Source organism: Rhodoferax potami, assembly GCF_032193765.1.
GTDB lineage: Bacteria > Pseudomonadota > Gammaproteobacteria > Burkholderiales > Burkholderiaceae_C > Allorhodoferax > Allorhodoferax potami.
This window is the reverse complement of the sequence record NZ_JAVBIJ010000001.1, coordinates 3,686,142-3,739,712: the sequence shown is the minus strand read 5'-3', so window position 1 is coordinate 3,739,712 and position 53,571 is coordinate 3,686,142. Positions and strand designations below refer to the sequence as shown.

Here is a 53,571-nt window from a genome sequence, read left to right as displayed (position 1 = left end):
TGAGATTGCCGCACAGGGGTATACGGGCTCCGTGCGCATCCTGCAGGAGTACCTCAAGGAGTTGCGTCCACAGGCGCGCCCGGATCCGGTTGTGCGGTTCGAGACCCAGCCCGGTGAGCAAATGCAGATGGACTGGATCGAGTTCCGCAAGTCTGGGCATAAAGACGGCATGTTGGCGGCGTTTGTGGCAACGCTTGGCCACAGCCGGGCGACCTTCGCGGAGTTTGTCACAGACATGAAGCTGGAGACACTACTGGCGTGCCATGTCAGGGCGTTCGAGAGCTTTGGTGGAGTCACCCGTGAAGTGCTGTACGACAACATGAAGACCGTCATCCTCAAGCGTGACGCCTACGGCAAGAACCTGCACCAGTTCCAGGGTGCCTTTGCTGACTTTGCGCACCACCATGGCTTTGTGCCGCGGGTGTGCAAGCCCTATCGGGCCAAGACCAAGGGCAAAGTCGAACGCATGAATGGCTACATCCGGCGCAGCTTCTGGGTGCCATTGGTGGCGAGTATGAAGCAGCAATGCTTGGTGGTGGACGCGGACACAGCCAATCGGGAAATGCGCACCTGGCTGCGTGACGTTGCCAATGTGCGGATCCACGGAACCACTGGGTGTGTGCCGGCACTGGCTTTGCAACAGGAGCGCACACATCTGCTGGCCATCCCCAGCGCCTACAGTGGGCGAACAGTGCGTCAATTGCAAAAAGTCACCGGTAGCGGCGCAGCAGTCCGGCCAATTCCAGCCGCGGCATGGCGAGGCCTGCAGCATCCTCTGGCGATGTATGACACGCTGGTGCACAACCAAGCCTCAGCAGGAGGACGACCATGAGCCTGCAAATGGAAAGACTGCGTGAACTGTGTGATCAGCTGCGCCTGCTCAACTTACCCGATCAGCTTGCCCACTTGGGGCAAATGGCGGCCAAGAAAGAGCTGGGGTACCTGGAGTTCCTGGAGCAAGCCTTGCGTGGCGAGGCTCTAGCCAGAGTGGAGAGAACACGCGCCATGCTCACGCGCATAGCGGGCTTCCCCGCCATCAAGACGCTTGATGAGTTTGACTTCCAGTTTGCCAGCGGCGTGCCCAAACCCCTGGTACAGGAGCTTGGCAGTCTGGCCTTCGTGGAGCGCAGCGAGAACGTGGTCTTGCTGGGCGCCAGTGGGGTGGGCAAAACCCACTTGGCCATCGCCTTGGGCTACAGGGCAACCCAGGCTGGAATCAAGACGCGTTTCATCACGGCGGCAGATCTGCTGATGACACTGAGCACGGCACTACGGCAGAACACCCTGGAAGAGGCTATCAAACGCATCGTGCGTCCCTACCGGCTGTTGATCATTGACGAGGTCGGGTACCTTCCCATGAATCGGGAACAGGCGAATCTTCTGTTCCAAGTCATTGCCAAACGCTATGAAGTGGGAAGTCTCATCCTGACCTCCAATCTGCCGTTTGGGCAATGGGACCAGACGTTTGCAGACGATGCCACGCTGACAGCGGCGCTACTTGACCGACTGCTCCACCACGCCCATGTGGTCCCGATTTCAGGAGACTCCTATCGCCTGAAAGATAAGCGGCGTGCCGGTGTGATTGCCGCCAGCAGCAATACCCTACTCAAACGAAAACGCAGTCACCTTGATACACAGGAGGAACAGGCAGCCTAAGGGCGCCAAGCAGTCAGTGGCGAGCCACTGACTGCTTGAAAGACAAGCAAAGACAAAACAGACAATCGCCCCACACAACGGTGTATCAAATCCACGCCGCGTTTGCGTTCGACAGCTGTATCAAATCGAAACTGCGTTTGACACGAAAACCAAATCTGAATGCCATCGCGGCCATTAACGGCGATAGCGGGGGCCGGCATTCCCCATTCACTGACGAAGGCGTGCCATAAGACCGCCAGAGATGACCATTCGCTCGGCTTACTCAGTTGCAGAATAAGAACTCTGGAATCATCTTGACTGACTTCCTTTGGCTCCGAACAGGCCTGCAAGCCAAAGAGGCGCTCAAGTTCACCAGAAAGCCGGTCCTGAACCACTTGGAGCCCAGGGGAAATCATCAGAAGCCTTGCCCAAGGACAAGCTTGAGCTTGAGCTTGAGCTTGAGCTTGAGCTTGAGCTTGAGCATGCGCATGTTATTGCTTAGCTTCTTGCTCAGCCAGCTCTTTACAGGAAGGTGCACAAACGGTGTGTGACTTCCCGATCAACTTACGTGTTTTAAGGAACTGACGTGAACGATGCTTTCCACATAGAAAACAAGACATAGTCGCGGCCCCGAGATAAGAAGACTCAAGGAACGGTGAGCCTCCTGCTTTGGACTTGTAATTCAGACCATCATTCACGATGGTGTCTTTGGTCGGTGATTTGGCCATCTAACTTCTCAAAATCAAGCTATTCACGCTTGTGGTGGGGATACTGCGTAAGCGAACGGAGTACTGGTCGAGGGGGAAGAACGAGCTCTTTCCCCTCGAACGGCCCAAAATTGTGCCATAAACAAAAAAGGCCCACCGAAGTGAGCCTTTGTTGCCGTGGTGTACCACGTGTCTATTGGTTGCGGAGGCTAGATTTGAACTAACGACCTTTGGGTTATGAGCCCAACGAGCTACCAGGCTGCTCCACTCCGCGTCAAGACTTTAATTATAACCCATTAAACCTTGGTTTCTTCAGAAGTTGCAGAAACTTCTTCAGAACGTTCAACTAATTCGACCAAAGCCATAGGCGCATTGTCACCAACGCGGTAACCCATCTTCAAGATGCGTGTGTAACCACCAGGACGAGCCTTGAAACGGGGGCCAAGCACGTCAAACAGCTTGGTCACGCTATCGCGGTCGCGCAAACGGTCAAATGCCAAGCGGCGGTTTGCAACAGTGGCCTCTTTGGCCAAAGTGATCATAGGCTCCACGACGCGGCGTAGCTCTTTGGCCTTAGGCACTGTAGTTTTGATGGCCTCGTGCTGAATGAGCGAGTTCATCATGTTGCGCAACATCGCCAAACGATGTGAGCTAGTGCGATTCAATTTACGTAAACCGTGTCCGTGACGCATTTTAATTTCCTTCAGTTATTTAACAGACAGCCGTATCAGGTACTGTCCGATGCACGGAACCCTTCGCAGGGTTCAATTTATTAACGCTTCTCGAGGGAAGCTGGAGGCCAGCTTTCCAACTTCATTCCCAGAGTCAAACCACGGGAAGCCAAAACTTCCTTGATCTCATTCAGGGACTTACGACCCAGGTTTGGCGTTTTGAGCAACTCGTTTTCGGTTCGCTGAATCAGGTCACCGATGTAGTAAATGTTCTCGGCCTTCAAGCAGTTCGCAGAGCGGACTGTGAGTTCCAATTCATCCACTGGGCGCAACAAGATCGGATCGAATTGCGTATTGCCGCGGGGAACTGGAGCAGTAAACGCATCCAATTCGCTGCCTTCCAGCTGGGCAAACACTGCCAATTGCTCGACCAAGATTTTAGCGGAAGCGCGAACTGCATCTTCAGCGGTCACTGCGCCGTTGGTCTCAATCTCGACCACGAGTTTGTCCAAGTCAGTACGTTGCTCTACGCGAGCGCTCTCGACTGTGTAGCTTACGCGACGAACCGGAGAAAAAGACGCATCCAACACAATACGGCCAATGGACTTGCTTGGCTCGTCAGCATAGCGACGCATGCTTCCTGGAACGTATCCGCGGCCTTTTTCAACCTTGATTTGCATGTCGAGCTTGCCACCATGTGACAGGTTCGCAATGACGTGCTCAGGGTTGATAATTTCTACATCATGTGGAGTCTGGATGTCAGCGGCAGTGACTACACCTTCGCTGTCCTTACGCAAACTCAATGTGACTTCTTCGCGGTTGTGCAACTTAAAGACAACGCCTTTGAGGTTCAACAAAATGTTTACAACATCTTCTTGAACACCATCAATCGAAGAGTACTCATGCAACACGCCTGCGATTGTCACCTCTGTCGCAGCAAAGCCTGGCATAGACGACAACAGAACACGACGCAGCGCATTGCCGAGTGTGTGTCCGTAACCGCGCTCGAAAGGCTCCAAGGCCACCTTCGCGCGATTCAATCCAAGCTGTTCAACGCTGATCGACTTTGGCTTCAACAAATTGTTTTGCATGCAAACTTCCTCTCAATACCCCCGACTCGTTACATCGGTAAGGCTGGTGAAGTACCTTTGCCACGGTGCCCCGTAGCAAAGGAACGATTACAAAAACCCGAAAAAATTAGCGGGAATACAATTCAACGATCAGCGATTCGTTGATGTCAGCACCGAACTGGTCACGGTCAGGAACAGTTTTAAATGTGCCTTCAGCCTTCTCAACGTTCACTTCCACCCATGCTGGCAAACCAACTTGCTGGGCCAATTGGAGAGCTTCAACGATACGGTTTTGCTTTTTGGACTTATCGCGAACAGCGATAACGTCACCCGCCTTTACCATGTAAGAAGGAATGTTCACAGGCGCGCCGTTCACGGTCATCGCTTTGTGAGACACCAGCTGACGCGCTTCTGCACGCGTAGAACCGAAGCCCATACGGTAAACCACGTTATCCAAACGGGACTCCAGCAAAACCATCAGGTTCGCACCTGTGTTTCCGCGACGACGGTCGGCTTCAGCAAAATAACGGCGGAACTGACGCTCCAAAACGCCGTACATGCGTTTGACTTTTTGCTTTTCGCGCAATTGCAAACCGTAATCGGAGGTACGTGCACCAGAAGTGCGGCCGTGCTGACCTGGTTTGGAATCGAATTTAGCCTTGTCTGCGATAGAACGACGAGCGCTCTTCAAAAACAGGTCCGTGCCTTCACGGCGAGATAGTTTGGCCTTGGGGCCGAGGTAACGTGCCACTTGAACTTCCTTTTATGTCATCTGACGCGTAGAAACGCGCAAGCCACCAACAAAAGTTGGTGGCGGTGGGCTTGGTTAAGATTAGATACGGCGGCGCTTCTGAGGGCGGCAACCGTTGTGCGGCACAGGAGTAACGTCAGCAATCATGTTGATGCGGATACCCAATGCTGCCAAGGCACGAACCGAAGACTCACGACCTGGGCCTGGGCCCTTGATCTCGACGTCGAGGTTCTTAATGCCTTGTTCCAGAGCTGCACGACCAGCCACTTCAGACGCTACTTGAGCAGCGAACGGAGTGGATTTACGCGAACCCTTGAAACCCTGACCACCGGACGAGGCCCAGGACAAAGCGTTGCCTTGACGGTCCGTAATGGTGATGATGGTGTTGTTGAACGAAGCGTGCACGTGTGCAATGCCGTCAGCAACGTTCTTGCGAACCTTTTTGCGAACACGTTGTGCTGCGTTATTAGCGGGAGCCTTTGCCATAGTGGTCTCTCAATCCCTATTATTTCTTCAAAGACGCAGCAGCCTTACGTGGGCCTTTGCGTGTACGTGCGTTGGTACGTGTGCGCTGACCGCGCATCGGCAAACCGCGGCGGTGACGGAATCCACGATAGCAACCGATGTCCATCAAACGCTTGATGTTCATCGTTGTTTCGCGGCGCAAATCACCCTCAATTGTAAACTGAGCGATCTGGTCGCGGATCTTCTCAAGATCGGAGTCAGTCAAATCTTTGACCTTCTTCGAATAAGCGATGCCACAAGCCTCGCAGATCTTGCGTGCGCGGGTGCGTCCAATACCAAAGATGGCAGTCAAGCCAATTTCAGAATGTTGGTGCGGCGGAATGTTGATGCCAGCAATACGTGCCATTTTCGTCCTCTAAAACTCTTGCAATTAACCCTGACGCTGCTTGTGACGTGGATCTGTACAGATCACACGCACAACGCCTTTGCGTCGGATGATTTTGCAGTTGCGGCAAATTTTCTTGACCGAAGCCGAAACTTTCATTTTCTTCTCCTAAAACTCTTCGCCAAGTTCCGACTTTGAATCGCGCGGAACAAGCGCTATAACTTGATACTAAAACATCTACCGTTCCAGCCAGGCTGGTCAGGCTTCATTTCAACTATGAACTACCTGACTCAAGACGCCTTGAAGTTCGCCTTTTTCAGCAGTGACTCGTATTGCTGGGACATCATGTAGTTCTGGACTTGAGCCATGAAATCCATAGTGACCACAACAATAATCATTAACGAGGTTCCACCGAAATAAAACGGTACGTTGTACTTCAGGATCAAGAACTCCGGCAACAAACACACAAAGGTAATGTAGATCGCACCAGCCAGCGTCAACCGTACCAAAATCTTGTCGATGTACTTTGCTGTCTGATCACCAGGACGGATCCCGGGGATAAACGCTCCGCTCTTCTTCAAGTTATCTGCTGTCTCACGGCTGTTAAAAACAAGCGCTGTGTAGAAGAAACAGAAGAATACGATAGCAGCCGCATACAACATTACATAGACTGGCTGGCCAGGGCTCAATGTCGCCGCGATATCTTTGAGCCACCGCATCGATTCACCGGAACTAAACCAGTTTGCAATCGTTGCGGGCAGCAAAATGATCGAAGAAGCAAAAATCGGAGGAATAACGCCCGCCATATTCAGCTTCAAAGGCAAATGGGACGACTGACCACCGTAAACTTTGTTGCCGACTTGGCGGCGAGCATAGTTCACAAGAATCTTCCGTTGCCCACGCTCTACGAACACCACAAAGTAGGTAACCAGCGCAACAACCACAACGATGAGCATTGCAACGATCGGGCCCATGGAGCCTGTGCGGACAAGCTCAAGAAGACCACCTACGGCGCTTGGCAAACCTGCAGCGATCCCACCGAAGATCAGAATCGAAATTCCGTTCCCCAGCCCACGCTCAGTGATTTGCTCACCCAACCACATCAAGAACATAGTTCCTGCTGTTAAGGTCACTACCGTAGTCATTCGAAAGCCAAAGCCAGGCGAAATGACCAATCCTGCAGACGCTTCCAACGCCACCGCAATACCCAAGGACTGGAATAACGCCAACCCTAAAGTGCCATAGCGGGTGTACTGGGTAATCTTACGACGACCACCTTCGCCCTCTTTCTTCAACTGCTCAAACGCAGGCAACACGTAAGTGAGCAACTGCATGATGATCGAAGCAGAGATGTAGGGCATGATGCCCAGAGCGAAAATTGTGAAGCGCGACAAAGCTCCGCCAGAAAACATATTGAATAGACTCAATATGCCGCCTTGCTGACCCTTGAACAACTGCTGCAATTGGGCCGGATCAATACCGGGGACAGGTATGTGTGCCCCCAGGCGGTAGACCACGAGCGCCAACAACAAGAAAACAAGCCGGCGACGGAGGTCACCGAACTTGCCTGCCTTGGCTGTTTGTGCTGCGTTTGTAGCCACTAGTTACTTTCGCGTGCTAATTAAGCGACTGCGCCGCCGGCAGCTTCAATTGCAGCCTTGGCTGCAGCTGTAGCACCGATTCCGCTTAGCTTAACGGCTTTAGTAATGGCACCGGTATTGATGACTTTCACCACCTTGGCCAATTCACCAACAGCGCCAGCTTGCTTCAGAGCCACCAAGTTGACTTCTTCCAAGCCAAGGGCTTCCAAAGCGGTCAAAGTGATCTCTGCATTGAACTTCAAGAGATGAGACTTGAAGCCACGCTTGGGCAAACGGCGATGCATAGGCATCTGACCGCCTTCGAAACCGACTTTGTGGTATCCGCCGGAACGTGACTTCTGACCTTTGTGACCGCGTCCAGCAGTCTTACCAAGGCCAGAACCGATGCCGCGACCGACGCGACGCTTAGCGTGCTTGGCACCTTCAGCGGGCTTGATGTTATTCAGTTCCATCATCAACCTCTTAAAGCACCTTGACCAGGTAGCTGATCTTGTTAATCATGCCGCGCACTGCTGGCGTGTCTTGCAACTCGCTAACACTGTTGAGCTTGCGCAGACCCAAGCCGCGCACAGTGGCGCGATGGGACTCTTTGGTACCAATTGGGCTACGCACCAATTGGATCTTCACAGTTTGTTGTGTAGTCATTTGAAGTCCTCGATTAAGCGAAGATCTCTTCAACCGTCTTGCCGCGCTTGGCTGCTACTTCAGCTGGTGTCGTCGACACAGACAAAGCATCCAAGGTTGCACGAACCATGTTGTAAGGGTTGGAAGAGCCGTGGCTCTTGGCTACGATGTCAGTGATACCCACGACTTCGAAAACGGCACGCATTGGACCGCCGGCGATGATGCCCGTACCCTTTGGTGCTGGAGCCATCATCACGCTGGCTGCGCCATGGTGACCCATCACTTTGTGATGGATAGAACCATTCTTCAACGTTACCTTGATCATGTTACGGCGAGCTTCTTCCATGGCTTTCTGCACTGCTGCAGGCACTTCCTTGGACTTACCCTTACCCATACCAATACGACCATCACCGTCACCAACCACAGTCAGAGCTGCGAAACCGAGAATACGGCCGCCCTTCACGACTTTGGTCACGCGGTTGATCGCGATCATTTTTTCGCGCAGACCGTCCTCTGGACCCTCGGCCTTACCTTGCATTTTTGCTTGAACTTTAGCCATCTTAATTTCCGATCTGCTTAGAACTGCAAGCCAGCTTCACGCGCGGCATCAGCCAACGCCTTGACGCGACCGTGGTAGGCGAAACCGGAACGGTCAAACGCCACCTTTTCAACGCCCGCTGCCTTCGCTTTTTCAGCGACGCGCTTACCGATGATTTGTGCTGCTGCGACGTTTCCGCCCTTGCCAGTTGCACCCAGGGACTTGCGAACTTCTGCTTCAGCAGTCGATGCGCAGGCAATTACTTTGCCGCCGTCGCCGGAAATAACGCTGGCATAGATGTGCAGGTTTGTACGTGTGACGGTCAAACGTGCGACGCCTTGCGTTGCAATACGGATGCGGGTCTGACGTGCCCGACGAAGACGCTGCTCTTTTTTGGTCAACATGATGCAGCTCCTTATTTCTTCTTCGTTTCTTTGATCGTGATCTTCTCATCCGCATAGCGGATGCCCTTGCCCTTGTAGGGCTCAGGTGGGCGAATCGCACGAATCTCAGCGGCGATCTGACCCACACGTTGGCGGTCAGCACCTTTGATCAAGATTTCAGTAGGTGTCGGTGTGGCCACAGAAATGCCGGAAGGCATTTCGAGGTTCACGGGGTGCGAGTAACCAACAGCCAAGTTCAACTTGGTGCCTGTTGCTTGCGCCTTGTAACCCACACCAATCAGGCTCAGCTTACGCTCAAAGCCCTTGGTAACGCCAACGACCATGTTGTTGACCAACTGGCGGAAGGTGCCAGTCATTGCGTCAGCTTCACGAGAGTCGTTTGCGGGTTTGAAGCTGAGCTTGCCAGCTTCGTTTTGGATATTCACCAGGCTGTTTTGAGCCAGTTGCAGGGTGCCGCCAGTGCCTTTCACGCTGATTTGACCAGCTTGAATGGACACTTCAACACCTGCAGGGACGGTGACGGGGAGTTTGCCTACGCGGGACATTCTTTATTACTCCTGTAGCGTTAAGCGACGTAGCACAGCACTTCGCCACCGACACCGGAAGCGCGCGCTTTGCGATCTGTCATAACACCCTTGGGTGTAGTCACGATAGCAACACCCAAGCCGTTTTGGACTTGAGGAATCGCTTCGCTGCCGCGGTAAACGCGCAGGCCAGGACGGCTCACACGCTCAATACGCTCGATCACAGGGCGACCGGCGTAATATTTCAAGGCGATTTGCAACTCGGCTTTACCACCTTCGGTGGACACCTTGAAGCCATCAATGTAGCCTTCTTCTTTCAACACTTGTGCAATTGCGATCTTCACTTTGGAAGAAGGCACGGACACTGTTGTCTTCGCAACCATTTGTGCATTGCGAATGCGTGTCAACAGGTCGGCGATTGGATCACTCATACTCATGTTCAGTTCTCCTATCGCTTACCAGCTGGCCTTGACAATGCCGGGGATCTCGCCAGCAAATGCCATTTCACGGATCTTCGCGCGAGCCAGACCGAAGTGCTGGAACGTCCCACGGGGACGACCCGTGATGGAGCAGCGGTTACGCTGGCGAGTGGGGTTTGCATTACGGGGCAACTTTTGCAGACCCAGACGGGCTGCAGCACGCTCTTCGTCAGAACGTTTTGCGTCACCAGCGATAGCCTTCAGTTCCGCATATTTCTTAGCGTACTTAGCAGCCAACTTGTCGCGCTTGAGCTCGCGCTCGATTAAAGCCATTTTAGCCACAGGTCACCTCAGTTCTTGAACGGGAAGCGGAAGCCAGCGAGCAGTGCCTTGCACTCTTCGTCTGTCTTAGCCGTCGTGGTGATGCTGATATTGAGGCCGCGCAAGGCATCAACCTTGTCATATTCAATCTCAGGGAAAATGATCTGCTCTTTAACGCCGATGTTGTAGTTACCACGGCCATCAAAAGCGCGACCAGAAATACCACGGAAGTCACGAACGCGAGGCAAAGCCACGGTCACGAAACGATCTAGGAATTCGTACATCTGAACGCCACGCAGAGTCACCATGCAACCGATAGCCTGGCCTTCGCGGATTTTGAAACCAGCGATAGCTTTCTTAGACTTGGTCACCACGGGCTTCTGGCCTGCGATCTTGGTCAGGTCGGACACAGCGTGATCCATGACCTTCTTGTCGGCAACGGCTTCGCTCACACCCATGTTCAGAGTGATTTTGGTCAAACGTGGCACTTGCATGGGCGAGGTGTAGCCAAACTTGGCTGTCAACTCAGGCGCCACTTTTTCGCGGTAGTGTTGTTGTAGACGTGCCATGTTTATGCCACCTTGATTTCTTCGCCGCTGGACTTGTAAACGCGAACGCGTTTGCCGTCAGCCAGCACCTTGATACCAACACGGTCAGCCTTGCCGGTTGCCGCATTGAAGATGGCAACGTTGGACTGGTGAATAGGCATGGTTTTTTCAACGATGCCGCCGGTTGTGCCCTTCATAGGGTTTGGCTTGGTGTGCTTTTTCACCAAGTTGATGCCCTCGACGACTACGTGAGAGTCGTCAGCGCGCAAGGAGATCACTCCGCGCTTACCCTTATCGCGACCTGCGATAACGATGACTTCGTCGCCTTTGCGAATCTTGTTCATGGCGGGTCCTTACAAAACTTCAGGAGCCAAGGACACGATCTTCATGAACTTTTCAGTGCGCAATTCGCGGGTCACTGGTCCGAAGATGCGGGTGCCGATAGGCTCCAACTTGGCGTTGAGCAACACAGCTGCGTTGCCGTCGAATTTCACCAAAGAACCGTCGCCACGGCGGATGCCCTTGGCAGTACGAACCACTACAGCGCTATAGACTTCGCCTTTTTTGACGCGTCCACGTGGAGCAGCTTCTTTGATGGAAACTTTGATGATGTCGCCGACGCTTGCATAGCGACGCTTCGACCCGCCCAGCACCTTGATGCAGAGAACGGATTTCGCGCCGGTGTTGTCGGCAACTTCCAGTCGAGATTCAGTTTGGATCATTTCATTATTCCCAACTTGCACCTGGAGCTGCTTTGCCACACTGGCAACTACAAAACCAAGTCAGTCTTGGGCCCGCTATCCGTCGCACAAACCACTTGCACGATTTCTATTTGGGCAGAACCTTCAGCTTTTTCAAGCGAAGCCCACTATTGTGCCAGTCCTTAAACCGGCAGTCAACTACTTTTAAACCGGAATTTCCATGTATTGGCGTGCCAAGGCTACAAATTCTTGGCATTCCGATGAAATTCCGGTCTCCTCTTCGAGGATTTCAGCAACCTTCACTGCAACCGAGGCCGCTAATCGGGCATCCAAAAACAACATGCGACAACGGCGTGCCAGTACGTCTTCCACTTTAATTGCGTATTCGTACCGGGCCGCGTATCGCACCATGGCTTCTGTCAACCCCGGAGCTATTTCGTTTTGTGCACCCTCAAGGGCCAAGACAGCTGCGTAGTCCCATCCATAAGAGTGGGCGCCTTGCGGTGCCGCCATGGCGCTTTGGGCGACCTCGCCTCCCTGCGCACCCTGCAGACGCAGATTTTCGGTCGCCCCCGCGGGGCGCGAGTCAATCAGTTGGTGGTCTGCGCACTTTGCCAAGACGTCCTCGGCCATGGCGCGGTACGTCGTCCATTTACCGCCCGTCACTGTCACCAAGCCACTGCGACTTACCAAGACCGTATGCTCACGACTGATCGTCTTGGTGTTTTCACCATCATCGGCTTGTGATTTCACCAATGGACGAAGCCCAACCCAAATGCTCCGGATGTCAGAGTGTTCAGGCGCTTTTGTCAAATACCGTGCGGACTCTCTTAATATGAAGTCCAACTCCTCTTTGAAGGGCTTTGGCTCTCGGTCGAGGTCAGCTCGCGGCGTATCCGTGGTGCCCAGAATCACTTTTCCAAGCCACGGCACGGCGAACAGTACGCGGCCGTCTTGCGTCTTCGGCACCATCAGAGCGGTGTCGCCCCCCAAAAACTCGCGATCCACCACAATATGCACGCCTTGGCTTGGTGCGACCATGGGCTTGGTGGGGCTCCGGCCATCGTTGGGGTTGGCGGCGCCATCTTTTTCCCGGAGGCCATCGACCCAGACGCCGGTAGCGTTCACCACACATTTGGCACGAATAGAGAACTGCCGCCCACTCAGCGTGTCTTCACACTCCAAGCCGGAAATCTTTCCGTCCACATAAGTCAAAGACTTGGCAGCGCAGTAATTAACCAAGAGCGCCCCCTTTGACGCTGCGGTCCGCGCAATAGACAGTGCGAGACGGGCGTCATCAAACTGGCCATCCCAATACTTCACGCCTCCTTTGAGGCCGGCAGGCGCAACCCGGGGCACCAGGCGTTGGGTCTCCGCCACGCTTAAGAACTCCGTTTTGCCCAACCCCGCTTTGCCTGCGAGAAAATCGTAGGCAGTAAGCCCCGCTCCGTAAAAGGGCGTTTCCCACCATTTGTAAGAGGGCATCACAAAAGCCAAGGGCTGCGCAAGGTGCGGCGCGTTCCGCAAAAGTGTCGTGCGCTCATGCAACGCCTCTCGCACCAGCGATATATTTCCCTGCGCCAAATAGCGCACCCCGCCATGCAGAAGCTTGGTCGCCCGTGAAGAGGTCCCTTTTGCAAAGTCGTGAGATTCGATCAACACCACACGAAAACCCCTGGCTGCTGCATCCAAGGCAACACCGAGCCCCGTCGCGCCCCCGCCTACTACGGCAAGGTCGTACTCTTGGGGCTCTGCAAGACGGTTCAGCAAGTCTGCTCGCATCGTCGTGTTGCTTGATAGGGTGGCGCTCATAGGGTTCACTCAATATCCAAATTTTCAGGCATTTCTGTTGCGCCCATGCCGACGGGCAAAGGGCGGCTGAAGTCGCAAGATCTGCGCTCCTGCCGCCCTTTTCTTCAAGAGGACTTAACGCACTTTTCCATTTTTCCAGGCGTTCAGCAGCGTGTCGTAAGCGATGGTTTCACCCTTCGGCTTTTCGTTTGCCAACTTCTTCCAAGGAGCGCCCTTATCGCTCAGCCACTTGTCGGGGCTGCTCTTGGCGTTCAACTTGGGTGGGCATACCGCCATACCGGAGCGCTCCAAACGAGCCATCACGCTGTCCATCTCTTCTGCGAGGTTGTCCATCGCAGCCTGGGGTGTCTTCTCCCCGGTCACAGCCACGGCAACGTTCTTCCACCACAGTTGCGCCAACTTGGGGTAGTCAGGCACGTTGGTTCCGGTCGGGGTCCATGCCACACGTGCAGGGCTGCGGTAGAACTCCACCAAACCACCCAACTTGGGCGCCATGTCGGTCATCGCCTTTGACTGGATGTCCGATTCGCGGATAGGTGTCAGGCCCACGATGGTCTTCTTCAGCGAAGTGGTCTTGGCAGTTACGAACTGCGCATAGAGCCATGCGGCGGCGACTTTGTTGGCGTCATGGTCTTTAAAGAAAGTCCAGGAACCGACGTCCTGGTAGCCGTTTTGCATGCCCTGCTTCCAGTACGGACCATTGGGGCCAGGTGCCATGCGCCATTTTGGAGTTCCATCGGCATTCACGACAGGCAAACCGGGCTTGATCATGTCAGCGGTGAAAGCGGTATACCAAAAAATCTGCTGCGCAATCTGGCCCTGTGCAGGCACGGGACCGGCTTCGCCAAAGGTCATGCCGATCGCTTCTTTCGGCGAGTACTTTTTCATCCAGTCGATGTATTTCGTCAATGCATAGACTGCCGCCGGAGAGTTGGTCGCACCGCCGCGGGACACCGAGGCGCCCTGGGGAGTGCATCCATCCGCAGATGCGCGAATGCCCCACTCATCGACCGGCTTGCCGTTTGGAATACCGACATCCGCTGTACCCGCCATCGACAGCCACGCATCGGTGAAGCGCCAGCCCAGGGAAGGATCTTTCTTGCCGTAATCCATGTGACCGTAGATCGGCTTGCCATCAATCGTCTTGACGTCTTCACTGAAGAACGCAGCAATGTCTTCATAAGCGCTCCAATTCAAGGGAACACCCAGCTCATAGCCATATTTGGCCTTGAACTTGGCCTTCAATTCAGGCTTTTCAAACAAGTCCGCGCGGAACCAATACAGGTTGGCGAACTGCTGGTCTGGCAGCTGGTAAAGCTTTTTGTCAGGCCCGGTCGTAAAACTGGTGCCGATGAAATCCTTCAAATCAAGACCCGGGTTGGTCCACTCTTTGCCGCCGCCTGCCATGTAGTCGGTCAGATTCATGATCTTTCCGTAGCGATAGTGGGTCCCGATCAAATCAGAGTCCGTAATCCAGCCGTCATAAATCGACTTTCCGGATTGCATGGAGGTCTGCAGTTTCTCGACGACGTCACCTTCGCCGATCAGATCGTGTTTGACCTTGATACCGGTGATTTCCTCGAAAGCTTTGGCGAGTGTTTTGGACTCATATTCGTGGGTTGCAATGGTTTCCGACACGACGGAAATTTCCTTCACGCCCTTGCCCTGCAGCTTCTTGGCAGCATCGATAAACCACTTCATTTCAGTGGCCTGCTGCGCTTTGCTCAAAGTAGAAGGCTGGAACTCACTGTCAATCCACTTCTTGGCGGCCGCCTCATCGGCCCAGCTCTGGGACCCCAGGGCGCAAGCCATCGCGACAGCCAATACGGAATATCTCAATTTCATTGTCAATCTCCTCGTTGTAGTGCAACCCTGTGAAAGAAAATGCAACGACCCCAGGGGGCGACAAGCCGCTGCTGAAATCCTTAGATCAACCCTTGCGCATGATCCAAGCGAGTAGCGCCATCGATGCCACAAAGCTGAACCAGATAGAGGGTTCAGCCTCCAAACTGAGCCACTCCGTCAGCCGGCCACTCACCCCGACAAAAGCCAAATTCACATAGGCCGCACTGAGCAGTCCTACAAACAAGCGGTCACCCCGCGTCGTCTCCATCGGCAGGAAACCCTTGCGCATGGTGGTCGGGGACTTCAGCTCCCAGACCGTCATCCCGATCAGCATCAGGGCAATGCATACAAAAAATACAGCCACAGGTGTGGTCCACGCCATCCATTCAAACATCGTGAACTCCCTTTAAACACGGCCCATCGCGAAACCCTTCGCGATGTAATTGCGTACAAACCAGATCACGATGGCACCCGGCACGATGGTCAACACACCTGCCGCAGCGAGCGTGGCCCAGTCCATCCCCGAGGCAGAGACGGTACGGGTCATCGTGGCAGCAATCGGCTTGGCATTCACGCTGGTCAGCGTACGTGCCAACAGCAATTCCACCCAACTGAACATGAAGCAGAAGAACGCAGCCACCCCGATGCCGGCCTTGATCAGCGGGATAAAGATCCGGATGAAGAAACGCGGAAACGAATAACCGTCGATATAGGCTGTTTCATCAATTTCCCGGGGAATGCCACTCATGAAACCCTCAAGAATCCAGACCGCCAACGGAACGTTGAAGAGCAAGTGCACCAAGGCCACAGCGATATGGGTATCCATCAACCCCACTGAGGTATAGAGCTGGAAGAATGGCAGCAAAAATACGGCAGGCGGTGTCATCCGGTTGGTCAGCAACCAAAAGAACACATGCTTGTCACCCAGAAAGCTGTAGCGCGAAAACGCATAAGCCGCCGGCAGTGCCACCGTCAAAGAGATGACGGTATTGATGCCCACATAAATCAGGCTATTGATATAGCCCGAATACCAGGCGGGGTCCGTCAATATCGTCTTGTAGTTGTCCCAGGTGAAGTGATCCGGGAAGAGCGTGAAACCCGCAAGAATCTCGTTGTTCGTCTTGAACGACATGTTGATCATCCAGTAGATGGGCAACAGGGCGAACACGATGTACGCCATCATGAACAACGAACGCTTTTGAAACTTGGGCTTATTCATGGCCACCCTCCTTCGCCTGGGTGCCTACGCGCTGCATCCAGTTGTACAAAATAAAGCACATCAACAAAATGATGAGGAAATAGATCAGCGAGAACGCAGCGGCCGGGCCCAGATCGAACTGCCCCACCGCCTTCTGTGTCAAAAACTGCGACAAGAACGTGGTGGAGTTCCCAGGGCCGCCGCCGGTCAATACAAAGGGCTCGGTGTAGATCATGAAACTGTCCATGAACCGCAAGAGCACCGCAATCATGAGCACCCCACGCATCTTGGGCAACTGCACATAACGGAACACATCCCATTTGCTGGCACCGTCAATACTTGCGGCCTGGTAGTACGCGTCAGGAATCGAACGCAGACCCGCATAACCCAACAAGGCGACCAGCGGAGTCCAGTGCCACACATCCATCAGCAGCACTGTGAGCCAGGCGTGCAAAGCATTGCCTGTGTAGCTGTAGTCGATGCCCATGCCTTGCAGAGCCGCGCCCATCAGCCCGATATCGGTTCGCCCGAAAATCTGCCAAATCGTGCCCACCACGTTCCACGGAATCAACAACGAGAGCGACACAATCACCAAGGCCGCTGACGATTTCCAGCCATGCGCCGGCATAGAAAGCGCCAGCAAGATACCGAGCGGCAGCTCAACCGCCAATACGGCAAATGAATAAGAAATCTGCCGCAACAAGGCACCGTGCAGCTCTTCGTCGCGCATGATGGCGGCGAACCACTCAGTGCCCACAAAGACCCGGCGCTCCGGCGAAATGATGTCCTGCACCGAATAGTTCACCACCACCATCAAAGGCAGGATGGCTGAGAAAGCCACACAAATCAGCACCGGCAAAATCAGGAACCAGGCCTTCTGGTTCACCGGCTTGGTTGTCGTACTCATGCCACGATCTCCTCATTTTGGTAGAAGCACGTTTGGGGGCCCATGACCTGCATCCACACCGCGTCCCCGGGGGCCCATAAAGTTGCGTCCGGCGCAAGGCGGGCCTTAAGCACCTGCCCTTCCCGGGCAACGCTCAGAATGACGTGCGTACCGACGTCCTGCACCTGCGTGACTGTCATCGGCAGCGCGCCCACGGCACCGGTTTCGGCTACCCGCACATGCTCCGGGCGCACTCCCAGCTTGTAGGCGCCTTCTGGCAGCGCACGGTTGGCAGGCATATCCACGGTCGCGCCAAGGGTGTGAAAACGCCCAGCCGCGTGCTGTCCCGATAAAAAATTCATGCCCGGTGAGCCAATAAAGTGCCCTACAAAGGTGTGCTTGGGCCGCTCGAACAAATCTGCAGCAGACCCCACTTGAACAGCACGCCCGCGAGTCATCACCACCACCTGATCGGCGAAGGTCAAAGCCTCCACTTGGTCATGGGTCACATAAATCAAGGTGAGCTTGAGCTCGTGGTGGATCTGCTTGAGCTTGCGGCGGAGTTGCCACTTCAGGTGGGGGTCAATGACCGTCAACGGTTCATCAAACAACACCGCAGATACATCGGGACGCACTAGCCCACGACCCAATGAAATTTTCTGTTTAGCGTCGGCGGCCAAGCCCGCTGCGCGTTGGTTCAGCTGGCCACTCATCTCCAGCATCTCGGCAATCACCCCGACCCGTTTCTTGATCTGGTCGGCCGGCATCTTCCGGTTGCGCAGCGGAAAGGCAAGGTTTTCCGCCACCGTCATGGTGTCGTAAATCACCGGGAACTGAAATACCTGGGCGATGTTGCGCTGCTGAGGTGTCATCCGGGTCATGTCCTGCCCGTCAAAGCGCACGGTACCCTGTGACGGCGTAACCAGCCCCGACATAATGTTGAGCAGCGTGGTCTTTCCGCAGCCCGAGGGGCCCAAGAGTGCGTAAGCCCCACCGTCCTCAAATGCCATCTTGAGCGGTAGCAAGGCGTAATCGCTGTCCTGCTGGGGGTTGGGCCGGTAGGCATGGGCCAAATCAAGTTCTATGCGAGCCATATCAACGTCCTTTGCCGCGCACCGGGGCCATCAACAACAAGCCTTGTGCATCAAACACATAGACCTGCGCCGGGTTGAAATAAAAAGTGACCGCTTGACCGAGGTCGAAGTGATGCACACCCGTCAGCTGCGCGACCAGCTCCCCCACCGGGGTCTCGAAATGCACAAAGGTGTCTGTGCCCGAAATCTCTGCTAACTCCACTTGCCCGGCCAAGGCAATGTCACCATCCATCCAGTGCACCCGCAGTGCGCTGGCACGCATGCCCACCGTGAGGGCTTGTGGCGCCACGGCCGGCAAGGCCATCGGGATCAGCGCGCCTCCAGTGAGTTGCACACCGCCAGTTGCCGGCTGCGCCGCCAGCAAGTTCATGGGCGGGTCACTAAAGGCACGAGCCACCCGGATCGAGCACGGTGCGTGAAACACCTCTGCCGTGGGCCCGTATTGCAGCAACTCACCTTGATCCAGCACCGCGGTGTAGCCGCCCAGCAAGAGGGCTTCGCCGGGCTCAGTGGTCGCATAAATCACTGTGGAGTCCCCTGCGGCAAACAAAGCGGTCAATTCATCGCGGAGCTCTTCACGCAGCTTGTAGTCCAGGTTCACCAAAGGCTCATCGAGCAACATCAAGGGCGCACCCTTGGCCAGTGCCCGGGCCAAGGCGACGCGTTGCTGCTGCCCACCCGAGAGCTCTGCCGGATAGCGGTCCAGAAACATCTCGATGTGCAGCTTCTCTGCCAACTCGCGGACGCGCTGATCGATGTTTTTCTCGCCGCGCAGCTTCAGAGGCGAGGCGATGTTGTCGCGCACCTTGAGCGAGGGGTAGTTGATAAATTGCTGGTAGACCATGGCCACATTGCGCTCCCGCACGGGCATGCCGGTGACATCCGCACCGTCTACACGCACGGTGCCGGCTGTGGGCACATCCAAGCCAGCCATGATGCGCATCAAACTGGTTTTGCCCGCTTGCGTCGCACCCAACAGCACCGTCACTGCACCACTGCGTGGAGCCAGCGTCATGTCATACAGCCAGGTTTGCGGACCGACTTTCTTGCTGATGCTTTCGAGATTCAATTGCATCACGCCACCTTTTTTTGTTGCATTGCGAATCCGTAGATTTTCGAATTTGCAAATTATTGTTCGTTTTGATTCGTTTTTTCTTGGTGATTACCCTGAAATAATTCCTTTTGATTCGTTTTATAGTCTGGGCGCCTACAAGCTTTGGGGGTACAAATACGCATGAATCCAAATCCCCGACAACTCACACTGCTCTCCGTCGTCCAGGCCAAAGGCACGGTGGCGGTCGATGAATTGGCAGACACGCTGGGCGTCACACTGCAAACCGTGCGCCGCGACGTACAGCGCCTGGCAGACGAAGGCTTGCTGGCCCGCTTTCATGGCGGCGTCCGGGTGCCGAGCTCCACGACCGAAAACCTGGCCCACCAACAGCGCGAAAGCCTCAACGCCGATGGCAAGCAGCGCATTGCCCGCCAAGTGGCGCAAGCCGTTCCCAACGACTGCTCCCTGATCCTGAACATCGGAACCACCACCGAGGCGGTGGCCCGCGCCCTGCTGCACCACACCGGCTTACGGGTCATTACCAACAACCTGAATGTGGCCAGCATCCTGAGCACCAATCCGCGCTGCGAAGTCATCGTGGTCGGTGGCGTGGTGCGCGGCCGGGACCAGGGCATCGTGGGCGAAGCCGCAGTGGATTTCATCCGCCAATTCAAGGTGGATTTGGCGCTGATTGGCATTTCCGGTATTGAGTCTGACGGCACCCTGCGGGACTACGACTACCGCGAGGTCAAGGTGGCACAAACCATCATCTCCCACGCCCGCGAGGTCTGGCTTGCTGCTGACATCAGCAAATTCAACCGCCCCGCCATGGTCGAAGTCGCCACGCTGTCGCAAATTGACCGACTGTTCACCGACGCACAGCCACCGGCACCGTTTCCTGCGTTACTCGAAGAAGCACAAGTACGACTCGACGTGGCTCAGGCCTGAGCCCACCGCCACAGCGACGCGCTTTGCCGCACACCCACCTTTTCTGACCCTACGCCTATGACCTACATCCTCGCGCTTGACCAAGGCACCTCCAGCTCCCGCAGCATCGTGTTTGACGAGGCGGGCCAAACCGTGGCGATGGCCCAGTTGGAGCTGCAACAAATCTACCCCCAGCCCGGCTGGGTCGAACACGACGCCCAAGAGATCTGGCGCATCCAGCTCGCCACAGCACGCGAAGCACTGGCCAAAGCCGGCATTACCGCCGCGCAGGTCAAGGCCATCGGGATTACCAACCAGCGCGAGACGACGGTTGTGTGGAATCGCAAAACAGGTATCCCCATCCACCATGCCATCGTCTGGCAGGACCGGCGGGCAGAACCCACCTGTGCCGACTTGCGCGAGCGCGGGCTGGCCGACACCATCCAAACCAAAACCGGGCTGCTGGTGGATGCCTATTTCTCAGGCACCAAGCTCAAGTGGATTCTGGACAACGTGCCCGGCGCACGCGCCCAAGCCGCCCACGGAGAGCTCGCCTTCGGCACCATCGACAGCTGGCTGATCTGGCAGCTGACCGAGGGCCGTGTCCATGTGACGGACGTGAGTAACGCCTCCCGCACCATGCTCTTCAATGTGCACACCAATCTGTGGGACGACGACTTGCTGGCAGCGCTCGACATTCCGGCCAGCCTGATGCCCGCGGTGCAACCCTCGGCCTCTTTGTTTGGGGAAGTCGTGCCCAGCCTCTTCGGCCATGCGATTCCGATCGGTGGCGTGGCGGGTGACCAGCAAAGTGCGCTGTTCGGCCAAGCCTGCTTCAAAGCCGGTATGGTCAAAAACACCTATGGCACCGGCTGCTTCATGCTCATGCACACCGGCAGCACCTTCCAGACCTCGCGCAACGGACTCATCACCACCAGTGCAGCCCAAGCCAACACCCAGCCCCAATACGCGCTCGAAGGCAGCGTGTTCGTAGGGGGAGCCGTGGTGCAGTGGCTACGTGACGGGCTGCATGCCATCCAGGGCAGCGGCGAAGTGCAAAGCCTGGCGCAAAGCGTGCCCGACTCAGGCGGCGTGATTGTGGTGCCCGCCTTCACCGGCCTGGGCGCACCGTATTGGAAGCCTGATGCACGGGGCTCGATTACAGGCCTTACCCGGGGCTCTACCCTTGCCCACATTGCGCGGGCTGCTCTCGAAAGCATAGCATTCCAAAGCGCGGCACTCTTGCAGGCCATGAGCCGCGATGCCGTCAGTGCGGGCGCTGCGGCAGTGTCAGAGCTGCGGGTGGATGGGGGCGCGTGTGTCAATGACTTGCTGATGCAATTCCAGGCAGACCTTTTGGGCATTCCGGTGGTGCGCCCTGCGGTGACCGAAACCACAGCCCTAGGGGCCGCCTACCTGGCCGGACTGACCACGGGTGTGTACAGCAATACCGACGAGCTGACCCAGCTGTGGAAGGCCGAGCGCCGCTTCCTCCCCACCCTGCCGCCCGCACGCGCCAAGGAGCTGATGGAGCGCTGGGAGCACGCTGTGCGCCAGACCACCCTCTAAACTCGGGCGCTCTGACTTTTCAACGCACAGGACTCAGCATGGGCAAGCGCATTGCATTCATCGGCGGCGGCAATATGGCCAGCGCCATCATCGGCGGGCTGCTCCGCCAAGGGTTTTCGGTCGCAGATATTGATGTGGTGGAACCCTGGGCAGAGGCCCGCAGCCGGCTGGCAACCGATTTCGGCCTGCAGCCGCAGCCCGAAGCCGGCGCCTTTTTGGCCAGCGCAGACCTGATCGTCTGGGCGGTCAAACCCCAGACCTTTAAAGAGGCCGCCGCAGCAGTGAGCAGCCACAACCGCACAGCCCTCCACCTGAGTGTGGCAGCCGGCATCACCACTGACAGCATTGCCACCTGGCTGGGCAGCGAGCGCATCATCCGCACCATGCCTAATACACCGGCGCTGATCGGCAAAGGAATCACGGCTCTCTTTGGCCGCCCGGGTGTCACTCAGGCAGACAAAGACTGGGCTAACGAGGTAATCGCGACCACCGGCGCCACGGTCTGGCTCACGGCGGAAGCGCAGCTCGATGCGGTCACCGCCCTCAGCGGCTCCGGGCCGGCCTATATGTTTTATTTCATGGAAGCCATGACCGATGCGGGGGTCCGCATGGGGCTCGACAGGGACCAGGCGTACCAACTGGCCGTGGCCACCTTTATCGGCGCGGGCGAACTGGCACGCGCCTCCGCTGAAGCACCTGAGAGCCTGCGCGCAAAAGTCACCTCCAAAGGCGGCACCACCTATGCGGCGATCACCAGCATGGATGAGAGCGGCATCAAAGACCTGTTTGCCCAAGCCCTGTTTGCTGCGCACCACCGTGCCGGCGAGCTCGGTGCGGAGTTCGGCAAGGCCTAAGGGCCGCCTGTCGATGTAACAGTTGGTGAAGCCGGGGCCGCGCCGCTACGATGTGGCGCATGCGCTCTGACACCCGACTCCTTCGCTTCGCGCCCCTGTGGGGCTTGTGTGTTGCCCTGCTCTTTCTAAGCGGCTGCGCACCCCTGCCATCGGGCGGTGTGGCCGACGGGCCGGCCCCCACGGCGCAGGCTCGTTATGAATGGCTGAACCGCATCACCTGGGGGGCCAACACCTCCACCGCGCGGGTAGTGGAACAACAGGGCAGCGCGCGCTGGCTGCAGCAGCAACTCCAGCCACAAGGCGCCAGCTTGCCCGAGAGCGCACAGGCCACCGTCAGCGCCATGACCATCAGCCAGACCGGCTTGACCGATCTGGTGGCCACGATGGAAAAGCAGCGCAAAGACGCCGATGCACTGCGGGACGACGTAGCCAAAAAAGCCGCCCAGCAGGCCTACCAGCAAGAGCTCAACCGCCTCGCCCGCGAAGCCGCCACCCGCCATGTGCTGCGAGCGCTCTACAGCCCGGCGCAGGTGCAAGAGCAAATGACATGGTTCTGGCTGAACCACTTCAATGTGCACCTCAGCAAGCACAACCTGCGGGCGATGCTGGGCGACTATGAAGACAGCGCCCTGCGGCCGCACGCCCTCGGGCGCTTCCGCGATCTGCTCGGCGCGGTGAGCTACCACCCGGCGATGCTGCGGTATCTGGACAACGACCAAAATGCCGCCGGCCGCATCAACGAAAACTTTGCCCGCGAGCTGATGGAGCTGCACACCCTGGGGGTGGATGGCGGCTACACCCAGAAAGACGTCCAAGAACTGGCCCGCGTGCTCACCGGGCTGGGCGTCAACATGAACAGCAGCAACCCCAACCTGCGCAAAGAGTTAAACCGCCTGTATGTGCGCAAGGGCATTTTTGAATTCAATCCCCAGCGGCATGACACCGGGCCCAAAGCCCTGCTGGGCCAAGCCATTACCGGCGAGGGTCTGGCCGAAATAGAGCAAGCGCTGGACCTGCTGACACGCCACCCGGCGACGGCCCGGTTCGTGAGCCGCAAGCTAGCGACCTTCTGGCTGTCTGACACCCCGCCCCAGGCCCTTGTGGACCGCATGGCTGCCACTTGGCGAGCGACCGATGGCCAGATCGCTCGTGTGCTGGAAACACTGTTCACCGCGCCGGAATTTACCAACGCCCGCCCCACCAAGTTCAAAGACCCGATGCGCTATGTGCTGTCCTCGGTACGACTGGCGTATGACGACAAAGCGGTGCTCAACGTTGGCCCGGTGTTGAACTGGATCAACCGCATGGGGCAGCCGCTCTACGGCCGCCAAACGCCTGACGGCTACCCCCTGGTCGCCAGCGCGTGGGACAGTACCGGCCAGCTCACCACCCGGTTTGAAATTGCCAAGGCCATTGGCTCCGGTAGCGCGGGCCTATTCAAAACCGACGGCCCGCAAGCGACCGAAAAAGCCGCATTCCCCCAGCTGGCCAATGCACTGTATTACCAGGCCATCCAAAACGGCCTGAGCAGCGCCACCCGCGCAGCGCTCGACCAGGCCAACTCGCCGCAGGAGTGGAACACCTTCCTGCTGGCCGCCCCGGAGTCCATGCGCCGCTAGCCCTCGAGCGCACTTGCCCCCCAGACTTCGGCCCCAACCGCCACACACCCCGCTTCAGGAGCCCGTGCCATGCAACGACGCCAATTTCTGCACACCGCGCTGCACACCAGTGCGGCAGCTGCCCTGAGCCTGCCCGGGGTGCAGCTGCACGCGGCCACAGGCCCGACCACCGGGGCACCCCGGTTTTTGATGGTGTTTTTGCGCGGCGGCATGGATGCGGCCAGCCTGCTCCCCCCGGTGAGCAGCAGCTTTTATTACGAGGTACGGCCTGACATCGCCATCGCCAAACCCGACGCCGACCTGACGAGCGCCCTGCCCCTCACCGCCGACTGGGGGCTGCACCCGGCTCTGCGGGACACCCTTTACCCGCTCTACCAACAAGGCGAACTCGCCTTTGTGCCGTACAGCGGCACCGATAACCTGTCGCGCAGCCACTTCGAAACGCAAGACAGCATCGAGCTAGGCCAGCAAAACCACAGCAGCACCGCCTATGGCTCGGGCTTTCTGAACCGGCTGGCCACCCAGCTCCAAGGGCGCCCCGCTGTTACCAGCCCCGCCCCCATGGCGTTTACCGACCAACTGCCGATTGCGCTGCAAGGCGAACTGCGCGTTCCGAACACCAGCTTGCGCAACCTAAGCAAGCCATCGGTGGACACGCGCCAGAGCCGCATCATTGCAGCCATGTATCAGGGCACTGCCCTGGAGGGCACGGTGCAAAGCGGCTTTGCGGTGCGTGAACAAGTGATGCGCGAAATGTCGGCCGAGATGGATGCCGCCAGCCGCGGCGCCATCACCGCCAAGGGCTTTGAGCTGGAAGCCCGCCGCATCGCCCGCCTGATGCGCGAGCAATACGCACTGGGTTTTGTAGATGTGGGCGGCTGGGACACCCACGTAGCCCAGGGCGGCGCAACCGGCTATCTGGCTAACCGACTCGATGAATTGGGCCAAGGCCTAGCCGCTTTTTCGCAAGAAATGGGCAGCGCATGGCGCAACACCGTGGTGGTGGTCATGAGCGAGTTCGGCCGCACCTTCCGCCAAAACGGCAACCGCGGCACGGATCACGGCCACGGCAGTGTGATGTGGGTGCTGGGCGGCGCGGTGCGCGGCAAGCAAGTGGTCGGCGAGCAGGTGCAGATGTCGGCGGCCACCCTGTTCCAGAACCGCGACTACGCGGTGTTGAATGAATACCGCAGCGTGTTGGGCGGCATATTTAAACGCCAGTGGGGCCTGAGCGACAGCCAGCTCAGCAACGTGTTCCCCGGGTTCAAGGGCGCACGCGACTGGGGTCTGGTCTAAACGGCGGCGCGTCGCAAAAGACTCGCGCGCCTGTCACACAGGGTTCACGGTGAGGGCGCAATCTGTGCAGGCGGCATGTTGCCGTGTTTCACAAAAAAGCGAGCCCTGAATGACCCAAGACACTTCCCCCGTGGCCGAGACCGTGGCAGACGATCTGGTGGACGAAGATTTTGAGACCATCGGCGACTACCACCGCATGGCTGCCCACCACTTCCAGGCCGCCGCCAAACACCATCTGGCCGCTGCCGCAGCCGATGACGAAGGCGACGACGAAGCCAATGCCCGCCACGCTTTTCTGGCCTACCGCCACCAGCTCAATGGCGTGCAGTGCGCTGAGATCGCCATGATGGAAAGCGATAGCCTGGACGATCCGTTTGACGTGCCTTCGGAAGACGACACCCAGTAATTCGCCCGTCCCGCCCATGAAAAAGCCGGCTCTACCCAAGTAGACCGGATTTTTGCTATTTTGGGCTAGTAGCGCTCGTGGAATATGCGCAAGCAGCTATCAAATCAGTAGCAAAATAATCTCTCTCAAGCCTTGTTCCAATATCCCGGCGCGCTGTAACGCTCCTTGATGAAATCGATCCACAAGCGCACTCGCAAGGGCATGTGTTTGCGTTGGGGGAAGACGGCGTAAATGCCGTTGGGCGGAGCGGCATAGTCTTCCAGCACCGCGACCAAACGGCCTGCGGCGATTTCGTTTTCCACCTCCCAAGTGCTGCGCCACGCGATGCCGTAGCCACCCAGGCACCAGTCGTGCAACACCTGCCCATCGCTGCAGTCCAGCGGGCCGGCGGGCTTTAGGTAAATCACCTCACCCGCATCAGCACGCTCGCCTTTGACCGCAGGCAACTTGAAAGCCCAGCCCCGGGTTTGAGATGCGTCGCTGGACAACGTGAGGCAATGGAAGCGACTCAAATCGGCTGGCGTTTTGGGCGTGCCGTGGCGCTTGAGGTAGGCCGGCGTGGCCACGCACAGGCGGCGGTTATCGGCCATGCGCACGCTCACGAGGGACGAATCGGGCATGTCGCCTACACGCACTGCGCAGTCAAAGCCCTCGCCGGCAATGTCCACCACGCGGTCACTCAAGTTGAGGGAGATCGTCACATCCGGGTGCAACTCGCGGAACTTGGGCACCAGCGGCGCGACATGGCGACGGCCGAAACCCGCCGGCGCCGTGATGCGCAAATGGCCCGCCGCCTTCACGCCACCGGCGCTCACGCTGGCCTCGGCGTTAGTCACGTCCGCGATGATGCGCTGGCAGTCTTCCAAAAACGCACTGCCCTCGTGCGTGAGCGTGATGCGACGGGTGGTGCGGATCAGCAACTTCACGCCCAGGCGCTCCTCCAGCGCGTCAAGCCGACGGCCCATGATGGCGGGGGCCACGCCTTCGGCATTGGCGGCGGCGGTCAGGCTGCCACGGGTAGCGACAGAGACGAAGGATTCGAGTTGCTTGAGCTTGTCCATCACTGACTCCTGGAGGGCTGAAGGGCAGCGCGTTTTACTCCGTGTCCCCCGCCCGCTGCGCGGGCTCCTCCTTGACCTGCGTAAAACGCACTCCCCTTCAGCCCTTTGGCGCTCGTGGATTCTGCGCGCGCAGCTATATTTTTCATAGCACTACGCCATGCGCATGCAGTGCCGCCACTTCGCCCGCGCTGTACCCCAGACTTTGCAGCAGCGCGTCGGTGTGCTCACCCAGCTTGGGCGGATCCAGCCGCAGGCCGAGGCGCTCACCGCCTAGGGTTAAGGGCAACAAAGGCACTTGCGTCTGACGACCGTCGGGCAGCTCCATGGGGGCCAGGCCGCCGGTGGCTTGCAGGTGCGGGTCGTCAAACAAATGCTGCGGATCGGTGATGGGAGCAAAGGGCAGGCCCACTTGCTCAAAGCGCTGTGACAACTCTGCGCGGCTGAACTGCGCCAGGCGCGTGCGCAACTCGGGGATGAGCCAGCTGCGCGCCAGCACACGGTCGTTATTGGTGGTGACGCGCGGGTCGGCAAACAGGTCGGCGTAGCCAAAGGCCTCGCAAAAGGTTTTCCATTGCCCATCGCCCACCACGGCCAGAAAGATCTGCTCGTTGCCTTTAACGCTGAACACGTCGTAAATGCCCCAGGGCGAGATGCGCTCGGGCATAGGCGCGGCGGCCTTGCCGGTCACGGCAAACTGCATCATGTGCTGGGCCACCAAGAAAATGTTGTTCTCAAAGAGGGCGCTTTGCACCTCCTGGCCCTTGCCGGTTTGCTGGCGTTGCATGAGTGCCGCCATGGCGCCCACGGCACCGAAGATACCGCCCATGATGTCGTTCACACTGGAGCCTGCGCGCAGCGGGTCGCCGGGGCGGCCGGTCATGTAGGCCAGGCCGCCCATCATCTGCACCACCTCGTCCAGCGCCGTGCGGTGGTCGTAGGGGCCGGGCAGAAAGCCTTTGTGGCTCACGTAGATCAGGCGCGGGTCCAGCTTGCTCAAAGACGCGTAGTCCAAGCCCAGCTTTTGCATGGTCTCGGTTTTGAAGTTCTCGCTGACGATGTCGGCCGTGGCAATCAGCTTGAGCACGATCTCGCGGCCCTGTGGGCTTTTGAGGTCCACCGCAATGCTTTTCTTGTTGCGGTTGAACAGCGGGTAAAAACCGGCGCCGCTGCCCAGCAACTTGCGGGTGCTGTCGCCCGCCAGTGGCTCGACCTTGATGACATCTGCACCCAAGTCGCCCAGCGTCATGCCGCAAGTGGGCCCCATGACCATGTGGGTGAATTCAACGACGCGGATGCCCGCGAGGGGGAGAGCTGAGGGTGAACGGGTGTCGGTGGTCATGCGGTGCTGTCAATAACGCCAAGCCCTGCGGAATACAGGACAGAAACATCGGGGCCTGCCTGACACCGTAAGGCATCCGGCAGGCCACAAACTTTACGTCAATTATCGACAGTGCTTGGCGGCGTGCAGTGCGGCATCGCCACCGGCATGGTGCAAGCCGCACCTGGGCCCGCACCACACCTGGAAGGAAGCAATCGCTTACGCAGCGCGCCTGCGGCGGGCTACGGCGCCCATCAAGCCCAAGCCAGCGAGCAGCATGGCGTAGGTTTCTGGCTCGGGCACGGGGGCCGTCAACACAATCAGCTGCGACTTGGCGTTTGCGGGTGCGCCACTGAGTTGGTCTTGCTCGGCCAACAGGTAAATCGTGCCGCGTTCATCAATCGTCACACCTTCAATCGCGTTGCGGGCAGCGATATGGGTCAGGTCCAAGCGGCTGACTACCGTGCCAGTGCGGGTCACTTCGATCAGCTCACGCGAATCGCCGGGGGTGGTACCGGTGCTGAGCACCAGCAAATTGTTGTTGCCCAGGATAGAGAGCGTTTGCACATCGGACAGTTGGGACAAACCAAACAAGCCCGTCGCACCGGTGAATGACGCATCCGCAACCGCATCCGGAGATGCCACCGTGGAGAAGCTCAGGTTGTTGAAGATACTCAGCGTGGCCGGGTTGTCTTGTTTTGCCGTGACATAGCTGCCGTTGCGGGCGTCGTAGCTCAAGCCTTCAATGCCCACATTGCCAGTAGTCAGGCCCACAGAGGCGAAAGGCACTGTGCCCAAGTTGACCGAGCCACCAGCGGTGTAGCTGAAGCGGTAGATGTTTTGCAGGCGCTCTTCTGCCACAGCGAGCACCCCATTGCCCAAGTAGGCCAAGCCTTCGGAATCGTTACCGGGATTTCTTCCATTGAGGCCTGTGCTGTAGGCGCCCCAGCCGGTGAACGCCATCGAACCTTTTGACTTTCCGTCAAGTGACATTTCAATCACGCCCTTGCCCTCGTCACCGATGAAAAACAAGGTGCCGCGGTCCTGCGCATAAGTGATCGCAGAGCCTTCCAGGCCGGAGACAGCGCCCACGCTCAGGTCGAGCCCGTAAGTGTTTTTGACGGTGTAGTTGCTCAGGCTGAACGACTGCGCAGATGCGGAGACCGAAGCCAATGCCAAAAGGATGGCGGAAACCGTGGTTTTGATGTGCATGGGGAGACCTGTGAGATGAGACAAAGTGCAGACCCCATTTCGGAGCCATGTAGACGGAGTTTCATCCTAGGTGTGTCATGTGACAAAGATGTGTATGCACCTCTGCTGATGCAGTTCAGACTCGCCGACACCCTTGGGAAAGACAATCAGAAATGAGTGGTGAAAGCAAAGATGAAAGCGATCATCCACCTTTCCAACGGCATACTTCGGCGTCATCCAAACTAGTGAGCGCATAACCGGGAGCTGAAACGCATGGACATCTGGATATCTATTGGCCTGGGCTTGGTATTGCTCGTGGTGGGAGGAGAGTTGCTGGTGCGTGGCGCAGTTGCCTCCGCCACAGCATTAGGGGTGTCGCCCCTGCTGATTGGACTGACCCTGGTCGGGTTTGGTACCTCGACGCCCGAACTCGTAACCAGTGTGACTGCCGCACTGAATGGCTCGGCGGGCATTGCAGTAGGCAATGTGGTGGGATCCAACATCGCCAACATCCTGTTCATACTCGGCCTTTCCGCCATCATTTACCCGATGGCGGTGAACCCCAAAGGCTTCAGGCGCGATGCCATCATGCTGTCGGCAGCCGCCCTCGCCTGCCTGGGTGTGGTGCTGTACGGGCAAATGGGCATGGTGCTAGGGGTGGCTTTTATTGCGAGCCTGTTGGCTTACGTAGTTTTTGTGTACGTGCAAGAAAAGCGTGCTCCAGATGAGGCCGCAGTGGTTGCAGAACACCGCGCAGAAGATGCGCGCCCCGGACCTCGCCACCTGACCTTTTCTTTGGCCATGGCCATCGGCGGTATTGCAATCACCATCTTTGGCGCACGCTACCTGGTGGACGGCTCTATTGCCCTCGCCAAAACACTGGGCGTTTCGGACACCATCATCGGGCTCACGATTGTGGCGGTAGGCACATCCATGCCGGAGCTGGTCACTTCTGTGATGGCGGCCTTGCGCAAACACGCGGACGTGGCTTATGGAAATATCGTCGGCTCCAACATCTTCAACGTGCTCTTTATTTTGGGAGCCACCTCGATCATCCAACCGATCGACATGCCTGCGCAAATCGCAAGTTTTGACATTTGGGTCATGCTGGCGACGACTGGTTTGCTGGTGTATTTCGCCCGATCGGGGGCGATGCTTCAACGCTGGGAGGGCTGGGTGCTTCTAGGCTCGTATGGAGCCTATACCGGCTATCTTGTGTCTATTGCCTGATGATGCCCACACCATGTCAGTAACATCGCCCGCCCCAAAAGTTTTTGGCTTCTTGCCCCAAGAAGCTGTGCCAGGCGCACTGCTGGTTTTTGTCGCTGCTATCGCGATGGTGGTGGTGAACTCGCCCTGGGGGCCGGCGTACCAGTCGGTTCTAGCCACTTCGTTCAGCATCGGCCCTACTGGCGGTGGCATTGAAATGAAAGTGGCTTACTGGATCAAGAATGCGCTGATGGCGCTGTTTTTTTCTTCGTAGGTCTGGAGCTCAAGCGCGAAATGCTGGAAGGCCAGCTTTCAAACCCCAAAGCGGCCCTGCTACCCGTGTTGGCTGCAGCAGGCGGCATGGCAATGCCAGCCCTGCTGTTTTTAGCCTTGGCTGGGAGCGCGGGTTTTGGTAAGGGTTGGGCCATTCCAGCGGCCACCGATATTGCATTTGCACTGGGCGTCTTGTCGCTTTTAGGCCATAGGGTACCGATCGCACTCAAGGCATTTTTGTTGGCGGTCGCGGTAGTGGACGACCTTGGCGCCATATTGATCGTTGCCTTTTTTTACACCGAACAGGTGTTGACCGACTATCTGCTGATGGCGGCAGGCGTTAGCGCGCTACTGATGGTGATGAACCGCTTGAGAATCGCATCGGTGAGTCTGTACATCGTGGTGGGAATCGTCTTATGGGTCGTCATGTACCGGTCAGGCATCAGCCCGACCATAGGGGGCGTGATCGTCGCGGCATGCGTTCCGCTGAAAGACAAGGACGGCCATAGCCCCTTGCACGAGGCAGAGCACAGCTTCCGGCCTTGGGTATTGTTTGGCATCATGCCCGTCTTTGCGTTCGCCAACGCCGGCATCAGTTTGGACGGCGCGAGTGAATACCTTCTGCACCCGATTACCCTAGGTTCCGCATTGGGCCTGGCGGTGGGCAAGCCGGTCGGCATCGTTTTGATGACTTACTTGGGAGCAATGCTTCTGAAAGCCAATAAACCAGGCAACTGGTTGCAGGTTATCGGGGTGGGGTGTATCGCGGGTGTGGGCTTCACCATGAGCCTTTTTGTAGGCGCGCTGGCTTTCACGGACCCAGCCTTGGCGACACCGGTACGACTAGGTGTGTATGTGGGCTCTATTTTTTCGGCAGTCGCAGGGCTTTTGATTTTGTCTCGCGCACTGCCTACAACGGGCACGGGTGCAGGTTTTGGTCAACAAGACCAGACCCGGCCCTTCATCCTTGCCGAACCCAAGTACGAAGAGTACGAAAAAAATAAACCATAGCAGTGGTGCGTGATGGGCGCAGCCTCCGTAAAGTGGATGTGCCCAAGAAGCAAGCACCATTGCCTTTGGTATTCAACTCACTCTCATGGAAGCCATTCACAAATGGAAAAAGTTCTCTCTAAAGTAGGCACTTTGCTCTACGGCATGCGGTTCAGCATGCTTTTCTTTTATGTCGGGCTGGTTTTCATCATCATTGGCATATTGGGAAAATTCTTGCTGGAAAGCTACAAGCTCATGCAAACCCTGCTGTTTGGTGAACTTGAAAAGATCGACCTCATCATCAAAGTCCTGGAACTCGTTGACATGACCATGGTGGCGCAGTTGGTGTGGGTAGTTGCCCTCGCAGGGGTCTCGCTATTTGTCACGACCGGGCACTTCGACAAAGTGGACATCAAAAAGCCGGATTGGTTAGACCATGTAAACACCTACAACCTGAAACTGAAGCTGGCTTTTGCCATCATTTCGATATCAGGTGTGCATGCGCTCAAGACCTATCTGAGCAGTGACTTGAGCCTGGAGAGCATCAAGGTCGTAACTATGGTTGCCATCATTCATTTCACATTTGTGCTTTCAGCCATGGGAATCTCGTTTGCCGAACGCATGACCCGAGACAAGCACTGATTCCCTCATAGAGGGGGTTGCAATGGAGTCTCTTGCTTTGGACACACACTGCAACCTACGGAGCGCTTGTTCTATGCGTGGCTGCCCGGCGCTGCAGGCCTAGGAATTGCACCGGGTTGCCTCGCGAAGAATGCCGGCCTGACTGTCGAAAATGTTTAATTACTGCTTCAAATCAACAACGCAGCCACAAACACCCCGACCATCACGAAAGCTAGCACGACCTTGGCTAGCAGCCCGACCATGATCCCCACCCAGGTAGCCAACCCTACCTTCAAGGCATGGGCCTCATCTTTCCGAGCGACGTACTCACCCATCGCAGCCCCCACCAACGGCATAAAAAGCACTCCAACCAAACCCATGAGTAGTCCGAGGACCGTGCCGATCGCTGCGCCCAGCAAAGCCATCTTGCTCGCTCCGGCCCTTTGGGCCCCGAGTAGCCCCGCCGCATAGTCCAGACCCCAAGCTACAAGGGCCAGCACGCTGGTCGCCGCCACAGTCACCAGGCCCACTTTTTCAAAGTTGTCGATCCAGGCACCCAGCACAATGCCCGCCCACACCAGAAGGGTGCCGGGCAAAACCGGCAGTACTGTGCCAGCGAGCCCAAGCACGATCAAGATCACACACAGCAACCACAGCAACGCCATTTCCATGTTTCGCCTTCAAATGCAATTTCAGTACTCTTCTGACGCATAGCCACGCGACAGTAATTGGCGGTATCGCATCCCAATTCAAGGTCTGCAAAAGGGATGCGACGCCCTCTGCTCTGGCAGTTTCTAAGAAATGCGAACTTAAGAACGTCCATCACACTCGGATGTGAATCGGTAGTCCACCACCAGCACATCGTCCAGCGCCGGCTTGAGCTGCTCGACAAACGCCAAGTGATCGGGATGCGGCAGATAGGTCGCGCGGGCGGCCTCATCGGCGAAGGTGAGGTTGAAGCAGTGGGTAAAGCCTTTAGCTAGGCCTTCGGGGCTGTTGTTAGTGCCCCATTCCAGGCTTTGCACGGCGCTGATCTTGCTTGCCAATGCGGCAAACGCAGCTTCTATGGCTTGAACCTCAGCGGGCACCGTGCCAGCTTTGAACTTCAGCAGCACCAGATGGCGTATGGGCATGAACTACATCCTAAAAAGTCACAAATCGATTGATATTCTTCCATATAGAAATCCGCAAAGGATGGAATACAGTACATCCATAGCCTGAGGGCGTTTCCCCTCGTGCGACCCGTTTTCACTTTGTTGAACGCCCCTTCCTTTGAAAGGCCCACCATGACGACAACTACCCCCCGCAAGACCGAACGCACTGCTGAGCACCGCCTGCAAGTCGCGACCAGCCTGCACAGCTTCATCCAAGACAAAGTGCTGCCTGGCACCGGCATTGCGCCTGAGGCTTTCTGGAAAGGGTTTGACGCCATCGTGGCCGACTTGGCCCCTAAGAACATCGCCCTGCTGGCCGAGCGCGACCGCCTGCAAACCGAGCTGGACACCTGGCACAAAGCCAACCCCGGCCCCATCAGCAATATGCCTGCGTACAAGGCATTCCTGGAAAAGATCGGCTACCTGGTCGAGAGCCCCAAGAAGGTAAAGATCACCACCAAAAACGTGGACGCAGAGCTGGCTACCCAAGCCGGCCCGCAGCTGGTGGTGCCCGTGCTCAACGCCCGCTACGCCTTGAACGCCGCCAACGCCCGCTGGGGCAGCCTGTATGACGCGCTGTATGGCACCGACGTGATCAGCGAAGACAAGGGCTGCGAAAAAGTAGGACCCAAGGGTTACAACCCCAAGCGCGGCAAGAAGGTCATTGAATACGCCCGTAACGTGCTGGACCGCTGCGCACCGCTCAAGAAAGGCTCACACGTAGGCTCTACCGGCTACGCCATAAAGGGCGGCGACTTGGTCGTTACCTTGAAGGACGGCTCCACCTCCAAGCTGGCCGACAAGGACCAGTTCGTGGGCTTCCAGGGCTCTGCCAAAGATCCTTCCAGCGTGCTGGTGATTCACAACGGCCTGCACCTCGACATCATCATCAACCGCGCCACGCCCATCGGCAAGACCGACGCAGCCGGTGTGAGCGACTTGGTGCTCGAAGCAGCCCTCTCCACCATCCTGGACTTGGAAGACTCCGTGGCAGTGGTGGACGCCGAAGACAAGGTGCTGGCCTACGGCAACTGGCTCGGCATTCTGCAAGGCACTTTGGTTGAGAGCTTTGAAAAAGGTGGCAAGACGCTGACCCGTGGCCTGAACGGCGACCGCGTGTACACCGCGCCCGACGGCAAGAAAGACGTGAAGCTGCACGGCCGCAGCCTCATGTTTGTGCGCAACGTCGGCCACCTGATGACCAACCCGGCCATCACCTACACCGCTGCCGACGGCACAACGAAAGAGATCCCCGAAGGAATCATGGACGCCGTGGTCACCACCACCATCGCCCTGCATGACCTGAAGAAGACCAAGAAAGACGCCATCCGCAACTCGCGCAAGGGTTCGGTCTACATCGTCAAACCCAAGATGCACGGCCCCGCTGAAGTGGCGTTTGCCGCCGAGCTATTCACCCGCGTGGAGCAGATGCTGGGCCTGCCGGACAGCACCGTGAAGCTAGGCATCATGGACGAAGAGCGCCGCACCAGCGTGAACCTGAAGGCTTGCATTGCCGCCGCCCAAAGCCGCGTGGCCTTCATCAACACCGGCTTCCTGGACCGTACTGGCGACGAGATGCACACCGCCATGCAAGCCGGACCCATGATCCGCAAGGCGGACATGAAGAGCAGCGCCTGGATTGCCGCCTATGAGAAGAACAACGTGCTGGTGGGCTTGTCCAGCGGCCTGCGAGGCAAGGCACAGATCGGCAAGGGCATGTGGGCCATGCCTGACCTGATGAAGGCCATGATGGAGCAGAAGATCGGCCACCCCAAGGCCGGTGCCAACACCGCCTGGGTGCCCAGCCCCACCGGCGCCACCCTGCATGCCCTGCACTACCACCAGCTGTTGGTCAGCGACGTGCAAAAGGAACTGGAAAAGACCAACTACGAGAAAGCCCGCCCCGGCATCCTCGACAACCTGCTGCAGATCCCGGTGACCGCCACCCCCAACTGGACAGACGCCGAGAAGCAAGCCGAGCTGGACAACAACGCCCAAGGCATTCTGGGCTACGTGGTGCGCTGGGTGGACCAAGGCGTGGGCTGCTCCAAGGTGCCCGACATCAATGACATCGGCCTCATGGAAGACCGCGCCACCTTGCGCATCAGCAGCCAGCACATGGCTAACTGGTTGCAACACGGTGTGGTGACTAAGGCCCAGGTGGAAGAGACCTTCCAACGCATGGCCGCCAAGGTGGACAAGCAAAACGCCGGCGACAAGCTGTACACCCCCATGGTGGGTAACTTCAAGGGCGCGGCGTATCAGGCGGCGACTGAGCTGGTGTTCAAAGGATTGGCGCAGCCCAGCGGATATACCGAGCCGCTACTGCATGCTTGGCGCTTGAAGGTGAAGGCGGCTGCGTAAGCCAGCCCTCTGAGAGAACGGCACCTTCGGGTGCCGTTTTTGTTGGTGGTGCCGGCTCCTGAAAAAGCCCGCGCCCAACAATGCGATGCCTTTCGCGCGACACTCGGGGACCCCACTAACAGAGACCCAGAACATGCACCCGGAAGACGACACCCCACCTCAGCGGCCACGTTGGCTTGCGGCGGCACTTATCGTGGCGGTGCTGGTGGTGGTCGCAGGCATGCTGCTGGTGGGCTGGCGCACGCTGCAGGCCGACAACAGCAAAGGCGAAACGATCCAAAGTGCCGCTGTACCTGCAAAAAGCGCCAGCGGTGTGGTGGCGCCAACATCACCGGTTGCCCCCGCTGCTTCGCTGGCGCTGGGCCAAGCTGCTGTCAACGCTTCCAACTGCATGCGCTGCCATGGCGTAGACAGGCGTTATGTCGGCCCCGCATTCAATCAAGTGGTTGCGCGCTATCAAGGCCGGCCGGATGCGGTGGACTACCTGGCGGGCAAGATTCGCAATGGGGGCTCTGGCGAGTGGGGCCGGGCCCTGATGCCCCGCCACCCGCAGCTCAGCGAGGAGCAAGCGCGGCAGATGGCGCAGTGGGTGATGTCGCTGCCCCCGGCAGCGCAGTGAGCTACAGCAACACCTAAAAACGCTACGTTTTTTGTAGCTACCTACGCATATTTCATGGGCGCTATAGGCCCATTTCATACTTCAACACATCAAACTACGGCCATGTGTCGGACCGCCCGGATATCGTCCGGGCCAGTGCGACAGCAGCCACCAATCATGCGGGCACCTTTGGCTTGCCAGCGCGCAGCCATCTCCGCATAAGCATCCGCCGGGTTGCAGGCACCGGTCCAGACCTTGCCTTGAGCGTCGTAATGCTCACCGGAGTTCGGGTAGACCAGCACCGGCTTGGTGGTGCGGGTCTTGGCCTGCTCCACCAGGCTGGCCACATGCTCAGGCGCCGTGCAGTTCACGCCGATAGCCACAATGTGCGGGCTTGCCTCCAGCGCGGCTACGCAATCAGCCAAGCGCTCGCCCTGCACGTTGTGCTCGCCGTCTTTGCAGGAGAAGCTGATCCACGCATTGATGTTGTTTTGCTCTGCGAGCACATCAGCAATCGCCATGGCTTCGTCCAGGCAGGGAATCGTCTCGCAGGCCAGCAGGTCGGCGCCCGAAGTCGCCAGCACTTGCATGCGCTCGCGGTGGAAGTCGGCCAGCGCGGCACGGCTCAGCCCGTAGTTGCCGCGGTACTCCGAGCCATCGGCCAGCATGGCACCGTACGGGCCTACCGACGCGGCCACCAGCGGGCGCAGGCGGTCCACGCGGTTGGCAGGCTCGGCCCAGAACGCATCGCGTGCCTCGCAGGCCAGAGTCACCGACAGGTGCATCAAATCAGCGGCCTCCGTGCGGCTCATGCCACGACGGGTAAAGGCTTCAAAGGTGGCCTGGTAGCTGGCAGTGGTGGCCACATCGGCCCCGGCGGCAAAGTAGTCTGCGTGCACCGCGCGAATGAGTTCAGGTTGCTCGATCAGCAGCTTGGCGGACCACAGCGCGTCATTCAGGTTGGCGCCGCGACGCTCCAGCTCGGTGGCCAGAGCGCCGTCCAGCACCATCAGGCGGTCGTGGGCGAGAAAACTATTCAGGGGATTCAGCATCATGGAGCTCATTCAAAAATTCGAGGATGAGCTTAGACAAAGCGCCTGCGCGGCGGCGGCAATTTGCCTGGCCTCTGTGCAGACAAGCAGCTCAGGCAGCGTGGCTTTTGCGGCGTCGCTCCAGAAAATGCACACCCGCCGAAATCAGCAGGGTCAACGCGCCATAGACCACGCCAGCCAACACCAGCGCATCCGTGGTGTACGACTCATTTGAGAGGCGGCGGGCCACACCAGTCAGATCAAACACGGTGATGGTGCTCACCAGCGCCGTGGCTTTGAGCAAGGACACCACTTCGTTACCCAAAGCAGGAGTCGCAATGCGCAAAGCCTGCGGCAGCACGATACGGCGCAGCAAAGTGCCGGACGGCATGCCAAAGGCGCGAGCTGCCTCGGTTTGGCCAGCGGGAATGGCCAGAATGCCGGCGCGAATGTCTTCGGCCATGTAGGCGGCAATGTTGAGCGTTATGGCTATGAGCCCACAGTAAAACGCGTCCTCCAGCACCACCCACGCAGCGGAGGCGCGCACCCACTCAAACTGGCTGAGCCCGTAGTACAGCAGGAACATCTGCACCAGCAGCGGCGTGCCCCGAAAAGCGGCGCCATAAAAGCGCACCAGCCGCCGCACAACCGTTCCGCCATGCGTGGCACCCAGCGCCAAGCCCAGCGCCAGCACCAAACCGGCCACGCCCGAGGTAGCCCACAGTTGCAGGGTAACGACCAGGCCTTCCCACAGTTCGGCACGGTTGTCCTGCAGCAGGACGAGGATGTCGGTAAACCAGGCGTCCATAGCTAACTGCGGTGAGCCTGATAGGGGCGCTGTGCCCGCCGCTCCAGTGCGGAGACCAGCGGGTCAGACAGCGCCAGCAGGCAAAAATACATCACGGCTGCCGCCATCAAAAACATAAAAGGCTGGTGCGAAGCCTGGGCCGCCATGTTGGACTTCTTCAGCAGGTCTTCCAAGCCGACCACCGACACCAGCGAGGTGTCTTTGAGCAAGGATTGCCAGAGGTTGCCCAGACTGGGAATGGCAATGCGCCAGGCCTGCGGCAAGCGCACCAGAAAGAAGGTTTGCACCGGGCTCAGGCCCAGCGAGCGGGCGGCTTCCAGCTGCCCGCGCTCCAGTGCCACAAAGCTGCCGCGAAACACCTCGGAGGAATAGGCTCCCAGCACCAGCGCCAGAGACACCACGCCCGCAAAAAACGGGCTGATGTCAAACGCGCTGTCAAAGTGGTTGTTGATAAGGTTGGAGAGCCCGAAGTAGCACACCAGCACCACCAGAAACTCGGGCACCCCGCGCAGCACACCGGTGAACACGGCCACCGGGCGGCGCAGCCAGGCGTGGCGGCTAAGCTGGCAGGCCGCCAGCACCAAGCCCAAAGCCAACCCGCACACCAGGGCGGCGCAGGCCAGTTGCACGGTCATCAGCGCACCTTGCAGCAGCTGGCCCGTGTAGGCCTGCAAAACATCCATCTCGACTCCGGGAAAGCACGGCCACCGCCCGCACGGGGCGGTGGCGGCCTGTCAATTACTTGCTGGCGGGAGCAATGCTAAACGGAAACACTTTCTTGTTTTCAGCAGCGAAGGTGCCGTCGGTCAGCACCTTTTTAATGGCTGCGTTGAAGCGGGCCTTCAGGGGGTCGCCCTTGCGCACCGCAATGCCGGTGCCTTCGCCGAAGATTTCCACGTCGTTCACCGGCTTGCCGGCGAAGTCGAAGCCCTTGGCCTTGCCGGTCTTTTGCAGCCACTCGTAAGCGACCGTGGTGTCGGTCAAGGTGGTGTTCAGGCGTCCGGCTTCGAGGTCCAACCAGATCGCGTCCTGGTTGGGGTAGGCCTTGGTGGAAACGCCAGACTTGGCCTTGGGCAGGCGCTTCTTAAAGTACGTCTCGCTATTGGAGCCGCTGTAAACGCCCACGGTCTTGCCGCGCAGGGTGGCCGGGTCTTCGGTGATGCCGGAGCCCACTTTGGCGACGTATTGCACGGGTGCCAGGGTGAACAGGTCGGTAAAGTCCACCACTTTTTTGCGCTCAGCAGTGATAGACATCTGGGCCAGCACGGCGTCAATCTTCTTGGCTTTGAGCGCGGGGATAAGCGCATCAAAGTCCATGGTCACGTATTCGCACTTGGCTTGCATGTGCTTGCACATCGCGTTGCCCAACTCGATTTCCATGCCCTTGAGTTGGCCGGATGCATCCTTGTACTCAAACGGAGGGTAGTCGGACAGGGTGCCGATACGCACCACATCCTGGGCTTGGGCCAAACCAGCCGCCAGGAACAGACCACCCAACAATGCTTTCACAAACTGACGCTTCATTCTTTGTTTCTCCATCCGGGCGCCCCACCGCAAGACGCCGCTTTGTTCAACCAACACTGCGTTTTCAAGACGCAAAGGAAACTCAAGTTTCGCCCAAAGAAATAACGGCAGGCGGCGTATTCGGCACTTTTCACGCGGCAAAACGGCACACAAGGCACCTTGCACGCCGATGGAGCCCGACACCCCACGCTGCCTACAATGCACCAATGGAAACGCCTTTGGACCCCTTTGACCGGAAAATTCTGGAGTTCGTGCAACGCGATTGCCAGGTCAATGCAGAAGTGATTGCCGAGGCCGTCGGCCTGTCTGCGTCCGCGGTGCAGCGGCGCCTGCGCCGGTTGCGGGCGGAGAAGGTGATTACGGCCGAGGTTGCCATCGTGGACCCGCAGGTCGTGGGCCAACGCATGCAGTTCATCGCCGGCATCGAGCTCAAAGACAACTACGAGGCCCTGCCCCGCATCCGCGTATGGGTACAAAAAGAGCCTGAAGTGCAGCAGCTCTTTTATGTGACAGGTGCGGTGGACTTGGTGATGGTCATCCTGAGCAAGAGCGTGAAGGAGTACGACGCTCTCTCCGCCCGACTCATGGCCGAAGTGCCCCAGGTGATTCGCATGACCACCAATGTGGTGATCGATGCAATGAAATCGGACCTCTATGTGCCGGTGGACGAATAAGACTGCCCATCACCGGCAACAAGACCTAGTGATCACCAAGCCCTGAAAGGGTGTGTTGCGAGGTTGGAGTTGAAATAGCGGGCATCGTGGGTGACCTCTGCGCCCAGCCAAGCGGGGTGCTCGAACGCTTGGTCTTCGGACGCCAGCTCTAGTTCTGCGACCACCAAGCCCGCGTTGTCGCCCGCAAACTCGTCGACCTCCCAGCGCATGCCGGCATGCAGCACGATGTAGCGGGTCTTCTCAATCAAGGGGCCATCGCACAAAGCCAGAAGCGCAACCGCATCCGCGCACGGGATCGGGTACTCAAATTCAGCCCGACTTGCGCCGGTACTTTGGCCCTTGACGGTTAGATAAGCAGCATCCCCAGCCACGCGCACACGCACCGTGCGTGCTTTGTCACGGTTCAGGTAGCCCTGCCGGTACAGCACGCCACTGTCGTTGCGCCAAGCGTCCCCGCTCACCAAAAACTTGCGTTCGATCTCAATCCCCATGAAGCACTCCGTATGTGAGCTGCGGGCAGCGGATGGCTACACTGCCAACACCATGACCACTCCGCCAACCATCAACCCTCAAGTGTGCCCTGTGTGCGGCAAGGCGAACCAGTGCGCCATGGAGCTTGCGAAAGCTACCGGCCAAGCGCAAGGCCCTTGCTGGTGCACACAGGTGAGTTTTAGTGCAGAGCTACTCGGCCGCATTCCCCCGCAAGCCCAGGGTTTGGCCTGCGTTTGCGCAGATTGCGCTACTCAATCTGGTGCAGCGCCGTCAGATTGATCAGCGCCGAAATCACTTCGGCTTTGAAGCCGACCCGTTTGGTAGCGCCATCTGAGTAGCCGCCATTCAAGATCAGGGTCCGGATGTACTCGACGCAATCCCGGTGGCCCCAGAACCGCTCGATCGCCAGGGCAATGCGGATGTGGTGCTCCGCGATGATGGCCATCTCGTGGTCAATTCGGGCCTGCAAGGGCCGCTCGTTCAAAGGCAGGGGGCGCGTGTCCAAGTCATCGTCTTCCCACTGCAAGGAGGGGAAGCCGGTTTCGGTGTAACGAGAGTCTTTGGGGTCAGTCACCAGAGTTCACTTAGGTGGTTCTGCTCACACTTTACCCCATGCCCCTTGTCTTCGCAGCGCAAAAATACGGCGGCACAATGGGCGCATGACCAGCCATCCTTCTTTCATCGCACCCGCCCGATTCACCGACGCCGCCACTGCGCTGGCGCAGGTTCACGCCATTTACGACCAAAGCATCGCCCATCTGCGCCACGCGATGCAACGATTTGTGGCCGGCGAGGATCTGGGCGGCCATGTGCGCGCCTGCTATCCGCTGGTGCGCATCCACACCGACACCGTGTCGCGCAAGGCGGCGGCCGACATTGCTTGCCTGAGCTACGGCTTTGTGGCCGGCCCCGGCCGTTTTGAGACCACGCTCACGCGGCCTGACCTGTACCACCGCTACTACCTGGAGCAGTTCCGCCTGCTGCTGCAAAACCACGGCGGCGAGATTGAAGTGGCCACCAGCAACCAGCCGATTCCGGTGCACTTTTCGTTTGCTGAGCATGACCATGTGGAAGGCCAGATGAGCGCCGAGCGCCGCACCCTGATGCGCGATGTGTTCGACCTGCCCGACCTGGCCGCGATGGACGATGGCATTGCCAACGGCACCTACCAGCCCCGCCCGGGCGATGCTCTGCCGCTGTCGCTGTTCACTGCGCCGCGCATGGACTACTCGCTGCACCGCCTGCGCCACTACACCGGTACCGGCCCGGAGCACTTCCAGAACTTTGTGCTTTTCACCAACTACCAGTTCTATATTGATGAGTTCATCGCGCTGGGCCGCAAAGCCATGCAGGACCCGGACAGCGAGTACATCGCCTTTGTAGAACCCGGCAACATGGTTACCCGCCGGGTGGGCCTGCCCGCCGAAGCGGCAGACGCTTTGGGCAAAGAGCCGCCCCGGCTGCCGCAAATGCCCGGCTACCACCTAGTGCGCTCGGACAATGCCGGCATCACCATGGTGAACATCGGCGTGGGCCCGGCCAACGCCAAAAACATCACCGACCACATTGCCGTGTTGCGCCCGCATGCCTGGATCATGCTGGGCCACTGCGCCGGCCTGCGCAACAGCCAGCAGCTGGGCGACTATGTGCTGGCTCACGGCTATGTGCGCGAAGACCATGTGCTGGACGAAGAGCTGCCGCTGTGGGTGCCGATTCCGGCGCTAGCCGAGATTCAGGTCGCGCTGGAGCAAGCCGTGGCGGATGTGACGCAGGTCAGCGGTAGCGCGCTCAAGAGCATCATGCGCACCGGCACCGTGGCCAGCACCGACAACCGCAACTGGGAGCTGCTGCCCGACAACCAGCCCCAACGCCGCTTCAGCCAGAGCCGCGCCGTGGCGCTGGACATGGAAAGTGCCACGATTGCCGCCAACGGCTTCCGCTTCCGTGTGCCCTATGGCACCTTGCTGTGCGTGAGCGACAAGCCGCTGCACGGCGAAATCAAGCTGCCCGGTATGGCCAACCACTTCTACCGCGAGCGGGTGGATCAGCATTTGCGCATCGGCATCCGCGCGCTAGAACTGCTGCGCTCACAAGGTATAGACCAGTTGCACAGCCGCAAGCTGCGCAGTTTTGCGGAAGTGGCATTTCAATAATGACAACACCGAACTCCACTTTTTTCGAGGTCGACCACCTCTACAAGCGCTATGGCGATGCCGAAGTCGTCAAAGACCTGAGCTTCAGCATCGCACCGGGCGAGTGCCTCGGTGTGATCGGCCCCAACGGCGCCGGCAAAACCACCACCATCCGCATGTGCCTGGGCCACACCGTGCCCGACGGCGGCACGATCACTGCGATGGGCTTGCAGATGCCCCATGAGGCCATGGCTATCAAGGCGCAACTGGGCGTGGTGACCCAGTTCGACACCCTGGACCCTGACTTCACCTGCGCCGAAAACCTGCTGGTCTATGGCCGCTACTTCGGAATGAAGGACGCTGCCATCAAGGCCCGGATTCCGCAGCTGCTGGAGTTTGCGGCTCTGACCCACAAGGCCAACGCCAAACCCGGCGAACTGTCCGGCGGAATGCGCCGCCGCCTGAGCCTGGCCCGCGCATTGGTGAACGACCCCAAGCTCCTGCTGCTCGACGAGCCCACGACCGGCTTGGACCCGCAGGCCCGCCACCTGATGTGGGAGCGCTTGCAGGTGCTGCTGCAGCAAGGCAAGTCGATACTGCTGACCACCCACTTCATGGACGAAGCCGAGCGCCTGTGCAACCGCCTGCTGGTGCTGGACCATGGCAAGAAGATTGCTGAAGGCACCCCGCGCGACCTGATTGCGGCGCACCTGGAGCCTGATGTGGTCGAGGTGTTCGGCGTTGGCGCCCACGCGCTGCTAGACAGCCCTTTGCGTAGTTTGGCCGCGCGGGTGGAAGTGAGCGGTGAGACCGTTTTCTTCTACACCCAGGACTCTGCCCAGTTGCTACAGGCGCTGGTCGCTTATCCGCAGTTGCGCACCCTGCACCGCCCGGCCAACCTGGAAGACCTGTTTTTGAAATTGACCGGACGCCAGATCCGGGAGGACGCCTGATATGAGCACCCCCACAACTGCCCGCCTTCTCAAACCCCAGAGCATTTGGCGCGCGCCCGAGCTGTCCATGCGCTTTTGGCCGGTGTTTTTGCGCAACCTGCTGGTCTGGCGCAAGCTGGCTATTCCCAGCCTGGTGGGCAATATTGCCGAGCCCTTGATGTGGCTCGTGGCCTTCGGCTACGGCATGGGCGCACTGGTGGGGCAGATCACGGTGAACGGGCAGCAAGTGCCCTACATCCTGTTTCTGGCCAGCGGCTCCATCTGCATGAGCGCCATGCAGTCGGCCTCGTTTGAGGCCTTGTACTCCGCCTTCAGCCGCATGCATGTGCAAAAGACGTGGGACGGCATCATGAATGCACCCGTGAGCTTGGACAACGTGGTACTGGCCGAAATGCTGTGGGCGGCTTTCAAGTCGCTGTTCACTGTGACGGCCATCTTGGGGGTGATGTTGGTGCTCGGTATCAGCCACAGCCCCAAGCTGCTGGTGGCCTGGCCCATTTTGTTGGGAGTGGGCATTACCTTCAGCTGCATCGCGCTGATCTTCAATGCACTGGCCAAGGGCTACGACTTCTTCACCTACTACTTCACGTTGTTCCTCACGCCCATGATGTTTTTGAGTGGTGTGTTTTTCCCCTTGGATCAATTGCCATCTGCGGTGCGGGTCGTCGCCGACTGGTTGCCCCTGTCCAACGCGGTGGCCTTGGTGCGACCGCTGTTCATGGATCAGTGGCCGACAGATGCCTGGCGTCACGGCCTGGTGCTGTTGGCCTATGCAAGCGGTGCGTTTTGGGTTGCGCTAGCTTTCACACGCAAGCGGTTTTCCAAATAACGCCCCATGCCCCGACTCCTCCACATCGCCCTTGCCAGCCTATTGGTGCTGGGGCTCCGGCCTGCAGCGGCGAATGAGGTGGCGCTGGTGACGCTGGACTGGCCCCCCTATTCCGGCACCCTCGCCAATCAGGGTTTCTTGTCGGTGGTGTTGCGCGAGGCCTATGCCACGCAAGGGCACAGCGTGACCGTTACGGTTCTTCCGTGGCTCAGAGCCATCAAGGTGGCTATGGGCGGCAAGCGCAACGGCCCCATGGGCTTTTACTCGGCGTCGCAACAAGAGTGCCTCGATGCCAATGGCCGGACATCCGACCCCATCGGCTACTACCAGTTTTTTTTGGCGCAACGCAAGGGCAGTCAGCTGACCTGGCGCCATTGGAAAGACTTGCACGGCAAGCGCATCGGGGTGATCGAAGGGTATGACAACGGCCCGGACATTGCGCGTTTGGTATCGCAGTCCTTGGTCAAGGTGGATGTGGCGCCCAACGATTTGTCCAGCCTTCAAAAACTGGCGGCCAAGCGTGTGGACTATGCCGTGATCGACGCTCGGGTCTTTGAGTACCTCCAAAAAGCGCATGCACTCTCCTCGCTCGAACTGGCAGCCCGGCCAACCACCGGCAAGTTGCCCCTGTACGTGTGCTTCAACCTCACACCTTCGGCAGAGGCAATGCGGCTCGTCCTGAACGAAGGACTCAAGAAGGTCAACGTGGAAGCCATCGCGCAGGCCTACTTGCGCTCCGCAGGCCCTTAGCAGAATCCGGCCTGATGCATGCACCCCGGCTGCTATCGCCCTACGCCACATAAGCATTTCACAATTTAATTGCACACAATTTAATCGCGAAATACAATTCAGCCCATGCCCCACAGCGCACACCCACTTCCCGCCAACGATGCTGCCTTGCGGCTGGACAACCAGCTGTGCTTTGCGCTGTACTCCGCTTCACTGGCCATGACCAAGCTGTACAAGCCCTTGCTGGACGCCCTGCAGCTGACATACCCGCAATACCTGGTCATGCTGGTGCTGTGGGAGACCGATGGCCTGAGCGTTTCTGCCCTGGGCGAGCGCCTGTTCCTTGACTCCGGAACGCTCACGCCCTTGCTCAAGCGCATGGAGGCCAGCGGCCTGTTACGCCGTCAGCGCAGTGCCCAAGACGAGCGCCGTGTGGAAGTGTTTGTAAGCCCCGAAGGCCGCGCCCTGAAAGCCAAGGCCATCAGTATCCCGGCCTGCGTTGTTGCCGCCAGCGGCTGCCCCGTGCCGGAGCTCATGGCTCTCACTGGACAAGTTCAAACCCTGCGTGACCGGCTGACCGGCTCACACGGTTAAACCCCTTCACGATTACCCCCAACCGCTGCTGACGCAGCTTTTATGAAAGAAGCACCATGGTCAACAAGATCGAGAAAGTTCTCTACACAGCGCACGCCACCTCCACTGGCGGCCGTGACGGCACCACACGCACTTCCGACGGCCTGTTGGACCTGAAGCTGGCAGTGCCCAAAGAAATGGGTGGCGCTGGCGGCGGTGTGAACCCTGAGCAGCTGTTTGCCTCCGGCTACAGCGCTTGCTTTATCGGCGCCCTGAAGTTTGTGGCCGGCACTCAAAAGATCGCCTTGCCAGCAGACGTGAGCATCAACGCATCCGTCGGCATCGGCCAGATCCCCCAAGGCTTCGGCATTGAAGTCGCCCTGGAAGTCAGCATCCCCGGCATGGACCGCGCTGCTGCTGAAGCCCTGGTTGCCAAGACCCACGAAGTCTGCCCCTACTCCAACGCGACACGCGGCAACATCGAAGTGACCATCACGATCGTTTAATCGCGATCTGCCCCGCGGTGCCCTGGCGCCGCAGGCCTTACAAGCCGGCACGCCTCAGGGCGCGTCGGCTTTTTGTTTGCCGCTTGCGGATTGCTGTGCATGCACCTCCTCGCGCAAGTGCCGCACCTCCAGGCGCAGGGCATGGATTTCGCGCAGCAACTCACTATCCACCGCGCGCTCTTCCACCTCCACCAGCATGGCTGCCACCGACGCGGTCACCAGCGACAGCACCGCCAGCCCCATGAGCACCACCAGCACCGAAAAAAAGCGTGAAGCGTGTGTGCTGGGCACAATATCGCCATAGCCCACGGTCGCTGCCGTCGTGAAAGCCAGCCACAAGCCGTCGCTATAGGTTTCTGCGCGTGGCTCCAGCACCCAGAAGCCCAGGCCCCCGATGCCCAGAATCAACATGCACAGCCCCAGCGAATACGCCAGCCCCCGGCGGCCGATCACGAGTTTGTGGAGTTTGACTTTGCGCATGCAAGCACTGTAAGAGTGCCCGGAGCGGCAGACTTTGACCTGCATCAATCGGCGCAAGCCCCTGCGTCTGCAAACTTGCTGTCAGCCCGGCGGAGCATGATGCGCAGATCACCCGAATAACAACGATGGAGACGCGATGAGATTGGCTTTGTTGTCCGACATACACGGCAACCTGCAGGCATTGGAGGCCTGCCTGGCCCATGCACGCGCGCAAAAAGCACAGCGATTTGCATTTCTGGGGGACATGGTGGGTTACGGCGCACAGCCGGCAGAGGTGGTGCAGCGCATCATGCTGCTCACCGAAGAGGGCGCCATCGTGCTCAAAGGCAACCATGACGCCATGGCGGTCGCCCCCCCTGCAGTGCCCAAAACGATCGGCGACAGCACTGCCGACTGGACGCACCGGCAACTCAGCAGCAGCCAACGGGAATGGATCGCCGCCCTGCCTCTCACCCACCACATGGACACCGTATTGCTCGTCCACGCCAGTGTGGACGCCCCCGAACTCTGGCGCTATGTCTACGACGAGCGCAGTGCCACCGAGAGCCTAAACGCTGCCGGCGCGCTACCCGATGTGCGCTACGTGTTCGGCGGCCATGTACATCTGCAAAGCCTGTACTACCGGGGCACCAGCGGGTTGATGAAGTTCACCCCGCAGGCCGGTGTGGCCGTACCGGTGCCCAAACACCGGCACTGGCTGAGCACCGTAGGCTCGGTCGGCCAGCCCCGCGACGGCAAGCCCGAGGCCATGTACGCCCTCCTCGACACCGAGCGCCAACAGCTGACCTTTTACCGGGTGCCGTATGACCATTTCGCGGCGGCCACCGCCATCCGCGCAGCGGGCCTGCCGGAATTCTTCGCCCAGCGCTTGGAGCAAGGCCGATGAAACTGCTCGAACCGGGCGAGGTGCTGGACGGCTTCCGTATCGAAGCCTGCATCCACTCCGGCGGCATGGCCCATATTTACCGGGTCGTGTATGCCGACGGGCGGCCGGGGCCCGGCTTTGACATGGCCATGAAGGTTCCCCGCATGACCGCGGGCGACGGGGCGGAGAACATCGTCAGCTTCGAGGTGGAGTGCCAGATCATGCAAGCCCTGAGCGGCCCGCATACCCCCCGGTTTGTGGCCGCCGGCGACCTGGTACACGTGCCCTATCTGGTCATGGAATACGTGCAGGGGCGCACCCTGCAGCACTGGCTGGATGGCCCACAACCTCTAGATGTAGCTGAGATCACGCGCCTGGGCGCAGCCGTGGCCCGCGCCGCCCATGCACTGCACCAGCAAAACACGGTGCATCTCGACCTCAAACCCGCCAATGTGCTGATCCGCGGGGACGGCAGCGCAGTGCTGCTGGACTTCGGGCTCTCTTGCCACGCGCACTTTCCGGATCTGCTGGCCGAGCAATTGCGCAAGGCGGTGGGCTCGCCCGCGTGGATTGCCCCCGAGCAGGTAGTGGGCGTGCGGGGCGACCCGCGCAGCGATGTGTTTGCCATCGGTGTCATGCTCTACCAGCTGTGCACCGCAGAGTTGCCCTTTGGGGAGCCGCTCACCCAAGCCGGCCTGCGCCAGCGCTTGTGGATGGACCCGGTGCCGCCGCGCAAGCGCCGCCCGGAGGTGCCTGCCTGGTTGCAAGAGGTGGTCTTGCGCTGCCTGGAGCCGGAGGCCGCCAAGCGCTACCCGTCGGCCGCGCATCTGGCCTTTGACCTGGCACACCCGACCCAGGTGCATGTCACCCAGCGCGGCACCAACATCCAAGGCACCCCGTTTCGCACCCATTTCAAACGGTGGATCAAGGCAGCGGGCATGCACTACCAGCCCAGCCCCTTGCCGGCCCAACAGCTCGAAGAAGTCCCCATCGTCATGGTGGCCGTACCGCACAAAGATGCGAGTGATGCCACCCTCTACAGCCTGCGCCAAGCGGTCGCCAGATCACTGGGCACCCGGCCGGGCGCACGGCTGGCGTGTGTGACCGTCATCTCCGGCAGCCAGACCAGCGCCTCGGACGACAGCAAAAGCGAAACCCATGTGCACCGGCGCTACCTGAGTGCGCTGCGTCAATGGGCCCAGCCGCTGGACCACCCGGGCCACCAGATGTCGTGCCATGTCCTCGAGAGCAGCGACGTGGCACAGGCCCTGCTGGACTATGCGCGGGGCAACCAGGTGAGCGTGATCGTCATGGGGGCGGCCACCCACGGGCTCAAGACCCAACGCTTTGTCGCCACGGTACCGATCAAGGTGGCAATGGAGGCGCCCTGCACTCTGATTCTGGTCAAGCAGGCCTTGCCTTTCGAGCACTTGGGTGCAGACGCACGCACCACCGCGTCAGCGGGCTACTCGGACTCCGACGCCGAGCCGGGAGGCCTCTCCGGCTATGGCGACGACCTCGGCCCGCTAGGCTGAACGGACTGCCGGGCGTACCCCGCCCGGGCGGCAAAGCGGGGGACAATGCCCGCATGAACTCCCCCACCGCGCTCGGCGCCGCCCATCCCTTTGAAACCCTGACCCCGGACGTGGTGCTCGACGCGCTGGAGAGCGTGGGCTTGCGCGGCGACGGGCGGCTCACCGCCCTCTCGTCGTACGAAAACCGGGTTTACCAGGTCCAGCTCGAAGACGGCGCGCCGGTGGTAGCCAAGTTCTACCGCCCCGAGCGTTGGAGCGACGCGCAAATTCAGGAAGAGCACGACTTTGCCGCCGAGCTGATGGCCGCCGAGATTCCGGCCGTCGGCCCTTTGGTACTGAACGGCCAGACCCTGCACCGGTTTCAGGATTTCAGCTTCAGCGTGAGCCCGCGCCGTGGTGGCCGCCCACCTGAACTTGACGATGGTGAAGTGCTGGAGTGGATCGGCCGCTTTCTGGCGCGTATCCACACCGTGGGCGCGCGCCGCCCCTTTGTGCAGCGCCCTGCACTGGATGTCCAGACCTTTGCGGTGGAGCCGATGCAGTGGCTGCTCGCGCACGACTGCGTGCCACTGGATGTGCAAACCCTCTGGAGCAAGCGCTGCCAGGAAGCTATTGATTTGATAGCTACTCGCGCAGATATGGCGGGCGCTACAGGCCAAAACAAGACCAATTCGAGCGGTATACGCCAGCTGCGCCTGCATGGCGACTGCCACCCCGGCAACATTCTCTGGACGCCGACCGATGCCGCGGCCAGCGCCGGTCCCGGCCCGCATTTTGTGGACTTGGACGACGCGCGCACCGGCCCGGCAGTGCAAGACCTGTGGATGCTGCTCAGCGGCGACCGGCAGCAGCAAACCCGGCAGCTCGGCATGCTGGTGGATGGCTACGAGCAATTCCGCGAGTTCGATCGCATGGAGCTGGCCCTGATTGAGCCCCTGCGCACGCTGCGCCTGATTCACTACGGCGCCTGGCTGGCGCGGCGCTGGAGCGACCCGATTTTTCCGGTGAATTTCCCGTGGTTTGGCAGCAGCGATTACTGGAAAGGCCAGATCCAGATGCTGGAGGACCAGATCGAGGCCATGAGCGACAACCCCCTGATCGTATGAGCGAGGCCTTGAGCAACACCCCGATTGCGCCGGTCTGGTGGACCGTGACCCATTTCGGCTCGTCTAGCCTGCTGTTGCCGGCGTTTGTGTTGGTGGCATTCGGGCTGTGGCGCAGTGGCGCACAGGCCGCTGCCCGCCGCTATGTGATGGCCATGACGGCTGCGGTGGCACTCACCGTGACCAGCAAGTGCCTGTTTTACGGCTGGGGCATCGGCATCGCCGCGATCGACTTCACCGGCGTGAGCGGCCATGGCCTGCTGGCCGCGGCCATATTGCCCTTGTTGCTACGGGGTTTGCCCGGCCGGTGGGGGCGCGATCTCGGCGCTCCGCTGGGTGCCGCGCTGGCCTTGCTGGTGGGCGTTTCGCGGGTCGTGGTCGGCGCGCACAGTGTGAGTGAGGTCGTAGCCGCCTGGCTGCTCGGGCTGGCGGTCAGTGTGCCGGTGGTGCGGCGTTTGGGGCAGGTGCCTCTGCGGCACCCGGCTTCCCGGTGGGCGCCTTGCCTGCTGGTGCTGGCCTTGAACACCAGCACTGCGACGTACCTGCCGACCCATGCGATGGAGGTCCGGATTGCGCTCTGGCTCTCGGGCAAAGTCCAACCGTTTCGCCGGCACCAGTTGCATCAATCGGCACCAGCACCTGCTACCCCTGTCCCGACTGTGCAGGCCGGCGCTAACTAAGCAAGCACGTCGGTCACGCCATACCGTGGCGCATAGCCCAGCAGGCGGGCGGCCTTGGCATGAGAAATCAAGGGCTCGGCGCCGGTAAAGTCAGCCGCGAACTGCGTCACCTCGGGCCAGAACTCGGCCATCAAGGCGCGGCCGTCGCGGCCGGTCCAGTTGTGCGGGCCGGTGATGAAAAAGGCTTCGTGCTGCTGCTCCAGCTCGACTTCGAGCGCCAGGCGGTGCGCAGTCGCCACATCGCGGGCATCCACAAAGGTCCACAAGTTTTTGTACCAGTTGGGGTACTCCGCCACCAGCGAGCGGTAAAACGGGCGCTGGGCATCGTCAGGCAGCCAGACCCAGGGCATGCGCAGGCACACGGTGCGCAGCCCAAAGCGGTCGGAATAGGTTTTGCAGATCTGCTCGCTCACCACTTTGCTCAGGCCGTACGGGTCCTGCGGGCGGGCTGGATGGGCTTCGTCCACCGGGATACAGAGGGGCGCCAGCCGGTGCGCCGCAAAGGCAAAGCCCATGGTCGATTCGCTGGAGGTGAACACTACCTTGGCAATGCCATGCTGGGCAGCGGCTTCGAGCACATTGAAGGTGCCGTTCACATTCACATCAAACACCCGCTTGGCCGGGTCGTTGAGCGGGTGCGGAATGCCCGCCACGTGCATGACCGCGTCATAACTGGCCATGGCCTGCAACACCGCATCGAGCTGCAATACGTCAACGGCATGGTGCGCCACATCATTGCGAGCAGGGGCGGCCAGATCGAGCACCCCCACGGTGTACCCGTGCTGCACCAGATCGTCCACAATGTATTTGCCGACGGCCCCGGTGCCGCCTGTAACCAGAATTTTTTTCATGGCGCCATGGTAGCGGCGCCCACCGTTCCCGGAGTGAAGCACGCGTGACAACTTTGAACCTGATAGGTGCCGGCCGTGTGGGCCGCACATTGGCCACCTTGTGGGCACGGCATGGCGTGTTCGAGATTCAAGATGTGTTGACCAGCAGCTTGGCGAGTGCACAAGTCGCGTGCTCCGCCATGGGCTCGGGCACGGCGGTAGCCACCCTGCAGGCCATGCGCCCGGCCGATGTGTGGATGGTGGCGGTGCAGGATGCGCGAATCGCCGAAGTCGCCAGCGCGCTCGCCGCCACGCAACCATCCGGAACCGCTGCCCCCATCGTCTTTCATTGCAGCGGCGCCCAGAACGCCGGCAGCTTGCAGCCCTTGGCCGACCTGGGTTGGCGCACTGCCAGTGCCCATTGCATCTTGAGTTTTGCAGATGTCGGGGTGGCGGTGCAGCAGTTCGCGGGCACGGCGTGTGCGCTGGAAGGTGACACCTCCGCTTGCGACACTTTGCGCTCGGCATTCGATGCGATTGGCGCGCAGACGTTCGGTGTGGCCAGCGCGGACAAAGTGCTCTATCACGCCGCGGCAGTGTTTGCGACTAACTTCCTGCCGGTGATCCAGTCGGTAGCAGAAGCTGCCTGGACCCGCACCGGTGTACCCGCCCACTTGCTGCCGCACCTGCGCGCGACCTTGTTACGCAATGCGGTGGACAACATCACCCGGCTTGGTCCGGCCGGTGCGCTCACAGGCCCTGCTGCGCGTGGCGATGTGGCCGCCATTGAGCGGCAGGCCGCGGTGGTGAACGCATGGGATACGCCTAGTGGCGACGCCTACCAGGCCCTCAGCGCATTGGCGCTGCGGCTGGCAGGGCATTGAAATTCCGCAGCGTTTTACTGCGAGCGCTGAGGCCAAGCGGCCCAAAGTTCAGGCACCCAGTGGGCAGCCCCTCCGGCCAGAGCGGCCAGCACTACCAACAAAACCACGCCCAGTACGACACCTGAGAGCATGGCCAAGCCGTCTTCAAACACCAGCCCCAAGCCAATGAGCAACAGGGCCGCTGCCGGCACGACATTGCCGAAAGGAATCGGCAAGAAAATGATCATCGCCATGGCTGCC

At 59.2% G+C, this 53,571-nt stretch carries 65 protein-coding genes, 1 tRNA gene and 2 pseudogenes (2 of these 68 running past the window's edge); 27 read left to right on the top strand and 41 right to left on the bottom strand.

Going from position 1 to position 53,571, the window contains the following annotated elements; all coding sequences use genetic code 11:
- Positions 1-832: the 3' portion of an IS21 family transposase gene (gene istA / locus RAE21_RS18050; protein ID WP_428984048.1), read on the top strand. It extends 242 nt beyond the left edge of the window; only the last 832 of its 1,074 coding nucleotides appear in the window; the start codon falls outside the window, past its left edge; it ends in the stop codon at positions 830-832.
- Entirely contained in the window at positions 829-1,656 is an 828-nt protein-coding gene (istB, locus tag RAE21_RS18045; protein WP_313879687.1) for an IS21-like element helper ATPase IstB, read from the top strand. Before istA ends, istB begins: the two co-directional genes overlap by 4 nt.
- Before the next feature lie 394 nt (positions 1,657-2,050).
- Here the strand turns inward: istB and RAE21_RS18040 are convergent, their stop codons facing one another.
- The 26 genes from RAE21_RS18040 to RAE21_RS17915 all read right to left on the bottom strand — a co-directional run bounded on the left by RAE21_RS18040 (position 2,051) and on the right by RAE21_RS17915 (position 19,274).
- Positions 2,051-2,173 carry a hypothetical protein gene (locus tag RAE21_RS18040; RefSeq protein WP_313882540.1) on the bottom strand — a complete coding sequence of 41 codons (123 nt, stop codon included), beginning with the start codon at positions 2,171-2,173 and terminating at the stop codon, positions 2,051-2,053.
- 366 nt (positions 2,174-2,539) lie between these two features.
- Positions 2,540-2,616 (bottom strand) — tRNA-Met (locus RAE21_RS18035).
- Between the two features lie 22 nt (positions 2,617-2,638).
- Positions 2,639-3,034, bottom strand: a complete 396-nt coding sequence (rplQ, locus tag RAE21_RS18030) for a 50S ribosomal protein L17 (protein ID WP_313882539.1) — start codon at positions 3,032-3,034, stop codon at positions 2,639-2,641.
- 80 nt (positions 3,035-3,114) lie between these two features.
- Complete coding sequence (locus tag RAE21_RS18025) at positions 3,115-4,104, bottom strand: DNA-directed RNA polymerase subunit alpha (protein WP_313882538.1); 990 nt, start codon at positions 4,102-4,104, stop codon at positions 3,115-3,117.
- Positions 4,105-4,210: 106 nt separating this feature from the next.
- Positions 4,211-4,834, bottom strand: a complete 624-nt coding sequence (gene rpsD / locus RAE21_RS18020) for a 30S ribosomal protein S4 (protein WP_313874951.1) — start codon at positions 4,832-4,834, stop codon at positions 4,211-4,213.
- An 81-nt stretch (positions 4,835-4,915) separates the two neighbouring features.
- The gene (gene rpsK, locus RAE21_RS18015) at positions 4,916-5,320 is read right to left on the bottom strand and encodes a 30S ribosomal protein S11 (RefSeq protein ID WP_029706489.1); all 405 of its coding nucleotides are present in this window, start codon (positions 5,318-5,320) and stop codon (positions 4,916-4,918) included.
- A 19-nt stretch (positions 5,321-5,339) separates the two neighbouring features.
- Complete coding sequence (rpsM, locus tag RAE21_RS18010; protein WP_087496073.1) at positions 5,340-5,705, bottom strand: 30S ribosomal protein S13; 366 nt, start codon at positions 5,703-5,705, stop codon at positions 5,340-5,342.
- Positions 5,706-5,729: 24 nt separating this feature from the next.
- Positions 5,730-5,843: a 50S ribosomal protein L36 gene (gene rpmJ / locus RAE21_RS18005; RefSeq protein ID WP_012348927.1), complete on the bottom strand. Its 114-nt coding sequence runs from the start codon at positions 5,841-5,843 to the stop codon at positions 5,730-5,732.
- A gap of 131 nt (positions 5,844-5,974) precedes the next feature.
- Entirely contained in the window at positions 5,975-7,285 is a 1,311-nt protein-coding gene (gene secY, locus RAE21_RS18000; RefSeq protein ID WP_313874950.1) for a preprotein translocase subunit SecY, read from the bottom strand.
- Between the two features lie 20 nt (positions 7,286-7,305).
- Complete coding sequence (gene rplO / locus RAE21_RS17995; RefSeq protein WP_313874949.1) at positions 7,306-7,737, bottom strand: 50S ribosomal protein L15; 432 nt, start codon at positions 7,735-7,737, stop codon at positions 7,306-7,308.
- A gap of 10 nt (positions 7,738-7,747) precedes the next feature.
- Positions 7,748-7,930, bottom strand: a complete 183-nt coding sequence (gene rpmD / locus RAE21_RS17990; RefSeq protein WP_087496071.1) for a 50S ribosomal protein L30 — start codon at positions 7,928-7,930, stop codon at positions 7,748-7,750.
- Between the two features lie 13 nt (positions 7,931-7,943).
- A complete protein-coding gene (rpsE, locus tag RAE21_RS17985) occupies positions 7,944-8,468 on the bottom strand; it encodes a 30S ribosomal protein S5 (protein WP_313874948.1) in 525 nt (174 codons plus the stop codon).
- A gap of 17 nt (positions 8,469-8,485) precedes the next feature.
- Positions 8,486-8,851, bottom strand: coding sequence for a 50S ribosomal protein L18 (gene rplR / locus RAE21_RS17980; RefSeq protein ID WP_313882537.1), 366 nt, complete (start codon positions 8,849-8,851; stop codon positions 8,486-8,488).
- Positions 8,852-8,862: 11 nt separating this feature from the next.
- The gene (gene rplF / locus RAE21_RS17975; RefSeq protein ID WP_313874946.1) at positions 8,863-9,396 is read right to left on the bottom strand and encodes a 50S ribosomal protein L6; all 534 of its coding nucleotides are present in this window, start codon (positions 9,394-9,396) and stop codon (positions 8,863-8,865) included.
- A 20-nt stretch (positions 9,397-9,416) separates the two neighbouring features.
- Positions 9,417-9,812, bottom strand: a complete 396-nt coding sequence (gene rpsH, locus RAE21_RS17970; protein ID WP_313882536.1) for a 30S ribosomal protein S8 — start codon at positions 9,810-9,812, stop codon at positions 9,417-9,419.
- 18 nt (positions 9,813-9,830) lie between these two features.
- Positions 9,831-10,136, bottom strand: coding sequence for a 30S ribosomal protein S14 (rpsN, locus tag RAE21_RS17965; protein ID WP_313874944.1), 306 nt, complete (start codon positions 10,134-10,136; stop codon positions 9,831-9,833).
- A gap of 8 nt (positions 10,137-10,144) precedes the next feature.
- Positions 10,145-10,684: a 50S ribosomal protein L5 gene (gene rplE, locus RAE21_RS17960; protein ID WP_087496065.1), complete on the bottom strand. Its 540-nt coding sequence runs from the start codon at positions 10,682-10,684 to the stop codon at positions 10,145-10,147.
- A 2-nt stretch (positions 10,685-10,686) separates the two neighbouring features.
- Positions 10,687-11,007, bottom strand: a complete 321-nt coding sequence (gene rplX, locus RAE21_RS17955; protein ID WP_087496064.1) for a 50S ribosomal protein L24 — start codon at positions 11,005-11,007, stop codon at positions 10,687-10,689.
- 9 nt (positions 11,008-11,016) lie between these two features.
- Positions 11,017-11,385 (bottom strand): 50S ribosomal protein L14, encoded by a 369-nt coding sequence (gene rplN, locus RAE21_RS17950; protein WP_007861702.1) that lies wholly within the window; start codon positions 11,383-11,385, stop codon positions 11,017-11,019.
- Between the two features lie 183 nt (positions 11,386-11,568).
- Positions 11,569-13,176: a glycerol-3-phosphate dehydrogenase/oxidase gene (locus RAE21_RS17945; RefSeq protein WP_428984045.1), complete on the bottom strand. Its 1,608-nt coding sequence runs from the start codon at positions 13,174-13,176 to the stop codon at positions 11,569-11,571.
- Between the two features lie 114 nt (positions 13,177-13,290).
- Entirely contained in the window at positions 13,291-15,021 is a 1,731-nt protein-coding gene (locus tag RAE21_RS17940; protein WP_313882534.1) for an ABC transporter substrate-binding protein, read from the bottom strand.
- 85 nt (positions 15,022-15,106) lie between these two features.
- Complete coding sequence (locus tag RAE21_RS17935) at positions 15,107-15,415, bottom strand: DUF2160 domain-containing protein (RefSeq protein ID WP_313882533.1); 309 nt, start codon at positions 15,413-15,415, stop codon at positions 15,107-15,109.
- Positions 15,416-15,427: 12 nt separating this feature from the next.
- A complete protein-coding gene (locus tag RAE21_RS17930) occupies positions 15,428-16,240 on the bottom strand; it encodes a carbohydrate ABC transporter permease (protein ID WP_313874941.1) in 813 nt (270 codons plus the stop codon).
- The gene (locus RAE21_RS17925) at positions 16,233-17,126 is read right to left on the bottom strand and encodes a carbohydrate ABC transporter permease (protein ID WP_313874940.1); all 894 of its coding nucleotides are present in this window, start codon (positions 17,124-17,126) and stop codon (positions 16,233-16,235) included. Before RAE21_RS17925 ends, RAE21_RS17930 begins: the two co-directional genes overlap by 8 nt.
- Positions 17,123-18,199, bottom strand: coding sequence for an ABC transporter ATP-binding protein (locus RAE21_RS17920; protein WP_313882532.1), 1,077 nt, complete (start codon positions 18,197-18,199; stop codon positions 17,123-17,125). Before RAE21_RS17920 ends, RAE21_RS17925 begins: the two co-directional genes overlap by 4 nt.
- Position 18,200: 1 nt before the next feature.
- Positions 18,201-19,274 (bottom strand): ABC transporter ATP-binding protein, encoded by a 1,074-nt coding sequence (locus RAE21_RS17915; protein ID WP_313882531.1) that lies wholly within the window; start codon positions 19,272-19,274, stop codon positions 18,201-18,203.
- 159 nt (positions 19,275-19,433) lie between these two features.
- Between RAE21_RS17915 and RAE21_RS17910 the strand changes: the two genes are divergently transcribed.
- The 6 genes from RAE21_RS17910 to RAE21_RS17885 all read left to right on the top strand — a co-directional run bounded on the left by RAE21_RS17910 (position 19,434) and on the right by RAE21_RS17885 (position 25,924).
- Complete coding sequence (locus RAE21_RS17910; RefSeq protein WP_313882530.1) at positions 19,434-20,201, top strand: DeoR/GlpR family DNA-binding transcription regulator; 768 nt, start codon at positions 19,434-19,436, stop codon at positions 20,199-20,201.
- A 57-nt stretch (positions 20,202-20,258) separates the two neighbouring features.
- Positions 20,259-21,749: a glycerol kinase GlpK gene (gene glpK, locus RAE21_RS17905; RefSeq protein ID WP_313882529.1), complete on the top strand. Its 1,491-nt coding sequence runs from the start codon at positions 20,259-20,261 to the stop codon at positions 21,747-21,749.
- Positions 21,750-21,787: 38 nt separating this feature from the next.
- Positions 21,788-22,603 carry a pyrroline-5-carboxylate reductase gene (gene proC, locus RAE21_RS17900; protein WP_313882528.1) on the top strand — a complete coding sequence of 272 codons (816 nt, stop codon included), beginning with the start codon at positions 21,788-21,790 and terminating at the stop codon, positions 22,601-22,603.
- A gap of 59 nt (positions 22,604-22,662) precedes the next feature.
- Positions 22,663-24,222, top strand: coding sequence for a DUF1800 domain-containing protein (locus tag RAE21_RS17895; RefSeq protein ID WP_313882527.1), 1,560 nt, complete (start codon positions 22,663-22,665; stop codon positions 24,220-24,222).
- 69 nt (positions 24,223-24,291) lie between these two features.
- Positions 24,292-25,518 (top strand): DUF1501 domain-containing protein, encoded by a 1,227-nt coding sequence (locus RAE21_RS17890; protein WP_313882526.1) that lies wholly within the window; start codon positions 24,292-24,294, stop codon positions 25,516-25,518.
- 109 nt (positions 25,519-25,627) lie between these two features.
- Complete coding sequence (locus RAE21_RS17885; protein WP_313882525.1) at positions 25,628-25,924, top strand: hypothetical protein; 297 nt, start codon at positions 25,628-25,630, stop codon at positions 25,922-25,924.
- A 125-nt stretch (positions 25,925-26,049) separates the two neighbouring features.
- Here RAE21_RS17885 and RAE21_RS17880 read toward each other — a convergent pair whose 3' ends face one another.
- The 4 genes and pseudogenes from RAE21_RS17880 to RAE21_RS17870 all read right to left on the bottom strand — a co-directional run.
- Complete coding sequence (locus tag RAE21_RS17880) at positions 26,050-26,985, bottom strand: LysR family transcriptional regulator (protein ID WP_313882524.1); 936 nt, start codon at positions 26,983-26,985, stop codon at positions 26,050-26,052.
- A 142-nt stretch (positions 26,986-27,127) separates the two neighbouring features.
- Positions 27,128-28,324 carry a CaiB/BaiF CoA transferase family protein gene (locus RAE21_RS17875; RefSeq protein ID WP_313882523.1) on the bottom strand — a complete coding sequence of 399 codons (1,197 nt, stop codon included), beginning with the start codon at positions 28,322-28,324 and terminating at the stop codon, positions 27,128-27,130.
- A 198-nt stretch (positions 28,325-28,522) separates the two neighbouring features.
- Positions 28,523-28,624, bottom strand: a pseudogene (locus RAE21_RS19365) (PEP-CTERM sorting domain-containing protein); the annotation flags it as partial.
- Between the two features lie 57 nt (positions 28,625-28,681).
- A pseudogene (locus RAE21_RS17870) lies at positions 28,682-29,515 on the bottom strand (SdiA-regulated domain-containing protein); the annotation flags it as partial.
- A 252-nt stretch (positions 29,516-29,767) separates the two neighbouring features.
- Between RAE21_RS17870 and RAE21_RS17865 the strand changes: the two are divergent.
- Genes RAE21_RS17865 through RAE21_RS17850 form a run of 4 tightly spaced genes read left to right on the top strand, consistent with a single transcriptional unit; the run spans position 29,768 to position 32,608 of the window.
- Positions 29,768-30,724: a calcium/sodium antiporter gene (locus tag RAE21_RS17865; protein WP_313882521.1), complete on the top strand. Its 957-nt coding sequence runs from the start codon at positions 29,768-29,770 to the stop codon at positions 30,722-30,724.
- A 13-nt stretch (positions 30,725-30,737) separates the two neighbouring features.
- Positions 30,738-30,977: a Na+/H+ antiporter NhaA gene (locus RAE21_RS17860; RefSeq protein WP_313882520.1), complete on the top strand. Its 240-nt coding sequence runs from the start codon at positions 30,738-30,740 to the stop codon at positions 30,975-30,977.
- Between the two features lie 20 nt (positions 30,978-30,997).
- Positions 30,998-31,987, top strand: a complete 990-nt coding sequence (gene nhaA, locus RAE21_RS17855) for a Na+/H+ antiporter NhaA (RefSeq protein WP_313882519.1) — start codon at positions 30,998-31,000, stop codon at positions 31,985-31,987.
- Between the two features lie 12 nt (positions 31,988-31,999).
- Positions 32,000-32,608 (top strand): YqhA family protein, encoded by a 609-nt coding sequence (locus RAE21_RS17850; protein WP_313882518.1) that lies wholly within the window; start codon positions 32,000-32,002, stop codon positions 32,606-32,608.
- Between the two features lie 167 nt (positions 32,609-32,775).
- On the opposite strand, the gene RAE21_RS17845 is transcribed toward RAE21_RS17850, so the two are convergent.
- Entirely contained in the window at positions 32,776-33,258 is a 483-nt protein-coding gene (locus tag RAE21_RS17845) for a DUF456 domain-containing protein (protein WP_313882517.1), read from the bottom strand.
- A gap of 138 nt (positions 33,259-33,396) precedes the next feature.
- Positions 33,397-33,720, bottom strand: a complete 324-nt coding sequence (locus tag RAE21_RS17840; protein WP_313882516.1) for a Dabb family protein — start codon at positions 33,718-33,720, stop codon at positions 33,397-33,399.
- Positions 33,721-33,873: 153 nt separating this feature from the next.
- On the opposite strand from RAE21_RS17840, the gene RAE21_RS17835 reads away from it, so the two are divergent.
- Positions 33,874-36,105 carry a malate synthase G gene (locus RAE21_RS17835; RefSeq protein ID WP_313882515.1) on the top strand — a complete coding sequence of 744 codons (2,232 nt, stop codon included), beginning with the start codon at positions 33,874-33,876 and terminating at the stop codon, positions 36,103-36,105.
- Positions 36,106-36,238: 133 nt separating this feature from the next.
- Complete coding sequence (locus RAE21_RS17830; protein WP_313882514.1) at positions 36,239-36,724, top strand: c-type cytochrome; 486 nt, start codon at positions 36,239-36,241, stop codon at positions 36,722-36,724.
- An 89-nt stretch (positions 36,725-36,813) separates the two neighbouring features.
- Here RAE21_RS17830 and mmuM read toward each other — a convergent pair whose 3' ends face one another.
- From mmuM to RAE21_RS17810, 4 genes are all read right to left on the bottom strand, one after another.
- On the bottom strand, positions 36,814-37,758 hold the full coding sequence (mmuM, locus tag RAE21_RS17825) for a homocysteine S-methyltransferase (protein ID WP_313882513.1): 945 nt from the start codon (positions 37,756-37,758) through the stop codon (positions 36,814-36,816).
- 88 nt (positions 37,759-37,846) lie between these two features.
- On the bottom strand, positions 37,847-38,542 hold the full coding sequence (locus RAE21_RS17820; protein ID WP_313882512.1) for an ABC transporter permease: 696 nt from the start codon (positions 38,540-38,542) through the stop codon (positions 37,847-37,849).
- Positions 38,543-38,544: 2 nt separating this feature from the next.
- Positions 38,545-39,225: an ABC transporter permease gene (locus RAE21_RS17815; protein ID WP_313882511.1), complete on the bottom strand. Its 681-nt coding sequence runs from the start codon at positions 39,223-39,225 to the stop codon at positions 38,545-38,547.
- A 55-nt stretch (positions 39,226-39,280) separates the two neighbouring features.
- Entirely contained in the window at positions 39,281-40,066 is a 786-nt protein-coding gene (locus tag RAE21_RS17810) for a transporter substrate-binding domain-containing protein (protein ID WP_313882510.1), read from the bottom strand.
- A 206-nt stretch (positions 40,067-40,272) separates the two neighbouring features.
- Here RAE21_RS17810 and RAE21_RS17805 point away from each other — a divergent pair, with 206 nt between their 5' ends.
- Positions 40,273-40,740 carry an Lrp/AsnC family transcriptional regulator gene (locus tag RAE21_RS17805; protein ID WP_313874918.1) on the top strand — a complete coding sequence of 156 codons (468 nt, stop codon included), beginning with the start codon at positions 40,273-40,275 and terminating at the stop codon, positions 40,738-40,740.
- Between the two features lie 32 nt (positions 40,741-40,772).
- Here the strand turns inward: RAE21_RS17805 and RAE21_RS17800 are convergent, their stop codons facing one another.
- Entirely contained in the window at positions 40,773-41,231 is a 459-nt protein-coding gene (locus tag RAE21_RS17800) for a CYTH domain-containing protein (protein WP_313882509.1), read from the bottom strand.
- Between RAE21_RS17800 and RAE21_RS17795 the strand changes: the two genes are divergently transcribed.
- A complete protein-coding gene (locus tag RAE21_RS17795; RefSeq protein WP_313882508.1) occupies positions 41,230-41,511 on the top strand; it encodes a cysteine-rich CWC family protein in 282 nt (93 codons plus the stop codon). The two genes, RAE21_RS17800 and RAE21_RS17795, sit on opposite strands and share 2 nt — an antisense overlap.
- Here RAE21_RS17795 and RAE21_RS17790 read toward each other — a convergent pair.
- Positions 41,480-41,806, bottom strand: coding sequence for a hypothetical protein (locus RAE21_RS17790; RefSeq protein WP_313874915.1), 327 nt, complete (start codon positions 41,804-41,806; stop codon positions 41,480-41,482). The genes RAE21_RS17795 and RAE21_RS17790 overlap by 32 nt on opposite strands.
- A gap of 85 nt (positions 41,807-41,891) precedes the next feature.
- On the opposite strand from RAE21_RS17790, the gene RAE21_RS17785 reads away from it, so the two are divergent.
- From RAE21_RS17785 to RAE21_RS17760, 6 genes are all read left to right on the top strand, one after another.
- A complete protein-coding gene (locus tag RAE21_RS17785) occupies positions 41,892-43,385 on the top strand; it encodes an AMP nucleosidase (RefSeq protein ID WP_313882507.1) in 1,494 nt (497 codons plus the stop codon).
- The gene (locus RAE21_RS17780) at positions 43,385-44,317 is read left to right on the top strand and encodes an ATP-binding cassette domain-containing protein (protein ID WP_313882506.1); all 933 of its coding nucleotides are present in this window, start codon (positions 43,385-43,387) and stop codon (positions 44,315-44,317) included. The genes RAE21_RS17785 and RAE21_RS17780 overlap by 1 nt, the downstream gene beginning before the upstream one ends.
- Position 44,318: 1 nt before the next feature.
- Positions 44,319-45,146, top strand: coding sequence for an ABC transporter permease (locus tag RAE21_RS17775; RefSeq protein WP_313882505.1), 828 nt, complete (start codon positions 44,319-44,321; stop codon positions 45,144-45,146).
- 6 nt (positions 45,147-45,152) lie between these two features.
- Entirely contained in the window at positions 45,153-45,896 is a 744-nt protein-coding gene (locus tag RAE21_RS17770; protein ID WP_313882504.1) for a substrate-binding periplasmic protein, read from the top strand.
- Positions 45,897-46,001: 105 nt separating this feature from the next.
- Positions 46,002-46,469: a MarR family winged helix-turn-helix transcriptional regulator gene (locus RAE21_RS17765; protein WP_313882503.1), complete on the top strand. Its 468-nt coding sequence runs from the start codon at positions 46,002-46,004 to the stop codon at positions 46,467-46,469.
- A gap of 56 nt (positions 46,470-46,525) precedes the next feature.
- Entirely contained in the window at positions 46,526-46,954 is a 429-nt protein-coding gene (locus RAE21_RS17760; protein WP_313882502.1) for an organic hydroperoxide resistance protein, read from the top strand.
- Positions 46,955-47,008: 54 nt separating this feature from the next.
- Here the strand turns inward: RAE21_RS17760 and RAE21_RS17755 are convergent, their stop codons facing one another.
- Entirely contained in the window at positions 47,009-47,434 is a 426-nt protein-coding gene (locus RAE21_RS17755) for a potassium channel family protein (RefSeq protein ID WP_313882501.1), read from the bottom strand.
- A 136-nt stretch (positions 47,435-47,570) separates the two neighbouring features.
- On the opposite strand from RAE21_RS17755, the gene RAE21_RS17750 reads away from it, so the two are divergent.
- Genes RAE21_RS17750 through RAE21_RS17735 form a run of 4 tightly spaced genes read left to right on the top strand, consistent with a single transcriptional unit; the run spans position 47,571 to position 51,617 of the window.
- Positions 47,571-48,320, top strand: a complete 750-nt coding sequence (locus RAE21_RS17750; protein ID WP_313882500.1) for a metallophosphoesterase family protein — start codon at positions 47,571-47,573, stop codon at positions 48,318-48,320.
- Positions 48,317-49,834 (top strand): serine/threonine protein kinase, encoded by a 1,518-nt coding sequence (locus RAE21_RS17745; protein WP_313882499.1) that lies wholly within the window; start codon positions 48,317-48,319, stop codon positions 49,832-49,834. Before RAE21_RS17750 ends, RAE21_RS17745 begins: the two co-directional genes overlap by 4 nt.
- Positions 49,835-49,887: 53 nt before the next feature.
- The gene (locus RAE21_RS17740) at positions 49,888-50,940 is read left to right on the top strand and encodes a serine/threonine protein kinase (protein ID WP_313882498.1); all 1,053 of its coding nucleotides are present in this window, start codon (positions 49,888-49,890) and stop codon (positions 50,938-50,940) included.
- Positions 50,937-51,617: a phosphatase PAP2 family protein gene (locus RAE21_RS17735; RefSeq protein WP_313882497.1), complete on the top strand. Its 681-nt coding sequence runs from the start codon at positions 50,937-50,939 to the stop codon at positions 51,615-51,617. The genes RAE21_RS17740 and RAE21_RS17735 overlap by 4 nt, the downstream gene beginning before the upstream one ends.
- On the opposite strand, the gene RAE21_RS17730 is transcribed toward RAE21_RS17735, so the two are convergent.
- Complete coding sequence (locus RAE21_RS17730) at positions 51,614-52,468, bottom strand: NAD-dependent epimerase/dehydratase family protein (RefSeq protein ID WP_313882496.1); 855 nt, start codon at positions 52,466-52,468, stop codon at positions 51,614-51,616. The genes RAE21_RS17735 and RAE21_RS17730 overlap by 4 nt on opposite strands.
- A 44-nt stretch (positions 52,469-52,512) precedes the next feature.
- Here RAE21_RS17730 and RAE21_RS17725 point away from each other — a divergent pair, with 44 nt between their 5' ends.
- Positions 52,513-53,331, top strand: a complete 819-nt coding sequence (locus RAE21_RS17725) for a Rossmann-like and DUF2520 domain-containing protein (protein WP_313882495.1) — start codon at positions 52,513-52,515, stop codon at positions 53,329-53,331.
- Between the two features lie 14 nt (positions 53,332-53,345).
- On the opposite strand, the gene RAE21_RS17720 is transcribed toward RAE21_RS17725, so the two are convergent.
- Positions 53,346-53,571 carry the 3' portion of an exopolysaccharide biosynthesis protein gene (locus RAE21_RS17720; protein WP_313882494.1) on the bottom strand. Its footprint extends 392 nt past the window's final position, so 226 of the gene's 618 nt are visible here — the last part of the coding sequence; the start codon falls outside the window, past its right edge — the gene reads right to left on this strand; its stop codon occupies positions 53,346-53,348.

What these genes read in the sequence shown, in the direction of transcription:
- rplE (WP_087496065.1), bottom strand. Translation starts at nt 10,684, where the DNA reads ATGGCACGTCTACAACAACACTACCGCGAAAAAGTGGCGCCTGAGTTG.
- rplR (WP_313882537.1), bottom strand. Translation starts at nt 8,851, where the DNA reads ATGTTGACCAAAAAAGAGCAGCGTCTTCGTCGGGCACGTCAGACCCGC.
- mmuM (WP_313882513.1), bottom strand. Translation starts at nt 37,758, where the DNA reads ATGATGCTGAATCCCCTGAATAGTTTTCTCGCCCACGACCGCCTGATG.
- RAE21_RS17805 (WP_313874918.1), top strand. Translation starts at nt 40,273, where the DNA reads ATGGAAACGCCTTTGGACCCCTTTGACCGGAAAATTCTGGAGTTCGTG.
- glpK (WP_313882529.1), top strand. Translation starts at nt 20,259, where the DNA reads ATGACCTACATCCTCGCGCTTGACCAAGGCACCTCCAGCTCCCGCAGC.
- rpsE (WP_313874948.1), bottom strand. Translation starts at nt 8,468, where the DNA reads ATGGCTAAAGTTCAAGCAAAAATGCAAGGTAAGGCCGAGGGTCCAGAG.
- RAE21_RS17765 (WP_313882503.1), top strand. Translation starts at nt 46,002, where the DNA reads ATGCCCCACAGCGCACACCCACTTCCCGCCAACGATGCTGCCTTGCGG.
- rpmD (WP_087496071.1), bottom strand. Translation starts at nt 7,930, where the DNA reads ATGACTACACAACAAACTGTGAAGATCCAATTGGTGCGTAGCCCAATT.
- RAE21_RS17750 (WP_313882500.1), top strand. Translation starts at nt 47,571, where the DNA reads ATGAGATTGGCTTTGTTGTCCGACATACACGGCAACCTGCAGGCATTG.
- rplN (WP_007861702.1), bottom strand. Translation starts at nt 11,385, where the DNA reads ATGATCCAAACTGAATCTCGACTGGAAGTTGCCGACAACACCGGCGCG.
- RAE21_RS17945 (WP_428984045.1), bottom strand. Translation starts at nt 13,176, where the DNA reads ATGAGCGCCACCCTATCAAGCAACACGACGATGCGAGCAGACTTGCTG.
- RAE21_RS17835 (WP_313882515.1), top strand. Translation starts at nt 33,874, where the DNA reads ATGACGACAACTACCCCCCGCAAGACCGAACGCACTGCTGAGCACCGC.
- RAE21_RS17935 (WP_313882533.1), bottom strand. Translation starts at nt 15,415, where the DNA reads ATGTTTGAATGGATGGCGTGGACCACACCTGTGGCTGTATTTTTTGTA.
- RAE21_RS17755 (WP_313882501.1), bottom strand. Translation starts at nt 47,434, where the DNA reads ATGCGCAAAGTCAAACTCCACAAACTCGTGATCGGCCGCCGGGGGCTG.
- RAE21_RS17915 (WP_313882531.1), bottom strand. Translation starts at nt 19,274, where the DNA reads ATGCAATTGAATCTCGAAAGCATCAGCAAGAAAGTCGGTCCGCAAACC.
- RAE21_RS17925 (WP_313874940.1), bottom strand. Translation starts at nt 17,126, where the DNA reads ATGAGTACGACAACCAAGCCGGTGAACCAGAAGGCCTGGTTCCTGATT.
- RAE21_RS17775 (WP_313882505.1), top strand. Translation starts at nt 44,319, where the DNA reads ATGAGCACCCCCACAACTGCCCGCCTTCTCAAACCCCAGAGCATTTGG.
- rpsH (WP_313882536.1), bottom strand. Translation starts at nt 9,812, where the DNA reads ATGAGTATGAGTGATCCAATCGCCGACCTGTTGACACGCATTCGCAAT.
- RAE21_RS17850 (WP_313882518.1), top strand. Translation starts at nt 32,000, where the DNA reads ATGGGCGCAGCCTCCGTAAAGTGGATGTGCCCAAGAAGCAAGCACCAT.
- RAE21_RS17890 (WP_313882526.1), top strand. Translation starts at nt 24,292, where the DNA reads ATGCAACGACGCCAATTTCTGCACACCGCGCTGCACACCAGTGCGGCA.
- RAE21_RS17745 (WP_313882499.1), top strand. Translation starts at nt 48,317, where the DNA reads ATGAAACTGCTCGAACCGGGCGAGGTGCTGGACGGCTTCCGTATCGAA.
- RAE21_RS17840 (WP_313882516.1), bottom strand. Translation starts at nt 33,720, where the DNA reads ATGCCCATACGCCATCTGGTGCTGCTGAAGTTCAAAGCTGGCACGGTG.
- RAE21_RS18025 (WP_313882538.1), bottom strand. Translation starts at nt 4,104, where the DNA reads ATGCAAAACAATTTGTTGAAGCCAAAGTCGATCAGCGTTGAACAGCTT.
- RAE21_RS17760 (WP_313882502.1), top strand. Translation starts at nt 46,526, where the DNA reads ATGGTCAACAAGATCGAGAAAGTTCTCTACACAGCGCACGCCACCTCC.
- RAE21_RS17930 (WP_313874941.1), bottom strand. Translation starts at nt 16,240, where the DNA reads ATGAATAAGCCCAAGTTTCAAAAGCGTTCGTTGTTCATGATGGCGTAC.
- rpmJ (WP_012348927.1), bottom strand. Translation starts at nt 5,843, where the DNA reads ATGAAAGTTTCGGCTTCGGTCAAGAAAATTTGCCGCAACTGCAAAATC.
- rpsK (WP_029706489.1), bottom strand. Translation starts at nt 5,320, where the DNA reads ATGGCAAAGGCTCCCGCTAATAACGCAGCACAACGTGTTCGCAAAAAG.
- RAE21_RS17895 (WP_313882527.1), top strand. Translation starts at nt 22,663, where the DNA reads ATGCGCTCTGACACCCGACTCCTTCGCTTCGCGCCCCTGTGGGGCTTG.
- RAE21_RS17810 (WP_313882510.1), bottom strand. Translation starts at nt 40,066, where the DNA reads ATGAAGCGTCAGTTTGTGAAAGCATTGTTGGGTGGTCTGTTCCTGGCG.
- proC (WP_313882528.1), top strand. Translation starts at nt 21,788, where the DNA reads ATGGGCAAGCGCATTGCATTCATCGGCGGCGGCAATATGGCCAGCGCC.
- RAE21_RS17865 (WP_313882521.1), top strand. Translation starts at nt 29,768, where the DNA reads ATGGACATCTGGATATCTATTGGCCTGGGCTTGGTATTGCTCGTGGTG.
- rplF (WP_313874946.1), bottom strand. Translation starts at nt 9,396, where the DNA reads ATGTCCCGCGTAGGCAAACTCCCCGTCACCGTCCCTGCAGGTGTTGAA.
- RAE21_RS17885 (WP_313882525.1), top strand. Translation starts at nt 25,628, where the DNA reads ATGACCCAAGACACTTCCCCCGTGGCCGAGACCGTGGCAGACGATCTG.
- RAE21_RS17730 (WP_313882496.1), bottom strand. Translation starts at nt 52,468, where the DNA reads ATGAAAAAAATTCTGGTTACAGGCGGCACCGGGGCCGTCGGCAAATAC.
- RAE21_RS17910 (WP_313882530.1), top strand. Translation starts at nt 19,434, where the DNA reads ATGAATCCAAATCCCCGACAACTCACACTGCTCTCCGTCGTCCAGGCC.
- rpsM (WP_087496073.1), bottom strand. Translation starts at nt 5,705, where the DNA reads ATGGCACGTATTGCTGGCATCAACATTCCGCCGCACCAACATTCTGAA.
- RAE21_RS17820 (WP_313882512.1), bottom strand. Translation starts at nt 38,542, where the DNA reads ATGGACGCCTGGTTTACCGACATCCTCGTCCTGCTGCAGGACAACCGT.
- rplX (WP_087496064.1), bottom strand. Translation starts at nt 11,007, where the DNA reads ATGAACAAGATTCGCAAAGGCGACGAAGTCATCGTTATCGCAGGTCGC.
- rplO (WP_313874949.1), bottom strand. Translation starts at nt 7,737, where the DNA reads ATGGAACTGAATAACATCAAGCCCGCTGAAGGTGCCAAGCACGCTAAG.
- RAE21_RS17795 (WP_313882508.1), top strand. Translation starts at nt 41,230, where the DNA reads ATGAAGCACTCCGTATGTGAGCTGCGGGCAGCGGATGGCTACACTGCC.
- RAE21_RS17845 (WP_313882517.1), bottom strand. Translation starts at nt 33,258, where the DNA reads ATGGAAATGGCGTTGCTGTGGTTGCTGTGTGTGATCTTGATCGTGCTT.
- rplQ (WP_313882539.1), bottom strand. Translation starts at nt 3,034, where the DNA reads ATGCGTCACGGACACGGTTTACGTAAATTGAATCGCACTAGCTCACAT.
- RAE21_RS17940 (WP_313882534.1), bottom strand. Translation starts at nt 15,021, where the DNA reads ATGAAATTGAGATATTCCGTATTGGCTGTCGCGATGGCTTGCGCCCTG.
- RAE21_RS17740 (WP_313882498.1), top strand. Translation starts at nt 49,888, where the DNA reads ATGAACTCCCCCACCGCGCTCGGCGCCGCCCATCCCTTTGAAACCCTG.
- RAE21_RS17920 (WP_313882532.1), bottom strand. Translation starts at nt 18,199, where the DNA reads ATGGCTCGCATAGAACTTGATTTGGCCCATGCCTACCGGCCCAACCCC.
- RAE21_RS17800 (WP_313882509.1), bottom strand. Translation starts at nt 41,231, where the DNA reads ATGGGGATTGAGATCGAACGCAAGTTTTTGGTGAGCGGGGACGCTTGG.
- RAE21_RS17830 (WP_313882514.1), top strand. Translation starts at nt 36,239, where the DNA reads ATGCACCCGGAAGACGACACCCCACCTCAGCGGCCACGTTGGCTTGCG.
- RAE21_RS17780 (WP_313882506.1), top strand. Translation starts at nt 43,385, where the DNA reads ATGACAACACCGAACTCCACTTTTTTCGAGGTCGACCACCTCTACAAG.
- RAE21_RS17785 (WP_313882507.1), top strand. Translation starts at nt 41,892, where the DNA reads ATGACCAGCCATCCTTCTTTCATCGCACCCGCCCGATTCACCGACGCC.
- nhaA (WP_313882519.1), top strand. Translation starts at nt 30,998, where the DNA reads ATGCTGGAAGGCCAGCTTTCAAACCCCAAAGCGGCCCTGCTACCCGTG.
- RAE21_RS17815 (WP_313882511.1), bottom strand. Translation starts at nt 39,225, where the DNA reads ATGGATGTTTTGCAGGCCTACACGGGCCAGCTGCTGCAAGGTGCGCTG.
- RAE21_RS17735 (WP_313882497.1), top strand. Translation starts at nt 50,937, where the DNA reads ATGAGCGAGGCCTTGAGCAACACCCCGATTGCGCCGGTCTGGTGGACC.
- RAE21_RS17875 (WP_313882523.1), bottom strand. Translation starts at nt 28,324, where the DNA reads ATGACCACCGACACCCGTTCACCCTCAGCTCTCCCCCTCGCGGGCATC.
- RAE21_RS17880 (WP_313882524.1), bottom strand. Translation starts at nt 26,985, where the DNA reads ATGGACAAGCTCAAGCAACTCGAATCCTTCGTCTCTGTCGCTACCCGT.
- RAE21_RS17860 (WP_313882520.1), top strand. Translation starts at nt 30,738, where the DNA reads ATGTCAGTAACATCGCCCGCCCCAAAAGTTTTTGGCTTCTTGCCCCAA.
- RAE21_RS17770 (WP_313882504.1), top strand. Translation starts at nt 45,153, where the DNA reads ATGCCCCGACTCCTCCACATCGCCCTTGCCAGCCTATTGGTGCTGGGG.
- istB (WP_313879687.1), top strand. Translation starts at nt 829, where the DNA reads ATGAGCCTGCAAATGGAAAGACTGCGTGAACTGTGTGATCAGCTGCGC.